Annotated in this window: 50 protein-coding genes and 1 pseudogene (2 of these 51 cut by a window edge); 30 read left to right on the top strand and 21 right to left on the bottom strand. The window is 72.2% G+C overall.

What is annotated here, in order from left to right:
- Window positions 1-103: the 3' portion of a carboxymuconolactone decarboxylase family protein gene (locus ACFYV1_RS19310; protein WP_389396704.1), read on the top strand. 422 nt of this gene lie to the left of the window's left edge; 103 of the gene's 525 nt are visible here — the last part of the coding sequence; its start codon lies beyond the left edge, outside the window; its stop codon occupies window positions 101-103.
- Window positions 104-153: 50 nt separating this feature from the next.
- Here ACFYV1_RS19310 and ACFYV1_RS19305 read toward each other — a convergent pair whose 3' ends face one another.
- Window positions 154-756, bottom strand: a complete 603-nt coding sequence (locus tag ACFYV1_RS19305; RefSeq protein ID WP_389396703.1) for a GNAT family N-acetyltransferase — start codon at window positions 754-756, stop codon at window positions 154-156.
- A gap of 314 nt (window positions 757-1,070) precedes the next feature.
- Here ACFYV1_RS19305 and ACFYV1_RS19300 point away from each other — a divergent pair, with 314 nt between their 5' ends.
- Window positions 1,071-1,535, top strand: coding sequence for a hypothetical protein (locus ACFYV1_RS19300; RefSeq protein WP_389396702.1), 465 nt, complete (start codon window positions 1,071-1,073; stop codon window positions 1,533-1,535).
- A gap of 130 nt (window positions 1,536-1,665) precedes the next feature.
- Here ACFYV1_RS19300 and ACFYV1_RS19295 read toward each other — a convergent pair whose 3' ends face one another.
- The gene (locus tag ACFYV1_RS19295; protein WP_389396701.1) at window positions 1,666-2,100 is read right to left on the bottom strand and encodes a CBS domain-containing protein; all 435 of its coding nucleotides are present in this window, start codon (window positions 2,098-2,100) and stop codon (window positions 1,666-1,668) included.
- Between the two features lie 127 nt (window positions 2,101-2,227).
- On the opposite strand from ACFYV1_RS19295, the gene ACFYV1_RS19290 reads away from it, so the two are divergent.
- The gene (locus ACFYV1_RS19290; RefSeq protein ID WP_389396700.1) at window positions 2,228-2,644 is read left to right on the top strand and encodes an acyl-CoA thioesterase; all 417 of its coding nucleotides are present in this window, start codon (window positions 2,228-2,230) and stop codon (window positions 2,642-2,644) included.
- A gap of 176 nt (window positions 2,645-2,820) precedes the next feature.
- On the top strand, window positions 2,821-3,540 hold the full coding sequence (locus ACFYV1_RS19285) for a VOC family protein (protein ID WP_389396699.1): 720 nt from the start codon (window positions 2,821-2,823) through the stop codon (window positions 3,538-3,540).
- A 159-nt stretch (window positions 3,541-3,699) separates the two neighbouring features.
- Here ACFYV1_RS19285 and ACFYV1_RS19280 read toward each other — a convergent pair whose 3' ends face one another.
- On the bottom strand, window positions 3,700-4,704 hold the full coding sequence (locus ACFYV1_RS19280; RefSeq protein WP_389396698.1) for a hypothetical protein: 1,005 nt from the start codon (window positions 4,702-4,704) through the stop codon (window positions 3,700-3,702).
- A 71-nt stretch (window positions 4,705-4,775) separates the two neighbouring features.
- On the bottom strand, window positions 4,776-5,528 hold the full coding sequence (locus tag ACFYV1_RS19275; RefSeq protein ID WP_389396697.1) for a class I SAM-dependent methyltransferase: 753 nt from the start codon (window positions 5,526-5,528) through the stop codon (window positions 4,776-4,778).
- A gap of 326 nt (window positions 5,529-5,854) precedes the next feature.
- Here ACFYV1_RS19275 and ACFYV1_RS19270 point away from each other — a divergent pair, with 326 nt between their 5' ends.
- On the top strand, window positions 5,855-6,268 hold the full coding sequence (locus ACFYV1_RS19270; protein ID WP_389396696.1) for an SSI family serine proteinase inhibitor: 414 nt from the start codon (window positions 5,855-5,857) through the stop codon (window positions 6,266-6,268).
- A gap of 209 nt (window positions 6,269-6,477) precedes the next feature.
- Here the strand turns inward: ACFYV1_RS19270 and ACFYV1_RS19265 are convergent, their stop codons facing one another.
- The 3 genes from ACFYV1_RS19265 to ACFYV1_RS19255 form a co-directional block, all read right to left on the bottom strand.
- Complete coding sequence (locus tag ACFYV1_RS19265) at window positions 6,478-6,945, bottom strand: hypothetical protein (protein ID WP_389396695.1); 468 nt, start codon at window positions 6,943-6,945, stop codon at window positions 6,478-6,480.
- Window positions 6,946-7,200: 255 nt separating this feature from the next.
- Window positions 7,201-7,884: a GDSL-type esterase/lipase family protein gene (locus ACFYV1_RS19260; RefSeq protein ID WP_389396694.1), complete on the bottom strand. Its 684-nt coding sequence runs from the start codon at window positions 7,882-7,884 to the stop codon at window positions 7,201-7,203.
- Between the two features lie 34 nt (window positions 7,885-7,918).
- Window positions 7,919-8,533 carry a TetR family transcriptional regulator gene (locus ACFYV1_RS19255; protein ID WP_389396693.1) on the bottom strand — a complete coding sequence of 205 codons (615 nt, stop codon included), beginning with the start codon at window positions 8,531-8,533 and terminating at the stop codon, window positions 7,919-7,921.
- A gap of 108 nt (window positions 8,534-8,641) precedes the next feature.
- Here ACFYV1_RS19255 and ACFYV1_RS19250 point away from each other — a divergent pair, with 108 nt between their 5' ends.
- Together ACFYV1_RS19250 and ACFYV1_RS19245 are read left to right on the top strand one after the other, a co-directional pair.
- Window positions 8,642-9,490, top strand: coding sequence for a class I SAM-dependent methyltransferase (locus ACFYV1_RS19250; protein WP_389396692.1), 849 nt, complete (start codon window positions 8,642-8,644; stop codon window positions 9,488-9,490).
- A gap of 21 nt (window positions 9,491-9,511) precedes the next feature.
- A complete protein-coding gene (locus ACFYV1_RS19245) occupies window positions 9,512-10,561 on the top strand; it encodes a WD40 repeat domain-containing protein (protein WP_389396691.1) in 1,050 nt (349 codons plus the stop codon).
- 157 nt (window positions 10,562-10,718) lie between these two features.
- Here the strand turns inward: ACFYV1_RS19245 and ACFYV1_RS19240 are convergent, their stop codons facing one another.
- Window positions 10,719-11,486 carry a TetR/AcrR family transcriptional regulator gene (locus ACFYV1_RS19240; protein ID WP_389396690.1) on the bottom strand — a complete coding sequence of 256 codons (768 nt, stop codon included), beginning with the start codon at window positions 11,484-11,486 and terminating at the stop codon, window positions 10,719-10,721.
- 86 nt (window positions 11,487-11,572) lie between these two features.
- Here ACFYV1_RS19240 and ACFYV1_RS19235 point away from each other — a divergent pair, with 86 nt between their 5' ends.
- The 3 genes from ACFYV1_RS19235 (at window position 11,573) to ACFYV1_RS19225 (ending at window position 13,931) form a co-directional block, all read left to right on the top strand.
- Window positions 11,573-12,538, top strand: coding sequence for an ATP-binding cassette domain-containing protein (locus ACFYV1_RS19235; RefSeq protein WP_389396689.1), 966 nt, complete (start codon window positions 11,573-11,575; stop codon window positions 12,536-12,538).
- Complete coding sequence (locus ACFYV1_RS19230; protein ID WP_389396688.1) at window positions 12,535-13,368, top strand: ABC transporter permease; 834 nt, start codon at window positions 12,535-12,537, stop codon at window positions 13,366-13,368. The genes ACFYV1_RS19235 and ACFYV1_RS19230 overlap by 4 nt, the downstream gene beginning before the upstream one ends.
- Before the next feature lie 197 nt (window positions 13,369-13,565).
- Entirely contained in the window at window positions 13,566-13,931 is a 366-nt protein-coding gene (locus ACFYV1_RS19225; protein WP_389396687.1) for a hypothetical protein, read from the top strand.
- Between the two features lie 160 nt (window positions 13,932-14,091).
- Here ACFYV1_RS19225 and serC read toward each other — a convergent pair whose 3' ends face one another.
- Together serC and ACFYV1_RS19215 are read right to left on the bottom strand one after the other, a co-directional pair.
- Complete coding sequence (gene serC, locus ACFYV1_RS19220) at window positions 14,092-15,210, bottom strand: phosphoserine transaminase (protein ID WP_389396686.1); 1,119 nt, start codon at window positions 15,208-15,210, stop codon at window positions 14,092-14,094.
- A gap of 84 nt (window positions 15,211-15,294) precedes the next feature.
- On the bottom strand, window positions 15,295-15,903 hold the full coding sequence (locus tag ACFYV1_RS19215) for an ATP/GTP-binding protein (RefSeq protein ID WP_389396685.1): 609 nt from the start codon (window positions 15,901-15,903) through the stop codon (window positions 15,295-15,297).
- A 219-nt stretch (window positions 15,904-16,122) separates the two neighbouring features.
- Here ACFYV1_RS19215 and ACFYV1_RS19210 point away from each other — a divergent pair, with 219 nt between their 5' ends.
- Together ACFYV1_RS19210 and ACFYV1_RS19205 are read left to right on the top strand one after the other, a co-directional pair.
- Complete coding sequence (locus ACFYV1_RS19210) at window positions 16,123-19,155, top strand: FAD-binding and (Fe-S)-binding domain-containing protein (RefSeq protein ID WP_389396684.1); 3,033 nt, start codon at window positions 16,123-16,125, stop codon at window positions 19,153-19,155.
- Window positions 19,156-19,208: 53 nt separating this feature from the next.
- Window positions 19,209-19,583: a hypothetical protein gene (locus ACFYV1_RS19205; protein ID WP_389396683.1), complete on the top strand. Its 375-nt coding sequence runs from the start codon at window positions 19,209-19,211 to the stop codon at window positions 19,581-19,583.
- On the opposite strand, the gene ACFYV1_RS19200 is transcribed toward ACFYV1_RS19205, so the two are convergent.
- Together ACFYV1_RS19200 and ACFYV1_RS19195 are read right to left on the bottom strand one after the other, a co-directional pair.
- On the bottom strand, window positions 19,531-19,959 hold the full coding sequence (locus ACFYV1_RS19200; RefSeq protein ID WP_389396682.1) for a pyridoxamine 5'-phosphate oxidase family protein: 429 nt from the start codon (window positions 19,957-19,959) through the stop codon (window positions 19,531-19,533). The two genes, ACFYV1_RS19205 and ACFYV1_RS19200, sit on opposite strands and share 53 nt — an antisense overlap.
- A gap of 74 nt (window positions 19,960-20,033) precedes the next feature.
- Window positions 20,034-20,891, bottom strand: a complete 858-nt coding sequence (locus tag ACFYV1_RS19195) for a LysR family transcriptional regulator (RefSeq protein WP_389396681.1) — start codon at window positions 20,889-20,891, stop codon at window positions 20,034-20,036.
- Between the two features lie 102 nt (window positions 20,892-20,993).
- Between ACFYV1_RS19195 and ACFYV1_RS19190 the strand changes: the two genes are divergently transcribed.
- The 9 genes and pseudogenes from ACFYV1_RS19190 to ACFYV1_RS19150 all read left to right on the top strand — a co-directional run bounded on the left by ACFYV1_RS19190 (window position 20,994) and on the right by ACFYV1_RS19150 (window position 32,606).
- Complete coding sequence (locus ACFYV1_RS19190) at window positions 20,994-21,986, top strand: DMT family transporter (RefSeq protein ID WP_389396680.1); 993 nt, start codon at window positions 20,994-20,996, stop codon at window positions 21,984-21,986.
- An 82-nt stretch (window positions 21,987-22,068) separates the two neighbouring features.
- Window positions 22,069-22,851: pseudogene (locus ACFYV1_RS19185) on the top strand (TIGR03084 family metal-binding protein); the annotation flags it as partial.
- A 299-nt stretch (window positions 22,852-23,150) separates the two neighbouring features.
- The gene (locus ACFYV1_RS19180) at window positions 23,151-24,878 is read left to right on the top strand and encodes an acyclic terpene utilization AtuA family protein (RefSeq protein WP_389396679.1); all 1,728 of its coding nucleotides are present in this window, start codon (window positions 23,151-23,153) and stop codon (window positions 24,876-24,878) included.
- The gene (locus ACFYV1_RS19175; protein ID WP_389396678.1) at window positions 24,875-26,473 is read left to right on the top strand and encodes an acyl-CoA carboxylase subunit beta; all 1,599 of its coding nucleotides are present in this window, start codon (window positions 24,875-24,877) and stop codon (window positions 26,471-26,473) included. Before ACFYV1_RS19180 ends, ACFYV1_RS19175 begins: the two co-directional genes overlap by 4 nt.
- Window positions 26,474-26,484: 11 nt before the next feature.
- Window positions 26,485-28,434 (top strand): biotin carboxylase N-terminal domain-containing protein, encoded by a 1,950-nt coding sequence (locus ACFYV1_RS19170; protein ID WP_389396677.1) that lies wholly within the window; start codon window positions 26,485-26,487, stop codon window positions 28,432-28,434.
- Window positions 28,431-29,591, top strand: a complete 1,161-nt coding sequence (locus ACFYV1_RS19165; protein WP_389396676.1) for an acyl-CoA dehydrogenase family protein — start codon at window positions 28,431-28,433, stop codon at window positions 29,589-29,591. The genes ACFYV1_RS19170 and ACFYV1_RS19165 overlap by 4 nt, the downstream gene beginning before the upstream one ends.
- Window positions 29,592-29,634: 43 nt before the next feature.
- Window positions 29,635-31,248 carry a 4-coumarate--CoA ligase family protein gene (locus tag ACFYV1_RS19160; protein ID WP_389396675.1) on the top strand — a complete coding sequence of 538 codons (1,614 nt, stop codon included), beginning with the start codon at window positions 29,635-29,637 and terminating at the stop codon, window positions 31,246-31,248.
- A 3-nt stretch (window positions 31,249-31,251) separates the two neighbouring features.
- Window positions 31,252-32,022 (top strand): enoyl-CoA hydratase family protein, encoded by a 771-nt coding sequence (locus tag ACFYV1_RS19155; protein WP_389396674.1) that lies wholly within the window; start codon window positions 31,252-31,254, stop codon window positions 32,020-32,022.
- Complete coding sequence (locus ACFYV1_RS19150; RefSeq protein WP_389396673.1) at window positions 32,010-32,606, top strand: TetR/AcrR family transcriptional regulator; 597 nt, start codon at window positions 32,010-32,012, stop codon at window positions 32,604-32,606. Before ACFYV1_RS19155 ends, ACFYV1_RS19150 begins: the two co-directional genes overlap by 13 nt.
- A 90-nt stretch (window positions 32,607-32,696) precedes the next feature.
- Here the strand turns inward: ACFYV1_RS19150 and ACFYV1_RS19145 are convergent, their stop codons facing one another.
- Window positions 32,697-33,797 (bottom strand): citrate synthase 2, encoded by a 1,101-nt coding sequence (locus ACFYV1_RS19145; protein ID WP_389396672.1) that lies wholly within the window; start codon window positions 33,795-33,797, stop codon window positions 32,697-32,699.
- 273 nt (window positions 33,798-34,070) lie between these two features.
- Here ACFYV1_RS19145 and pdxH point away from each other — a divergent pair, with 273 nt between their 5' ends.
- Window positions 34,071-34,805 (top strand): pyridoxamine 5'-phosphate oxidase, encoded by a 735-nt coding sequence (gene pdxH / locus ACFYV1_RS19140; protein WP_389396671.1) that lies wholly within the window; start codon window positions 34,071-34,073, stop codon window positions 34,803-34,805.
- Window positions 34,806-35,273: 468 nt separating this feature from the next.
- Window positions 35,274-36,650 carry a PAS domain-containing protein gene (locus tag ACFYV1_RS19135; protein WP_389396670.1) on the top strand — a complete coding sequence of 459 codons (1,377 nt, stop codon included), beginning with the start codon at window positions 35,274-35,276 and terminating at the stop codon, window positions 36,648-36,650.
- Between the two features lie 202 nt (window positions 36,651-36,852).
- Here ACFYV1_RS19135 and ACFYV1_RS19130 read toward each other — a convergent pair whose 3' ends face one another.
- The gene (locus ACFYV1_RS19130; protein WP_389396669.1) at window positions 36,853-37,608 is read right to left on the bottom strand and encodes an SIS domain-containing protein; all 756 of its coding nucleotides are present in this window, start codon (window positions 37,606-37,608) and stop codon (window positions 36,853-36,855) included.
- A gap of 189 nt (window positions 37,609-37,797) precedes the next feature.
- On the opposite strand from ACFYV1_RS19130, the gene ACFYV1_RS19125 reads away from it, so the two are divergent.
- From ACFYV1_RS19125 to ACFYV1_RS19115, 3 genes are all read left to right on the top strand, one after another.
- A complete protein-coding gene (locus tag ACFYV1_RS19125; protein ID WP_389396668.1) occupies window positions 37,798-38,490 on the top strand; it encodes a metal-dependent transcriptional regulator in 693 nt (230 codons plus the stop codon).
- A 636-nt stretch (window positions 38,491-39,126) separates the two neighbouring features.
- Window positions 39,127-39,990 (top strand): alpha/beta fold hydrolase, encoded by an 864-nt coding sequence (locus tag ACFYV1_RS19120; RefSeq protein ID WP_389396904.1) that lies wholly within the window; start codon window positions 39,127-39,129, stop codon window positions 39,988-39,990.
- Window positions 39,987-40,799, top strand: coding sequence for a hypothetical protein (locus tag ACFYV1_RS19115; RefSeq protein WP_389396667.1), 813 nt, complete (start codon window positions 39,987-39,989; stop codon window positions 40,797-40,799). Before ACFYV1_RS19120 ends, ACFYV1_RS19115 begins: the two co-directional genes overlap by 4 nt.
- Before the next feature lie 131 nt (window positions 40,800-40,930).
- Here ACFYV1_RS19115 and ACFYV1_RS19110 read toward each other — a convergent pair whose 3' ends face one another.
- The 3 genes from ACFYV1_RS19110 to ACFYV1_RS19100 form a co-directional block, all read right to left on the bottom strand.
- Window positions 40,931-42,535 (bottom strand): transporter, encoded by a 1,605-nt coding sequence (locus tag ACFYV1_RS19110; protein WP_389396666.1) that lies wholly within the window; start codon window positions 42,533-42,535, stop codon window positions 40,931-40,933.
- Window positions 42,532-43,344 (bottom strand): ABC transporter ATP-binding protein, encoded by an 813-nt coding sequence (locus ACFYV1_RS19105; protein ID WP_389396665.1) that lies wholly within the window; start codon window positions 43,342-43,344, stop codon window positions 42,532-42,534. The genes ACFYV1_RS19110 and ACFYV1_RS19105 overlap by 4 nt, the downstream gene beginning before the upstream one ends.
- Window positions 43,345-43,420: 76 nt before the next feature.
- On the bottom strand, window positions 43,421-44,113 hold the full coding sequence (locus tag ACFYV1_RS19100; RefSeq protein WP_389396664.1) for a bifunctional DNA primase/polymerase: 693 nt from the start codon (window positions 44,111-44,113) through the stop codon (window positions 43,421-43,423).
- Window positions 44,114-44,332: 219 nt separating this feature from the next.
- Here ACFYV1_RS19100 and ACFYV1_RS19095 point away from each other — a divergent pair, with 219 nt between their 5' ends.
- A complete protein-coding gene (locus tag ACFYV1_RS19095; protein ID WP_389396663.1) occupies window positions 44,333-45,718 on the top strand; it encodes a transcriptional regulator in 1,386 nt (461 codons plus the stop codon).
- A gap of 208 nt (window positions 45,719-45,926) precedes the next feature.
- A complete protein-coding gene (locus tag ACFYV1_RS19090) occupies window positions 45,927-47,690 on the top strand; it encodes a hypothetical protein (RefSeq protein ID WP_389396662.1) in 1,764 nt (587 codons plus the stop codon).
- 116 nt (window positions 47,691-47,806) lie between these two features.
- Here the strand turns inward: ACFYV1_RS19090 and ACFYV1_RS19085 are convergent, their stop codons facing one another.
- Window positions 47,807-49,120 carry an ABC transporter substrate-binding protein gene (locus ACFYV1_RS19085; protein ID WP_389396661.1) on the bottom strand — a complete coding sequence of 438 codons (1,314 nt, stop codon included), beginning with the start codon at window positions 49,118-49,120 and terminating at the stop codon, window positions 47,807-47,809.
- A gap of 172 nt (window positions 49,121-49,292) precedes the next feature.
- Here ACFYV1_RS19085 and ACFYV1_RS19080 point away from each other — a divergent pair, with 172 nt between their 5' ends.
- Together ACFYV1_RS19080 and purU are read left to right on the top strand one after the other, a co-directional pair.
- Entirely contained in the window at window positions 49,293-49,739 is a 447-nt protein-coding gene (locus tag ACFYV1_RS19080; protein ID WP_389396903.1) for a hypothetical protein, read from the top strand.
- Window positions 49,740-49,784: 45 nt separating this feature from the next.
- The gene (purU, locus tag ACFYV1_RS19075; RefSeq protein WP_389396660.1) at window positions 49,785-50,636 is read left to right on the top strand and encodes a formyltetrahydrofolate deformylase; all 852 of its coding nucleotides are present in this window, start codon (window positions 49,785-49,787) and stop codon (window positions 50,634-50,636) included.
- Window positions 50,637-50,805: 169 nt separating this feature from the next.
- Here purU and ACFYV1_RS19070 read toward each other — a convergent pair whose 3' ends face one another.
- The 3 genes from ACFYV1_RS19070 to ACFYV1_RS19060 all read right to left on the bottom strand — a co-directional run.
- Entirely contained in the window at window positions 50,806-52,065 is a 1,260-nt protein-coding gene (locus tag ACFYV1_RS19070) for an extracellular solute-binding protein (RefSeq protein WP_389396659.1), read from the bottom strand.
- 25 nt (window positions 52,066-52,090) lie between these two features.
- Entirely contained in the window at window positions 52,091-53,212 is a 1,122-nt protein-coding gene (locus tag ACFYV1_RS19065) for a hypothetical protein (RefSeq protein ID WP_389396658.1), read from the bottom strand.
- A 382-nt stretch (window positions 53,213-53,594) separates the two neighbouring features.
- Window positions 53,595-55,647, bottom strand: partial view of a tetratricopeptide repeat protein gene (locus ACFYV1_RS19060; protein WP_389396657.1) — the 3' portion only. Its footprint extends 1,700 nt past the window's final position; 2,053 of the gene's 3,753 nt are visible here — the last part of the coding sequence; the start codon falls outside the window, past its right edge — the gene reads right to left on this strand; its stop codon occupies window positions 53,595-53,597.

Genomic DNA, 55,647 nt, shown 5'->3' with positions numbered 1-55,647 from the left:
CGCGCAGAACGCGCTCGAGGTGGTCATGGGCATCGGTACGTACACGATGTCGACGCTCGCCAATCGGCTCACCGGCGCTCGGATCGGCAGCGGTGCTCTTTGAGTCGCATCGCTGCGGGCTGTTGTGCGCGAGTGGCCGACCGGTGACTCGTCTCAGGACGTTGAACGGCCATGGAAACGGCCTGCGGGGAGGTCTCCGTCCGCGTCGGGGGCTCCTCGCCGCGCAAGCCTTGTCGCGTAGATCCAGTCGAGGCCGTCGTACCCGGTTTCGTCGAACTGCTCCGCTCGGGCCAGGCCGGCGCGTACCGCCACGTGTTGCGAGGCGATGTTGGCCGGCCGGACACGGGCGATCAGCGGGAGGTCGGGAACGTGGCGGGATGCCCACGCGGTGACTGCCGCCGCGGCCTCGCCGGCGAAGCCTTGGCCCCAGGCCGAGGTCGCGAAGCGGTAGAAGAGGTTGAGGACCTTCATGCCGTGGAGTTCCATGGGCTTGATCCCGCAGAATCCCAGTTGCCGGGCGGAGTCGTGGCGTCGGACGACCCAGTACCCGTATCCGCACCGCTGCCACTGGTCGTTCCAGCGGCTGTACAGCTCCTCGGCCTCGTCGGGCCGGGTGAGCGCGTCGGACGGGTTGTGCAGACAGGTTTCGGGGTCGTGGTGGATCGCGAAGATCGCCTCGATGTCGGCCTCGGTCGGACGCCGCAACGACAGTCGGGGAGTCCGCAGTTGTGCCTCTGCCGGGTTCGTCTCACTCATACGAAGATCGTAGAAGTGCGTCCGGCGGCCCTGGTGGAATTGATCGTTGCAAGGCGCTGATCGGGCCAGGGCGTTGATCGGGCCAGGGCGTGCGTGGCGAAGACGCGGTCGGGGACGCACTCGGTGCTCACCGGGCATCGAGGAACAGGCCGTCCCCGAAGGCTCGGCGTCGCCGACCAGTCGGCCGGACTACGAGGAGGGGCGGGATCCAGCCGTTGTGGGCAGGCTGGGCCGTGTCTCTCTTCCCTTCTCGGGAACCGCGTGCCGCAATGCCCCCATCAGCCCGTGACCCCACACGAAGGCGGATTCCCCCCATGAAGAACCCCGTCAAGCACACCGGCCTGTACGTCGTCGGAGCCCTCGCCGCGACCACCCTCGCCATGGCGCCGGCGGCTCACGCGGTGACGCCAGAGACGGCGACGTTGTCCTTCGACTGCGGCTCGTACGGCGCCGGCACGGCCACGCTCAAGGCCACCCAGGACGGCACCGCCGCGACCATCGAGGTCTCGACGGACGCCATCACCGCCCCCATCCCCATCGGCGCCGGCTCCGCCGAGTCCACGCTCACCCTGTCCAAGAACGGCACCGACACGGCGACGTTCACCGGAAACTCCAACCCGGCGATCCCGGCGGGCGGCGCGGTCTCGACCGGACCGCTCGACGGGACGGTCGCCGCGGGCGACAGCCTGGAGGCGAAGACCCTGAAGGTCGTCGTCTTCGGTGTCACCGCGCAGTGCACGGCGACCTCGCCGCAGAACCCGGGACCGTTCGTCTTCTGACGTCCCCTCCGCGAAGGCGTACGCGCCCGGTGCCGCCGTGCTCCCGTGAGAGCACGGCGGCACCCGGCGCCTGTGCCGTTCTCGCCCTGCTGCGCCTTCGCAGGGGCGTGCCCCCGCCGGGGGCCGGTGGCTATACCTCCGCGTACACGCGGGTCGCGAACTCCGCGATCTGCTGATCGCTCAGGTTCTTGGCGAGATTCGCCTCGGTGATCATGCCGACCAGGCGGTGACCGCCCTGCACGTCGATCACCGGAAGACGCTTGATGTGGTTGCTCTCCATGATCTCCAGGACCTGGGAGGCGTCCGCCTCCGAGTCGATCCAGTGCAGTTCGCCGCCCAGGGAACCCGCCTGCACCTCCGCCGGGTCCACGCCTTCCGCGCAACAGGTGATGACGATGTCGCGGTCGGTCACCAGGCCCGTGAGCCTGTTGTTGTCGCCGCAGATGGGCAGGGCTCCCACGCCCAGGTCACGCATCATCTTGGCCGCGTCGTGAAGCGACTGATGCGCACCCACGCACTGGGCACCGCTGGTCATGATGTCCTTGGCTCGCAGCTCTCCGGCCATGAGTCCTCCCCTCGGGGAATGTGGCTTTCGTCCGACGCCGGCACGAGTGCCCCGTTGTCGCCGTCCGAAAAGCCGGAGGCGGATCCGTCCCGGGAATGCGGTGGCGGACGGGGCCGTTGCGATGTTCATGACCTTCTCTGTTGACGTGACCGTGCGGGGCTACGAGCTCGACACGCAGGGCCACCTGAACCAGGCCGTCTACCTCCAGTACGCCGAGCACGCACGTTGGGAACTGCTGCGGGCCGCGGGTCTTCCCCAGGAGAAGCTGCTGGCCAGTGGCGTCGGCCCGGTCGCGCTCGAAGTGACGGTCAAGTACCTGCGTGAACTGCGCGGCGGCGAGGAGGTGCGGGTGACCTGCCAGTTCCTCTACGGGGACGGAAAGACCTTCAAGGTTGTGCAGCAGATCGTCAAGGAGGACGGCACGGTCGCCGCGGAGATCTCCGGCGTGGCCGGAATGCTCGACCTCACGAGCCGCAGGCTGATCAGCGACCCGCGCTCCCATCTGGCCGCCCTGGCCGACGATCCGGGCCTGCTCACCGGCTGACGCCCGGCTGCGCCTCCTCGTCGCCGCACCCGCCACCGGCCCGCGGGCGATCCGGTGGCGTCCGGAGAAATGCGTTGCGTCGCCGGGCAGGACGCTCCTAGCGTTACTGCCTTCCTGGGCGCGGCGGACGTGCCCCGTCCGCGGCTGCACATCAGTGGATCGGATATGTGGAACGAATGACTTCCGACGTGTACGCGCTCTGTTTCGATGCGAACGACCCGCTCGCTCTCGCCCGTTTCTGGGGCGGGCTCCTGGGCTGGGAGCAGGTCGACGATCCACACGACGGCATCGCCGTCCTGCCGAACGACGACACCGGGTTCCGGATCCGCTTCTCCTCCACACAGGAGCGGAAGACCCTCGCCAACCGGATGCACTTCGACATGACGAGCACGTCTCTCGAGGACCAGCAGAAGACCGTGGCGACGGCCCTCGAACTCGGCGGCCGGCACATCGACATCGGTCAACGCCCCGAGGAGGGGCATGTGGTGCTCGCCGACCCGGAGGGCAACGAGTTCTGCGTCATCGAGCCGGGCAACAACTTCCTCGCCGACTGCGGCTTCATCGGGGCGCTCGCGTGCGACGGTTCGCAGGAGGTCGGGTACTTCTGGAGCAAGGCGCTGGGCTGGCCGTTGGTCTGGGACCAGGACCAGGAGACCGCGATCCGCTCACCGCACGGCGGCCCCAAGGTGACATGGGGCGGACCGCCGGTGATGCCGAAGCCGGCGAAGAACCGGCTCCACTTCGACGTCGTTCCCGCGACCGGTGATCAGCAGGCGGAGATCGACCGGCTCCTCTCCCTGGGAGCGACCCGGATCGACATCGGCCAGGAGGACGCCGGCCGGGTGTGGCTGGCCGATCCAGACGGCAACGAGTTCTGTGTCCTGAACCCCCGCTAGCGGGGCGGCGCCGACGGCCGCCGGCCTCGGTTCGAGGACGGCGGTCTGCGGAGGACGGTCTGCGGAGGACGGTCTGCGGACGGTGGTCTGCGGACGGCGGGCGTGCCGGCCGGCGTCGTGGGGGGGCCGCGGCGGGGCGACGGCCGTGGGGCGGCGGTGTCAGCGGGGGAGTGCGAGGTCCGTGCAGCCGTGCTGCTTGGCCGAGCGGTCGGCGAACGCCGCGAGGGCGGCCCGGAGGAACTGTTCGGCGTCGTCGTGCGCGTACTCGGTGGCGGCGATGGTGAAGAGGGCACGGCCGCTGGTGCCCGGGCACTTGGCGGTGGCCCAGATGTAGTCCTCGTCGCCACCCGCCTTCCGGGTGGTCTCGGGATCCGGGTGCTGGGCCCGGGCCAAGGGGCCGAAGTGGGCGTTGACTTGGAACAGTTCCTCCGCCCGGGCCTCGGTCTCGCCCAGCACGCAGGTCTCCAGCACGGAGGAAGCCGCCGTCGGGGTCTCCTTGATCCAGTGGATGGTGTCCATGTCGTGCATCGGGATTCCCGCGCATGTGCCTTCGGCCTCGAAGCGGGACTTCTCCTCCGGCTGATCGGGGACGGCCGGGAGGGAGCCGCCGGGCTTCGCATCGCAGTCCCAGTGCCGGGCCGCGCGGGCCGCCGTGGCGGTCACGAGTGCGATGGTGCTCCGTCCCACCGCCGAGTCCCCGCGGTGGGACGAGTGCACGACGACGGAGGCGTCCTGACCGGCGCAGTCCAGCACGGCCGCGGCGTTCTCCCCGTTGGTGTAACCGCGCCAGCCGCCGCCCAGGGGCATCGGAAGGCCGGCCGTCCTGTCGGGGCGCAGTTCGTCGAACACGCCGCGGCGGCCGTCGTCGTCGCGGGCGGAGGCGGGGACGCGGGCGATGACGAGCATCGTGTCGCCGACCTGGCAGAACTCGTAGCCCTCCGGCCCGCCGCGGTGCCATTCGTTCGGCAGGCCCTCATCCGTGTCGTAGTCGGTGATCGCGGCCGACTCCTCGGGAGGGATCAGCCCCTGGCAGTACGTCGCCAGTCTGTCCTCGTAGCGCCAGCGCTTGCCTGTGTCGCTGAGCTGGTACCAGCCGTAGCCCGCGACGGCGACGAGGGCCAGCGGCAGTGCCACGTACAGCGCCAGGCGGCGTATGAGGGCCATTTGCTCCCGATCTCGCGGTTGGACGTCCCGCGGCACCGTATCGCGGCACCGTATCGCGGGGCGGTGGACCGTCAGGCGCGCGGGCGTGCCTCGACCAGGAGACGGGTGGAGTGGGCGACGAACGGGCCGTGGCGGTCGATGAAGCCGTGCAGGGACACGAGGCGGTCGCGGTAGGCGTCGACCGTGAAACCCGGGACGATCCAGATGACCTTGCGGAGGAAGTGGACGACCGCGGCGATGTCGTGGAACTCCATCCGCAGCGCTTCCTGGCGGAGGTCGACGACCTCCAGGCCGGCGGCCTCCGCGTCCGCGACGGTGGTCGTCGGGCTGCGGGAGGGGTCGACGGGCTGGGGGCCCATCAGGTAGTCGGTCAGTTCGCGGACAGAGCCGTCGCCGATCGCCTGGGAGAAGTACGTGCCGTCCGGGCGAAGGACCCGGCGGACCTCGTCCCAGCGGACCGTGACGGGGTGGCGGCTGACCACCAGGTCGAAGTGGCCGGACGGGAACGGCAGGTCGGCCGTGTCGCCGACGCCCACGACACTCGCGCCGAACTTCGCCAGGTTGCGGCGGGCGATCTCCAGGTTCGGCGGCCACGACTCCGTCGCCGCGAGCACCGGCGGGGCCGCCGGGATCGAGGCCAGGACCTCGCCGCCGCCGGTCTGGATGTCGAGCGCGGCCTCGGCCTCGGCCATGCGGTCGGCGAGGAGCCTCGCGTAGCCCCAGGAGGGGCGCTGCTCGGTGGCGCGGCCGTCGAACCAGGAGAAGTCCCAGCCCTCGGTGGGGGCGGCTTCGCCCTCCGCGAGGAGTTCGTCGAAAGGGGGCATCGGCCGATGGTCGCAGCCAAGGGTGCGCTGCCGCATGCGGTTTACGGCGGTACGGCACCCGTGAACGCCGTCCCATGACGGCCACCGAACCGCCCATGGGTGGCCGGATGAACCCTGCGGCAACAACACGGTGTGTGACTGAGCGGTAACACAAATGTGATGAGTGTCACCGGATGTAGTACGAAACCGCTTTCAATGGGGATCTCTGCACGTCAATGGCCATGTCCGGCGGAAGTTGATCGGAAGTGGGGTGAAAGTGGCGGTGGGTGACAGGACATAGCTTGAGCGGCGTCCCAATCCTTATGAGGAACAAAGGAGTTCGACTCATGTCCCGCAACCTGCTCACCGGTCTGACCCTCGCCGCCGCCATCGGCCTGACCCCGCTCATGGCCGCTCCCGCGCAGGCCGCCGGTGGCGTCCAGCCCTCCTACGTCGACCTCTCCCTCTCCGTCCAGAGCTCCACCGCGGACGGCCAGTTGCTGCCTGCCGAGTACGGCGACCTCAGCTGCAGAGAGGGCGACGACCACAACGCGCCCCTCGAGGCATGCGCCGAACTCGCCGCGGTGAACGGCGACGCCGGAGACCTGAACGTGAACCCCGACCGCGCGTGCCCCCTCTACTACGCCCCCGTCACCGTGACGCTGAAGGGCTGGTGGGGTTCGGAGTACAAGTCCTTCACGAAGACCTACGGCAACTCCTGCGAGCTGGCCAACACCACGGGCCCGGTCTTCAGCATCTGACGGCCCTCGGCCCGGATATGAGCGCACCGCCCGGCGACCACGGTCGCCGGGCGGTGCGTCGTTGCGGAGGGCCTCGGCCGCGTCCGTCGCGGTGACGGCGCTCCTGACGGACTGCGGCCGGGCCGGCTCACCCGTACTTCACCGCTGTCGCGGTGCTCGCGCCGCCGCGACCGGGTCGTGCGGGCCGGAACGGGAGCGCGCGGGCCGGGTCAGCCGCGGGCGAGGCACAGGGACGCCGTCAGGACGTCCTTCTCGTCGGGCACGCTCGCGGAAACGGTCTTGTCCACCGACGTGCCGGGCAGTCCGCTCGTGGTCACGGAGCCCTGGAAGCGGGCGTCCAGGGTGCCGCCCTCGGTGCCGACACCCGCGCGTACGACCACACCTGACGAACCGTCCGGGCAGGCGAGCGTCTCGACGACCGGGGTGACGTTCGGGGTGGAGACCGCGACGGAGAGGGTGCCGGTGACCGTGCTGGGGCCGGTGCCGACGGTGACACACGTGTTCACCGCGCCGGAGGCGCACAGTTCCGCGACCTCGGTGCCGGGGACGACGAGGGTGACGGTCTGCGAGACGGACCTGTCGGCCGTGGTCGCGGCTCCCGCGCCGGTGGCTGCGGCGAGGCTGCCCGCGAGTGCGAGGCATGCGGCGACGGCGGCGATTCGGGGCATGTTCGACATCGTTGATTCCTTGTCCGAGAGGATGGTGAACGACTCCTGAACATCACGTATCGCGACATGATCATCGCACTGCGTGACGCATGCAGTCTGGAGTGGTCACGCCACTCAGGGCAACAACAAGCTTTCGGTCGTGTCCTGAAGCGGCCATTGGGGCCCTCGGGGGTGGCAGCTTCCTGGCGGAGTGCGGCTGTGCGTCGCTTCATCAGGGCAACTGCCGGGCTCCCACGCCTGTGTCGGGGGCCGGTGCGGCGAGGATCAGGCCGCGACGCCGTACGTCCCGCCGAGTCCCCACGCCTGGTGCATCGCTGTCGCGAAGGCGCCGGCGAGCTTGATCTCGCCCGTGGGGCCGGGGTGGGTGCCGTCATAGGTGTCGGTGTGAATGTCGTACGAGTCCGGCCGGGAGGCCAGCAGGATGGGGGACGCGGGCGTGTCCAGATCCGCGACCGCCTTCCCGAGCAGCACGTTGAAGCGGTCGCACTCGGCGGCGAAGGGCAGGTCGGACTCGGCGCGGACGTTCGGGATGACGGGCAGCAGCACCATGCGTACGCGGGGGTTGGCGGCGCGCGCCTCGGTGATGAACGCGCGGGCGTTCGCCGCGGTCTGCTCGCTGTTCGTGTAGAAGCCGAGGTCTATGAGGCCGAGTGAGACCAGCAGGACGTCGGCACGCTCCGCGGCGACCGTCTCGCGGATCACGGGCGCCATGTGCAGCCAGCCCTCGCCCCAGCCGGCCAGATGGCGGCGGGCGTCGGCGGGGAAGGCCGGGTCGGCGTAGGCATGCGACACCGGGGCGTTCGCCTCGATGTCGTACAGCTCGCGGCGCGGGCCGACGATCTCGAAGGGCCGGCCCGTGGCGGACAGGTGCTGCCACATCCGGTAGCGCCAGCTGTGGTCACCGGCACTTCCGATGGTCATGGAATCGCCGACGAACAGAAAGCGCATGGGCGCAATCATCGCCGAACCCGCCGGTAACACGTCACCTGTCGGCGATGTGAGGCTGAACACTGCCCGTGAGTGCCGTGACCAGCCGTCCGATCCGCTCGCGCGGGTCGGGGTCGGCGGACGACCAGGTCGTCATCAGCAGGTGGTGGACCGTGCCGACGAGCGCGAGGGCGACGGCCTCCGTGTCGAGGCCGGCGGCGACGCGGCCGGCGCGCTGCTCGGCGTCCAGGTACTCGGCGAACGATTCCTGGATGGTGGTGAATCCGGGTGCTCCGGCCGCCATCGCGTCCCGGAAGCGGAGTGCGGCGCCGGGTCGGCTCAGGGCCAGGCCGGAGAGTGTCGGGCCGGTGGACGTGAGGAGGGTGCCGGTCACCTCGACGAGGTTCGCCACGACCGTGTCGCGCCCCGCCCGCCCCGGGAGTCGCGCCGCCAGCGCGGCCGTACGCGCGAAGCGGTCCAGGACCAGTTCCGCCACGAACTGGTCCAGTCCGCCGGGGAAATGGGCGTGCAGCAGGCCCTTCGAGCAGTCCGCCTCCTCGGTGACGGCCCGGCTGGTGAGCGAGCCGGGGCCGCCTTCCGCCACGACTCGTTCGGCTGCCGCGAAGAGGCGCTCACGGACGTCTGGGACGGCTACTCCACGGGGTGACATTCAGGGCCTTTCCGGGTGTTCCGCTGTGTCGCGATGGACAGTATGGGCAAGCGCCCATACTGTTTGGGCGTACGCCCATTCTAGCCGGGTCCCAGAGAGGCAACCGTCATGGCACACATCGTGAACACCGAGCAGGAGCAGGCGTGGAACGGTTACGAGGGCACCCACTGGGCCCGTAACCAGGACCGCTGGGACGCGGTCAACGAGGGCTTCGACAAAATGCTCCTCGACGCCGCCGCCATCGGCCGCGAGGACGCCGTCCTCGACATCGGCTGCGGCGCCGGCGCCATCACCAGGCTCGCCGCCCGGCGGGCCGTTGACGGACGCGCCACCGGGGTCGACCTGTCCCGCCCGATGCTGGAACGGGCCCGGGCCTCCGCGCACGCCGCGCACCTCGGCAACGTGACGTTCGAACACGGCGACGCCCAGGTCCACCCGCTCGAGGGGCGCGGCTTCGACGTGGCCGTCAGCCGATTCGGAGTGATGTTCTTCGCCGATCCGGTGGCCGCGTTCACCAACATCCGCGGCGGGCTCCGCGCCCGCGGCCGCGCGGCGTTCGTCGTCGCCTCCGACGGTGACGGTTACGGGAACGAGTGGATCCAGGCGCTGGTGGGCCTGCGCGGCCTGCTCCCCATGGGCGGCTTCGGCGTGACCGGCGGCCCCGGCATGTTCTCGCTGGCCGATCCCGGGCGGCTGCGCGAGGTGCTGACGGCGGCGGGGTTCACCGGCATCGGCATCGAGCACGTCGAGGCGCAGGGCAGGTGGGGGCGCGACGCGGAGGACGCCACCGGGTTCCTCATGGGCTCCGGACCCGGCCGCCATCTGCTGGCGCAGGTGGACGAGGCGACCGGTGCGCGGGCCCGGAGCGAGCTCGCGGACATCCTGCGCCCGTACGAGAAGGACGGCGCGGTCCGGCTCCGCAGCACGGCGTGGCTGGTCACCGCCGAACACCGGTAGGCGAGGTGGCAGGCTTGGGGCATGCGTTCGCTTCCGTACGTCACCGGCCTCGTGGCCGCCCTGGTGCTGACCGCCGCCGTGCCCGCCGCCGTTGCCGTTGCCGCTGACGGTTCCGAGGTTTCCGAGGTGTCCGAGGTCTCCAAGGTCACCCAGGGCTCCGACGGCTCCGACGGCTCCGACGGGTTCACCATCGAGGACCCGCGGATCACCGAGTCCAGCGGGCTCGCCGCGAGCCGGGCGCACCCGGGGATCTACTGGACGCACAACGACCAGGACAAGCCGAGGATCTTCGGCGTCGACTCGAGGACCGGCAGGACGGTCGCCACCATCACGCTGCGCGGAGTCGGCACCCCGCGGGACATGGAGGCGATATCCGTGGGACCGGACGGCGCCGTCTACGTAGGCGACATCGGCGACAACCTCGACGGCAGCTGGGACCACGTCTGGATCTACCGCTTCCCGGAGCCGGAGAAGTTGCGCGACCAGACCGTGACCGCCACCCAGTTCGACGTGAAGTACGCCGACGGAGCACGCAACGCAGAGGCGCTGATGGTCCACCCGAAGACCGGCCGGGTCTACATCGCCTCGAAGAACGAGGACGGCGGCGGCCTCTACGAAGGACCGGCCACGCTCAGGACGGGGCAGGTCAACGTCTTCCGGCGGATCGGTGAGGTGCCGTGGGTGACCGACGGCGCCTTCTCGCCGGACGGGAGGGAACTGGTCCTCCGCTCGTACTTCAGTGCCCGCGGCTACGAGTGGAAGGACGGCCGTCTCGGCGCCGACCACCGGGTGCGCGGACCGATCCAGGGGCAGTCGGAGTCGGTGACGTACACGCCCGACGGCAGGACGCTGCTGTTCGGCTCCGAGGGAGAGCGCAGCCCTGTCGAGCCGGTGGCCGTCGAGAGCGACGACGCCGGCTCCGGCGCGGCGGAGGACAGCGCGAAGCCGGGAGGTCCGGGCGGCGGAGCGGCCGGCGGTGACGAAGGCAAGGGCGGCGTCACCATGTACGGGGTGCTCGTCCTCGCCGGCGCGGGTGCGCTCGTTCTGGCGCTGAGGCGCCGGCGCGGCTAGGGGCCTCTCGCTCGGGCCCGGCCGGGGCTCGCCTCCCCTGCGCCGTTTCTCACCCGCTCAATGGCCGACAGGGTCCGGCGGTGTCCTGCTGGGCCATGGCCCGACGTGTGCTTCCGGCCATCCACTTCGCCGCGCCGTCGGAGCCCGGCGAACGGACTCAACCCTGCCGCGAGGCGCGTTCCTCGACGAGGGCCTCGAAGCCGGCGACCAGACGGTCGACCCCGAAGGCGAAGTGGTCGAAGTCCGAGCCGAAGGCGTCCTCCGAGAGGGTGGCGAGCCGCGGGTAGCGACCCGAGAGCATCGCCCGTTCCAGGAAGGGCTCCTGGCTCTTCCAGAAGTCCGCCTCGCTCTGGCCGGTCTGCTGAGCGGCCTCCGCCGCCTCCACTTCCATGCGCACGATGCCGGAGACGAAGCTCTGCACGGAGATGATCACGGAGATCAGCTCGGGGTCGCTGAGGTTCATGCCCTCCAGCGCCATGAGTGACGTCTCCAGGCCCTGCACGGCGCTGGGGCCGAGGACCGTGCGGGAGCGGTTGACCTTCAGCAACCACGGGTGCGCGCGATGCAGTTCGAGGTAGGCGCGGGCCATGGCCCGTACGGCGTCCTGCCAGGTGTGGGACTCGGCTGCGTGCGCCTGGCTCTCCAGCGGCTCGCCCGTGACCCGGTCGAGCATCAGGTCGAGGAGCTCGCCCTTGCCGGGGACGTACCGGTAGAGGGACATGGTGCCCGTGCCGAGCTCGGTGGAGAGGCGGCGCATCGAGACGGCGGCCATGCCCTCCGCGTCGGCGATCTCGACGGCGGCGGTGACGATCCGGTCGAGGGTGAGCCCCGGCTTCGGTCCGCGTGCGGGGCGCTCGCCGGTGCCCCAGAGCAGTTCGAGGCTGCGGGCGATGTCGCCGCTGCCGGTCGTCTCCGTCGTCGTCATGGGCCCAGCGTAATCTCCCGGGCAAAAACTGAGTACGGTGTACCCTTTACGGAGTACGCTGTACTCAGTTACTTCTGGAGGGGAACATGGACGCATACGCCGTGTCGGCGGAAGGACTTGAGAAGCGCTACGGGGACAAGCGGGCCCTCGACGGCTTCGACCTCGCTGTACGCAGGGGCACCGTGCACGGCCTGCTCGGGCCGAACGGCGCCGGGAAGACCACCGCCGTACGGGTCCTCGCGACGCTGCTGCGCTTCGACGGCGGCCGGGCCCGGGTGGCCGGTGTCGACGTGGCCCGCGACCCGCGCCGGGTACGCCGCCGCATCGGCCTCACCGGCCAGTACGCGGCGGTCGACGAGGTGCTGACGGGGCGGCAGAACCTGGAGATGTTCGGCCGGCTCTTCCACCTCGGCGGCAGGCGCGCGGCGCGCAGGGCCACCGAGCTGCTCGAGCAGTTCGATCTCACCGAGGCGGGCGACAAGGGTGCCGGCAAGTACAGCGGCGGCATGCGCCGCAGGCTCGACCTCGCCGCGTCGATGATCCTCGCGCCCGACGTGCTGTTCCTGGACGAGCCGACGACCGGCCTCGACCCGCGCTCGCGCGGTGAGGTGTGGGAGGCGGTGCGCCGGCTCGTCGCCGGCGGCACGACCGTCCTGCTCACCACCCAGTACCTGGAGGAGGCCGACCGGCTCGCCTCCCGCATCACCGTCATCGACCAGGGCCGCGCCATTGCCGACGACACCCCGGACGGGCTCAAGAACCGGGTCGGCGGCGACCGCATCGAGGTGGTGGCCCGTGACGCGGCCGACCTGCCGGCGATCGCCAAGACCGTGGCCCGCCTCTCGGACACCGACCCGACGACGGACGAGCTCGAACGGCGCGTCCACGCGCCGGTGACCGACCGCGTCGCCGCCCTGACCGACGTGGCTCGCACCCTTCAGGACGAACGGATCCCGGTGGAGGACATCGGTCTGCGCAGGCCGAGCCTGGACGACGTGTTCCTGCGCCTGACCGGACACGGCACGGAGACGAAGGAGGAAGCCGCAGCATGAGCACGACAGACCTGGCGGACCTGGAGCCCGACGGCAGGCACGGGCCCGCCTACTGGGCCATCGCAGACTGCTGGAACGTGGTCCGCCGGGGACTCACCCACTACCAGCGCCAGCCGGTCCTCATCGCCTGGCAGCTCGGCTTCCCGATCATCTCCGTACTGCTCTACGGATATGTCTTCGGCGGCGCGATGAAATCGCCCGACGGCGGCAGTGTGCGTGACTTCCTGATGCCCGGCATGTTCGCGATGACCATGGCCTTCGGGTTCATGAACACGGCGATGGCCGTCGTCACCGACGCGACCAAGGGCGTCATCGACCGCTTCCGCTCGATGCCGATGGCCCCGTCCGCGGTGGTCACCGGCCGCGGCGCGAACGACCTGATCGTCGCCTGTGCCGAACTGACGATCCTGGCCGCGACGGCCCTCGCCATGGGCTGGCGCGCGGACACGGGCCTCGCCGCGTCCCTGGGCGCGTTCGGACTGCTGCTGCTCCTGCGGTTCTGCCTGATCTGGGTCGGCATCCTGCTCGGCCTGCTCGTTCCCAGCGCGGAGGCGGCGGGTGGCCTCTACGCGGTCGCCTTCCCGCTCACCATGATCTCCAGCGTGTTCGTGCCGCCGTCGACGATGCCGGACTGGCTGGGCACGATCGCCGCCTGGAACCCGATCTCCTCGACCGCCGCGGCGGCCCGCGAACTCTTCGGCAACCCGGTGGCGAGCGACGGGAGCTGGATCCAGGAGAACTCGCTGCTGATGGCGGTGGTGTGGCCGGTCGTCGTGACGGCGGTGTTCGCGCCGCTCGCCGTGCGACGCTTCCAGCGGCTCAGCCGCTGAGGTCCTGCGAGCGGCGGGGCGCCGTCGCGGGACGACGACCCCTTCCATCACCGGAAGGCGGATCGTCACACCGTCGAGCGGTCGCGCCGCCCCCGCGCCGACCGCGGCGCACATGTCGACCCCGCGCACCATCGGGTCGAGACTGGAATGAGGCCGGCAGGCCGCCTTTCCGACCGGTCCCGGCCGTGGAGGCAGTCATGACGGCGACCACGCGCGAGGAGACCCCCGTCGTACTCGAGGGCGGCGGTGTCGAGCTGAGGACGAAGGAGGCCGGCGGCGGCCTGTCCGTCGCCTTCATCCACCTGCCCAAGGGCACGGACATGGGGCCCGCGGTCAAGGGCCTGCCCGGGGACCTGTGCCAGTGTCCCCACTGGGGATTCCTGATGAGCGGCCGGATCAGGATGAGGACCGCTTCCGGCGAGGAGACGTACGAGGCGGGCCAGGCGTACTACTGGGCGCCCGGCCACGCTCCGGAGGCTCTGGAGGACGTCGATGTGGTGGAGTTCTCGCCGACGGCGGAGTTCACCGAGGTGATCGACCACATCAAGGCGCAGTCGGGGTGAGAGCCGGCGGACACGTCACAGGGCCCGGCGGACACCGCCGGGCCCTGTGACTACGCTGCTGGTGCCGTGACCGGCAATGTTTGCCCGTGAAGGTGCGTGCTGGACCCCGTGAAGTTGCGTGCTGGGCGACGCGACAGGGCAAAGCCTGCCGGGAGGGGCACTAGAGCTTTTCGATCACGTAGTCGATGCACGCCGTCAGCGCCTCGACGTCCGCCGGGTCGATCGCCGGGAACATCGCCACGCGCAGCTGGTTGCGGCCCAGCTTGCGGTACGGCTCGGTGTCGACGACGCCGTTCGCGCGCAGCGCCTTGGCGACCGCGGCCGCGTCGATCTCGTCGGCGAAGTCGATCGTGCCGATGACCTGCGAGCGCTTCGCCGGGTCGACGACGAACGGGGTCGCGTACTTGGACGCCTCCGCCCAGCCGTACAGGGTGCGCGACGAGGTCGCGGTGCGGCTCACGGACCAGTCGAGGCCGCCCTGGCCGTTGATCCACTTCAGCTGCTCGTTCAGCAGGAAGAGGGTGGAGAGGGCCGGGGTGTTGTACGTCTGGTTCTTCAGCGAGTTGTCGATCGCCGTCGGGAGCGAGAAGAACTCGGGGACGTGCCGGCCGGAGCCGTGCACGCGGGCCGCGCGCTCCAGGGCGGCGGGGGAGAACACGCCGATCCACAGGCCGCCTTCGGAGGCGAAGGACTTCTGCGGCGCGAAGTAGTAGACGTCCGTCTGAGCGATGTCGACCGGCAGGCCGCCCGCGCCGGAGGTCGCGTCCACCAGGACCAGCGCACCGTCGTCCGCACCGTCGACCCGCTGGATCGGGGCGGCGACACCGGTGGAGGTCTCGTTGTGGGTGAAGGCGTAGACGTCGACGCCGGCCTCCGCCCGCGGCTCCGGGTGGGTGCCCGGGTCCGAGGAGATGACGGTGGGCTCCTCCAGCCACGGCGCCAGCTTGGCGGCCTTGGCGAACTTGGAGGAGAACTCGCCGAACGACAGGTGCTGGGACCTGTTCTCGATCAGGCCGTGGGTCGCGACGTCCCAGAAGGCGGTGGAGCCGCCGTTGCCGAGGATCACCTCGTATCCCTCGGGGAGGGAGAACAGCTCGCGCACGCCGTCGCGGACCTCGCCGACCAGGTTCTTGACCGGGGCCTGGCGGTGGGAGGTGCCGAGGAGAGAGGTGCCGGTGGCGGCCAGGGCGTCCAGCGCCTCCGTACGCACCTTGGAGGGGCCCGCGCCGAAACGGCCGTCGGCGGGCTTGATGTCAGCGGGAATCTGGATATCAGCCACGTTCCGGAGCGTATACCGGTCCGGCGGCCGGGCGGGCGCACGGTCCGGCGGCTGAGACGGCGCCGCCGGACCCCGACCCGCGGGTCACGCGGGGCGGCCGGGACCCGGCGCGTGCAGGTGCTCCACCAGGGCGATCAGCACGAACTTGCTTGACGAATGGTCCCTGGCGTCGAACTCGACGAGCGGCACACCCTGCGCGAGGGCGAGCATCTCGCGGATCTCGTCCTCCGAACGGAAGGGGCCGCCGAAGTCGTTGACGGCGACGATGAAAGGCGTGCCCTGGTGCCTCAGTCGCTCGATCGCGTACCGGGCGTCGCCGACGGCGCGCGTGTCGATGAGGACGACCGCCGCGTCGGTGCCGCGGAGGAGACGGTCCCAGAGGAAGCGGAAACGTTCCTGTCCGGGCGTACCGAACAGATACAGCACCCGTTGGTCGTCGATCGTGATGCGGCCGAAGTCGAGGGCGACCGTGGTCGCCGTCTTGGCCGGCACCCGCGCGGCGGCGTCCGCCAGACAGCCGTCCGGGCTGATCGTCTCCTCGGTGTGCAGCGGACGTATCTCGCTGACGGAACGCACCATCGTGGAGCGGCCCGCGCCGAAGCCGCCCACGACGGCGATCTTGAGCGCGCCGGCAGGGGCCGCGGTGCCCGTGCTCGCACTGCCGGGGGTCGCCCGGGTGGTCGCGCGGGTCATCGTTTCTCGGAGGTGCCGGTCATCGAGTGGTGCCTTCCGGGGTGACGGGGGGCGCAACTGGAGCCGCTGCTTCCTGACGAAGTCGTCGACACTATAGGAGGGTTGACGATCAGTTGGGGATGGGCGTGCCGCTTCCTGCTCGGCCGCGGGCGCACAACGTGTGCAAGTGACACGTTTCCTGCCGGTCCTGCCACCGGCGCAGCCGTCATCCTGGAACACATGGTTGAACACACCAGGGGTACGAGCGAACTGGCCCGCGCGCTCAAGGCCGCCGTCGGCGGTGAAGTGGACTTCTCCGCCGCCGCCCGGGCGCTGACGACCATGGACGCCTCCAACTACCGGCGCGTCCCGGTCGGCGTCGTCGCCCCCCGCGACGCCGACGACGTGGCCGCCGCCCTCGAGGTCTGCGCGCGGCACGGCGTACCGGTCGTACCGCGCGGCGGCGGCACCTCCATCGCCGGACAGGCCACCGGCACCGGTGTGGTCCTGGACCTCACCCGCCACATGAACAGGATCCTCGACGTCGACGCGGCCGCGCGGACCGCGCGCGTGCAGCCCGGTGTCGTACTGGACCGGCTCCAGCGGGCCGTACGGGGGCACGGACTGGTCTTCGGCCCCGACCCCTCGACACACAGCCGCTGCACACTGGGCGGGATGATCGGCAACAACTCGTGCGGCGCCCACTCGGTCGCCTGGGGGACGACGGCCGACAACGTCCGCGACCTGTCGGTCGTCACCTACACGGGCGCCCGTCACCACCTCGCCCGCGGGCTTCGGCCCGGCAGCGCCCCGCCCGGCCTCGGCGACCTCGTCGAACGCAACCTCGCCCTGCTGCGCACCGGCTTCCCGGAGGGCCTGCCGCGCCGGATCTCCGGATACGCGCTCGACGCCCTGCTGCCCGAGAAGGGCGCCGACCTCGCCCGCGCGTTCTGCGGCAGCGAGGGCACCCTGGCCGTCCTGACGGAGGCGACCGTACGGCTCGTGGACGCACCGCCCGCCCGGGCCCTCGCCGTCCTCGGCTACCCCGACGAGAGCGCCGCCGCCGAAGCCGCCGCCGGCCTGCTGCCCCTCGGTCCGCTGACCGTCGAGGGCATGGCGGAGGATCTGGTGCCCGCGGGCCACGGTCTGCCGCGGGGCGGGGCGTGGCTGTTCGTCGAGACCGGCGGGGCCACCGCCGCGGAGGCGAGGGACGGCGCCGAGCGGATCCTGCGGGCGGCCGACGCCCTGGACGGCACGGTCGTCGACGACCCGTCGGCCGTGCGGGCCCTGTGGCGAGTACGCGAGGACGCGTCGGGCACCGCGACCCGGATGCCGGACGGCGGCGAGGCATGGCCCGGCTGGGAGGACTGCGCGGTGCCGCCCGCCCGTCTCGGCGCGTACCTGCGCGACTTCCGTTCCCTGCTCGCCGACCACGGCCTGCACGGCACCCCCTACGGTCACTTCGGCGACGGATGCATCCATGTCCGCATCGACTTCGACCTGCTGACCGGTCCGGGCGTCCGCCGCTTCCGCACCTTCTCGGAACAGGTCGCCTCACTCGTCGTCGCCCACGGCGGCTCGCTGTCCGGTGAACACGGCGACGGACAGGCCCGCGCCGAGCTGCTGCCCAGGATGTACGGGGAGGAAATGGTCGGCCTCTTCGGCCGGTTCAAGGACCTGTGGGACCCCGAGGGCGGCATGAATCCCGGCATGCTGGTGCGTCCGGACCCGCTGGACGCGAACCTCCGCTTCGCCGTCCTCCCACGTCGTCCCGTCGACGTCGTCTACGGCTACCCCCACGACGGCGGAGACTTCGCCGGAGCGGTGCGCCGCTGCGTCGGCGTCGCCAAGTGCCGTACGGAACACGCCTCGGCGGGCGGCGGCGTGATGTGCCCCTCGTACCGGGCGACCGGCGAGGAGGCGCACTCCACCCGCGGCCGCGCCCGGCTGCTGCACGAGATGCTCGCCGGCGAGGTCGTCACCGACGGCTGGCGCTCCACCGAGGTCCGTGACGCGCTCGACCTGTGCCTCTCCTGCAAGGGCTGCCGCAGCGACTGCCCGGTCGGCGTCGACATGGCCACGTACAAGGCGGAGTTCCTGCACCACCACTACGCGGGACGCCGCCGCCCCCCGGCCCACTACGCGATGGGCCGCCTCCCCAAGTGGCTGCGCGCCGCCGCCCCGTTCGCGTCCGCCGTCAACGCCGCGGGCCGTCTGCGGCCACTGGCCGCACTCGTCAAGCGACTCGGCGGCATCGCTCCGGAACGGGAACTGCCGCGCCTGGCACCGCGGACGTTCCGCCGCTGGCTCCGCGACCACATGGGCGGACGGGCCGAGGTGCTGGAGAAGGACCGTACGGCCGTGCTGTGGCCGGACACCTTCACCGACCACCTCTCGCCGTCCGTGGGGAGGGCGGCGGTGAACGTCATGGAGGCGGCGGGCATCGAGATCGTGCTGCCGCCCGGCCGGGTCTGCTGCGGGCTCACCTATGTGTCCACGGGGCAGCTCGACCTGGCCCGCAAGGTCATGCGGCACACGCTCGACGTCGTCGAGCCGCTGCTCGAACTCGACGTGCCCGTCGTCGTGCTGGAGCCGAGCTGCGCGGCGGCCCTTCGGACCGACCTGCCCGAGCTGCTGGGCGACGACCCCCGGTCGGGCCGGCTGGCGGCGTCCGTGCGGACGTTCGCGCAGGGACTGGAGGAGTGCGCGCCCGACTGGACGCCGCCGCGCATCGGGCGCCCGGTCGCCGGTCAGACGCACTGCCACCAGCACGCCGTCCTCGGTGACGCCGCCGAACGGCGGCTGCGTGAACGGGCCGGGCTGGACGGCGAACTGAGTGGAGGCTGCTGCGGGCTCGCGGGCAACTTCGGCTTCGAGCGGGGCCACTACGAGGTGTCGGTGGCGTGCGCGGAGGACCAACTGCTGCCCGCCGTGCGGGCGGCCGCGCCCGGCGCCGAGCTGCTGGCGGACGGCTTCTCCTGCCGCACCCAGCTCGACCAGCTGGCGGGCCGCAGGGCCAGGCACCTGGCGGAGGTGCTGGCGGAAGGGCTCGGTGACGGGCGGGGGAGCGGGCCTGCGGAGGGGGGCGGTGACGGGCGGCGCAATGGGCCTGCGGAGGGGGCCGGTTACGGGCGGGGGAGCGGGCCTGCGGACGAGGGCGGTGACGGGCGGAGGAACGGGCCTGCGGAGGGGGCCGGGAAGGGGCCGGCGGGCGGGTCCGGGGCCGGGTCCGGGCGGGCCGCGTTCCCAGGGGAGGACCTGCGCGCCGAGTGACGTCCGGCATCCGGCAGGATGGGCGTCCGACCAGGCAAGAGAGGGCGGATGCCATGCGCAGGAGCGTCGGGCGGGCCGACATCGTGAGTCTGCTGGCGCGGGCCGCGGCGGTTCTGCTCGTGTCCGCACTGGTGGCGCATCTGCTGGTGGCGGCGATCGCGGTCGACCCGGTCGACCCCGTGGAGGCGGCGGCCGACAAAGGGGTGGGCTCGTTCGTCGTGTCCCTGCTGAGGGGCGTGTCGGCCGGTGCGCTCGGCGCGGCCGGATGCGTCGTGGCGGCCCTGCTGGTGATCCTCGCCGTACGGGGCGTCCGCCGTCTCCTCGGGCTTGTGCGCGGCGGCCGGTGGGCCCGGCCGGGGAGGGCCGTCCGGTGCCTCAGGCGAGCTGAGCCGCGGGCATCTCGACGACGTGCGGCGGATCCTGGGTGAAGTCGCTGTACCGCACCCACCCCACCCGCACCCGCACATGTGTGATGCCGGGCCAGGAGAGCCGGTCGCGGCCCTCCGGGTACACCCGGAAGTAGCAGTCCCGCAGGCGTTCCAGCTCCGCTCCGGCGGGGAAGTCGGCGGTGCCCTCGAGCTGTGCGGTGATCGCGTGCTCCCAGCCGACGACGAGGGCGATGCGCGGATCGGCCCGCAGGTTGAGGCACTTGCGGGTCGTGCCGACGGTGTCGAACACGATCTCCAGATCGTCGGTGACGGCGTACCCGACGACCGCGGCCTGCGGCGATCCGTCCGGTGCCACGGTGGCCTGGACGGCGAGCCTGTACCTGCGGAGGAACCACACCAGCTCGTCACGCTTCATACGCCCTGCCTATCACGGGCACGCCGGGGCGGCTCGGCGCCGATGCCCCAAGGGACCGGGCACCGGCGTGCGTGTCAGCCCGTGCGCGCCAAGGCCCGTGCCAGGGCGACGAGTTGACCGACCGCCGGATGCGGGGAGGCGCTGCGCCAGGCGAGGAAGACGGGCGCGCGCGGGGCGTCGGACAGCGGGCGGTACGTGACACCGCGGTGCGCGTGCATCTGCGCGGTGGAGGCGACCGAGGCGCCCACCCCCCGGCCCGCGGCGATCGCGGTGAGCCAGTCGTCCGTGTTCGCCACCGTGATCGTCGCCGCGGGCCGGATCTCCTCGGGCCACAGCTCCGGCGTGGTCAGGCCGGAGACCGAGTTCAGGACGACCGGACCCGCCGTGAGGTCCGCCAGGGTCAGCGAGTCGCGCGCCGCGAGCGGGCCGTCCGACGGCACGGCCGCCACCCGCGCCTCCGTGAACAGCAGCTCGGTCGCGAGGCCGGGTGTGTCCACGAGGCCGCGCAGCACGGCGGCGTCGACCTCGCCGCGGGCGAGCCCCGCCGTACGGTCGTCGATCCTCAGCAGCTCGAGCGGCGTGTCCGGGTGCTCCCGCTGCCAGCGCCGCAGCAGCGGGGTGGTGTACGGGCCGAGGGCCGACCAGGCGTGTCCGAGCCGCAGGGGCCGGTGGCGCAGTCGTCCGGCGTCGAGGGCCTCGTCGAAGGCGGTGACCGCGGCGGCGGCCCTGTCGCGGAAGGCCCGGCCCTCCGCGGTGAGCTCGACGTGGTGGGTGGAGCGGTCGACAAGCCGGACGGCGAGGTGCTGTTCGAGGGCGGCGAGCGAGCGGGAGACGCTGGGCTGGGTGAGGCCCAGCAGAGCCGCCGCCCTGGTGACGCTCGACTCCTGTGCGACGGCGAGGAAGCAGCGGAGGTGGCGCAGCTCGATGCTCATACGCGTGGAGCATAACCGCAGCGAGATATGTATTTCACGCATGACGCCCGGGTCCGTAGCGTGGTGAGGGACTTGGACGGGCGAGGGCACAGGGAGGCCGGGGTGAAGGACGCGCAGTCCGCTGGTGCGGACGCCGGGGCGCAGACGGGCGGCGCGACGGTCGCGCTGCCGGAGGCGGCGGGCGCGGCGGCGCAGGCGGCCGGTGGCGCGGGCAGTCCTCCGCCTCCCTCCGGTGTCCGGCGTTCCCTCGGGCCGGTGGCGCTCGTCGTCGCGGGCGGCCTGTCGGTGCAGTTCGGCGCCGCTGTCGCCGTCATGCTGATGCCGCGGGCGGGCGCGCTGGGCGTCGTCACGCTGCGGCTGGTGCTCGCGGCCCTCGTGCTGTTCGTGGTCTGCCGGCCACGGCTGCGCGGGCACTCCCGCGCGGACTGGGGCACCGTGATCACGTTCGGTGCCGCCATGGGCGGGATGAACATGCTCTTCTACCAGGCCGTGGACCGTATCCCGCTCGGCACGGCGGTCACGCTGGAGGTGCTCGGTCCGCTCGCGCTGTCGGTGATCGCGTCCAGGCGGCTGGTGAATCTGCTGTGGGCGGGGCTCGCGCTCGGCGGTGTGGCCCTGCTCGGCGGCGGCGGCTTCGACCGGCTCGACCCGGTCGGCGCGGCCTACGCCCTGGCCGCGGGCGGTATGTGGGCGGCGTACATCGTCTTCAGCGCCCGTACCGGGCGGCGCTTCCCGCAGGCGGACGGGCTGGCGCTGGCGATGGGCGTGGGCGCGCTGATCAGTCTGCCGTTCGGGCTGGTGGAGGCCGGTTCACGGCTGTGGGTGCCGTCCACGCTCGGGCTGGGTCTCGCGGTGGCGCTGATGTCGTCGGTCCTGCCGTACACCCTGGAGCTGCTGGCGCTGCGCAGGCTGCCCGCCGCGACGTTCGCGGTGCTGATGAGCCTCGAGCCGGCGATCGCCGCGGGGGCCGGTTTCCTCCTGTTGAACCAGGCGCTGTCGCCGACGGAGAGTCTGGCGATCGCGCTGGTCATCGCGGCGAGCATGGGCGCTGTGCGGACCCAGGAGGCCGGGAGGAGGAAGAGCGTCCCGGAATAGTCAAAGCAAGCATGCTTGATTGTTTCTCCGGTCGCTGCCATGCTCCGGGGCACGAACCGTCGTGCCCACAGGGGAGCGTCACGTGTCCGAACCCGCCGTCGTCCTCGACGACCTGCGCAGCGAAAGCGATGAACTCGACCGGCTGGTGCGCGGGCTGAGCCCACGCGAGTGGGCGGCCACGACGCCCGCGGAAGGCTGGACCGTCGCCCACCAGATCGCCCACCTCGCCTGGACCGACCACGTCGCCCACCTCGCCGTCACCGACGCCGACGCGTTCGCCGCCGAAGTCGAGAAGGCCGTCGCCGCGCCGCACACCTTCGTCGACGACGGCGCCGCCGAGGGCGCCGCCCTGCCACCCGCCGAACTGCTGGACCGCTGGCGCGCCGGCCGGGAGCGGCTCCTGCGGGCCCTGAGCGAGGCACCGCCCGGCAGCCGCTTCCCCTGGTACGGCCCGCCGATGAGGACCGCGTCGATGGCGACCGCCCGGCTGATGGAGACCTGGGCACACGGCCAGGACGTCGCCGACGCCCTCGGCGTCGTACGGACCCCGACCGCCCGGCTCGCCCAGATCGCGCGGATCGGGTTCCGCACGCGGGACTACGCGTACGGCATGAACGGCCTGACCCCGCCCGCCGCGCCGTTCCGCGTCGAGCTCACCGGCCCCGCCGGCGAGAGCTGGGCGTACGGCCCCGAGGACGCCGCCCAGCGGGTCAGCGGACCCGCGCTGGACTTCGCGCTGCTCGTCACCCGCCGCGCCCACCGCGACGACCTCGCCCTGCGCGCCGAGGGAGCGGACGCCGACCGCTGGCTCGACATCGCGCAGGCGTTCGCGGGACCGCCCGGAAAGGGCCGCGAGCCCAGCGGCGTGCGCACGGCGGGCGCGCCCTCCGCGCCTGCCGCGCCTGCTGTGCCGCACGCGCCTGCTGCGTCGGCTGTGCCGGCTGTGCCTGCCGTGCCGGTCGTGCCGGCCGGGCCGGTCGTGGCCGGTGTGCACGCCGAGCCGCACGCGCCCGCCGCGCCCGCCGCGTCTGCTGCGTCGACTGTGCCTGCCGCGCCCACCGCGCCGGCTGTGTCGGCCGCGCCCGCCGCGACGCACGTGCCCGCCGCGCCGGGGCGCGCTTCGGCGGACCCGGCCGGGGCCGCACCCGCCGAGGACGGCAGGCCGTGACCGCCGAGCCGGGGCCGGTCGCGGATCGCGGGCACCACGGCGGCCCTCCCCTCCGGATCGGGAACGCCTCCGGGTTCTACGGCGACCGCTTCGACGCGATGCGGGAGATGCTCACCGGCGGTCCGCTCGACGTCCTCACCGGGGACTATCTCGCCGAGCTGACCATGCTCATCCTCGGCCGCGACCGGCTGAAGGACCCGGCCCTCGGTTACGCGAAGACCTTCCTCCGGCAGCTGGAGGACACCCTCGGACTCGCCCACGAACGCGGAGTGCGCATCGTCGTCAACGCGGGCGGCCTCAACCCCGCCGGCCTCGCCGGCGCCGTGCGGGAACTCGCGGAGAGGACCGGCGTACCCGCCCGCGTCGCGCACGTCGAGGGCGACGACCTGGCCGCCCGCTTCCCCGGCGCGCTCACCGCCAACGCCTACCTCGGCGGCGCCGGGATCACCGCCTGCCTGACCGCCGGCGCGGACATCGTCGTCACCGGCCGGGTCACCGACGCGGCCCTCGTCACCGGGGCGGCGGCCTGGCGGTTCGGCTGGGGTCCGCAGGCGTACGACGAGCTCGCGGGCGCCGTCGTCGCCGGGCACGTCCTCGAATGCGGCACCCAGGCCACCGGCGGCAACTACGCGTTCTTCGCCGAGCCGGGCCGGGACGTGCGCCGGCCGGGATTCCCCGTCGCCGAGATCCACCCCGACGGCAGCTGTGTCATCACCAAGCACGAAGGCACCGGCGGCTTCGTCGACACCGGCACCGTCACCGCCCAGCTCCTGTACGAGACGGGCGGCGCCCGGTACGCGGGCCCCGACGTGACCGCGCGGCTCGACACCGTACGCCTCGAGCAGCAGGGCCCCGACCGCGTACGGATCTCCGGAGTGCGCGGCGAAGCCCCGCCGCCCACCCTCAAGACCGGGCTGAACCGGCTCGGCGGCTGGCGCAACGAGGTGGTGTTCGTGCTCACCGGCCTCGACATCGAGGCCAAGGCGCGCCTGGTGAAGGACCAGTTGGAGGACGCCCTCGGAAAGCAGCCGCCGGCCGGACTGCGCTGGGAACTGGCGCGCACGGAACACGAGGACGCCGACACCGAGGAACGGGCCAGTGCCTACCTGCGGCTCGTCGTGCGCGACCCGGACGCCGCGAAGGTCGGACGGGCGGTGAGCAGCGCGGCGATCGAGGCGGCGCTCGGCAGCTACCCCGGCTTCCATGTGACCGCCCCGCCCGGCAAGGGCGCGCCGTACGGGGTGTTCGAGGCCGCTCACGTCGACGCGACCGAAGTGCCGCACACGGCGGTCCTGCCGGACGGCAGCCGGATCGCGGTCCCGCCGCCCGCGCGGACCCGGACGCTCGACGACGTACCGCCGCCCGCGCTGCCGGAGCCGCTGCCCGCGGGACCCGTCCGCCGCGCCCCCCTCGGACTGGTCGCCGGAGCCCGCAGCGGCGACAAGGGCGGCGACGCCAACATCGGCGTCTGGGCCCGCACCGACGACGCCTGGCGCTGGCTCGCCCACGAACTGACCACGGACCGGCTGCGCGAACTGCTCCCGGAGACCGCGGACCTGGCCGTCGCACGGCACGTACTGCCGAACCTGCGCGCCCTGAACTTCACGGTCGCGGGCCTCCTCGGCGAAGGAGTCGCCGCCCAGGCCCGTTTCGACCCGCAGGCCAAGGCGCTCGGCGAATGGCTGCGCGCACGTCATGCCGACATCCCGGAGGCTCTGCTGTGACCGTCCTCGGCTCGGCCGTCGACCCGACCGGCCCCGAACACGCCGCCCACCGTGCCGCCATGCTCGACAAGCTCGCCGAGCTGGACGGCGAGCACGCCAAGGCGCTCGCGGGCGGCGGCGAGAAGTACGTCGCCCGGCACCGGGCGCGCGGCAAGCTGCTCGCCCGCGAACGCATCGAGCTGCTGATCGACCCGGACACGCCCTTCCTGGAGCTGTCGCCGCTCGCCGCCTGGGGCAGCGACTACCCGGTGGGCGCGTCGATCGTCACCGGCATCGGGGTCGTCGAAGGCGTCGAATGCCTGATCACCGCCAACGACCCGACGGTGCGCGGCGGGGCGTCCAACCCGTGGACCCTGAAGAAGGCGCTGCGCGCCAACGAGATCGCGCGCACCAACCGGCTGCCCGTGATCTCGCTCGTGGAGTCCGGCGGCGCGGACCTCCCGTCGCAGAAGGAGATCTTCATCCCGGGCGGTGCGCTCTTCCGGGACCTGACCCGGCTCTCGGCGGCCGGCATCCCCACCGTCGCGGTCGTCTTCGGCAACTCGACCGCGGGCGGGGCGTACGTGCCCGGCATGTCCGACCACACCGTCATGATCAGGGAGAGGTCGAAGGTCTTCCTCGGCGGACCGCCGCTGGTGAAGATGGCGACGGGCGAGGAGAGCGACGACGAATCGCTCGGCGGCGCCGAGATGCACGCCAGGACCTCGGGACTCGCCGACCACTTCGCCCTCGACGAGCCCGACGCGCTGCGCCGGGCACGGCGGATCGTGGCCCGCCTCAACTGGCGCAAGGCGCACGCCGATCCGGGGCCGGCCGAACCCCCGAAGTACGCGGCGGACGAACTGCTCGGCATCGTGCCGGACGACCTGAGGACCCCGTTCGACCCGCGCGAGGTGATCGCGCGGATCGTGGACGGCTCGGACTTCGACGAGTTCAAGCCCCTGTACGGCGCCGCCCTGGTGACGGGCTGGGCGTCGCTGCACGGCTATCCGGTGGGGGTGCTGGCCAACGCACGGGGCGTGCTGTTCAGCGAGGAGTCGCAGAAGGCGGCCCAGTTCATCCAGCTCGCCAACCAGCGCGACGTACCCCTGCTGTTCCTGCACAACACCACCGGCTACATGGTCGGCAAGGAGTACGAGCAGGGCGGCATCATCAAGCACGGCGCCATGATGATCAACGCGGTGTCGAACAGCCGGGTGCCGCACCTGTCGGTGCTCATGGGCGCGTCGTACGGCGCCGGGCACTACGGCATGTGCGGCCGGGCGTACGACCCCCGCTTCCTGTTCGCCTGGCCCGGCGCCAAGTCCGCCGTCATGGGCCCGCAGCAGCTGGCCGGCGTCCTGTCGATCGTGGCCCGCGCCTCCGCCGCCGCGAAGGGGCAGCCGTACGACGACGAGGCCGACGCGGGGCTGCGGGCGATGGTCGAGGCACAGATCGAGTCCGAGTCACTGCCGATGTTCCTGTCCGGGCGGCTGTACGACGACGGGATCATCGACCCCCGCGACACCCGGACCGTGCTCGGCCTGTGTCTGTCCGCGATCCACACGGCACCGGTCGAAGGCGCGCGAGGCGGCTTCGGCGTCTTCCGAATGTGAGGAGCACCGCTGTGATTTCCACTGTCCTCGTCGCAGGCCGCGGCGAGATCGCGTGCCGCGTCTTTCGCACCTGCCGCGAGCTGGGCATCGCGACGATCGCCGTGCACTCCGACGCGGATGCCGGAGCCCTGCACGTACGGGAGGCGGACGCGGCCGTACGACTGCCCGGCTCGGCGCCCGCCGAGACCTATCTGCGCGGCGACCTCGTCGTGAAGGCGGCACTGGCGGCCGGCGCGGACGCGGTGCACCCCGGCTACGGATTCCTCTCGGAGAACGCGGAGTTCGCCCAGGCGGTGACGGACGCCGGGCTCCTCTGGATCGGGCCGCCGCCGGCCGCGATCGAGGCGATGGCGTCCAAGACGCGGGCCAAGCGGCTCATGGGGATCGCACCTCTGGACCCCGCGTCGGTCGGGGAAGCGGACCTGCCCGTCCTGGTCAAGGCCGCGGCGGGCGGCGGCGGCCGCGGAATGCGCGTCGTCCGGGCCCTGGCCGACCTCGCCGGTGAGCTGGAGACGGCCCGCTCCGAAGCCGCGTCGGCGTTCGGCGACGGCGAGGTGTTCGTCGAGCCGTACGTGGAGAACGGCCGCCACGTCGAGGTCCAGATCATGGCCGACGCGCACGGCACGGTCTGGGCGCTGGGCACCCGGGACTGCTCGCTGCAGCGCCGCCACCAGAAGGTCGTCGAGGAGTCGCCCGCGCCGGGCCTCGCCCCCGAACTGGTCGCCGAGCTCCACGCACTCGCCGTCGGCGCGGCGCGCGCCGTCGACTACCGGGGGGCCGGCACGGTCGAGTTCCTCGTCGCGGACGACGGCCGGACCCACTTCCTCGAGATGAACACCCGGCTGCAGGTCGAGCACCCGGTGACGGAGATGGTGTTCGGCCTCGACCTCGTCGCCCTCCAACTCGCCGTCGCCGAAGGCGCGGCGCTGCCCGCCGACCCGCCGCAGGCGAAGGGCCACGCCGTGGAGGCCCGTCTGTACGCCGAGGACCCGTCCACCGGCTGGACCCCGCAGACGGGACCGCTGCACATCCTCGACATTCCCGGGGCGCACGCCCCCGGCGTCCCGGGCGGGCACGCGTCCGGCATCCCGGGCACCGCCCCCACCCTGCGGGTCGACACCGGATACGGCGGAGGAGACGCCATCGGGGTCCACTACGACCCCATGATCGCCAAGGTCATCGCCTGGGCGCCCACCAGGGCGGAGGCCGTCCGGAAGCTCGCGCACGGCCTGCGGCGCGCGCGGGTGCACGGGCCCGTCACCAACCGGGAGCTCCTCGTCGCGTCGCTGGAGCACCCCGACTTCGCCGACGGGCGGCTCGACACCGGGTTCTACGAGCGCAACCTCGGCGAACTGACCGGGCCCGCCCCCGGCGAGGAGCACGCCGCCGTCGCCGCGGCGATCGCGGACGCCGCCGGGCGCGAGGGCCGCTTCGGCGGAGCCTGGCGCAACCTCGCCTCCCAGGCGCAGCTCAAGGCGTACGGCGACCACGAGATCCGCTACCGGCCCGCCCGTGACGGCGGATTCGAGCTCGTGGACCGGCCCGGCGTACGGGTGGTGTCCGCGCGGCCGGACCGTGTCGTGCTCGAGGTCGACGGCGTCGTACGGGGCCACGACGTCGCCCGCCACGGCGACACCGTGTACGTCGACTCGCCCACCGGGGCCCACACCCTGACCCCGCGCCCCCGGTTCACCGACCCGGCCGACCGGGCCGAACCAGGTTCGCTGACCGCGCCCATGCCAGGGACCGTCGTCCGGCTCGGCGACGGCGTCGCGGAGGGCGCCCGGGTCGAACAAGGACAGCCACTCCTGTGGCTGGAGGCCATGAAGATGGAGCACAGGATCGTCGCTCCCGCCTCCGGCACGCTCACCGCGCTCCACGCCGCCGTCGGCCGCCAGGTCGAGGTCGGTGCCCTGCTCGCCGTCGTCAACGAGGAAGCACAGGAGGCACCCGAGTCATGAGCACCATCGAGAGCCAGGAGCACAAGGACCTGCGCGAGGCCGTCGCCGCGCTCGGCCGCCGGCACGGCCGGGACTTCGACCGCGCCGCCCTCTGGGCGGAGGCCGGAAAGCTCGGCTACCTGGGCGTGAACATCCCCGAGGAGTACGGCGGCGGAGGTGGCGGCATCAGTGAACTGTCCATAGTCCTCGAGGAGTCCGGCGCCGCGGGCTGCCCGCTCCTCATGATGATCGTGTCGCCCGCCATCTGCGCCACCGTCATCGCCCGCTTCGGCACCGAAGAGCAGAAACGGCAGTGGCTGCCGGGACTCGCCGACGGCAGCCTCACCATGGCGTTCGGCATCACGGAGCCCGACGCCGGCTCGAACTCGCACCGGATCACCACCACCGCCCGCCGCGACGGGGACGGATGGACACTCTCCGGCCGCAAGGTCTTCGTCTCCGGCGTCGACATCGCCGACGCCACCCTCATCGTCGGCCGCACGGAGGACGCCCGGACCGGCAGCCTCAAGCCCTGCCTGTTCATCGTCCCCCGCGACTGCGAGGGCTTCCACCGTTCCGCGATCGACATGGAACTCCGGGCGGAGGAGAAGCAGTTCGAACTCGTCCTCGACGACGTACGACTGCCCGCGACGGCACTCGTCGGTGGGGGTCCCTCCCACACCGCAGGCTGTGGAGGAGAGGACGCCGGCCTGCTCCAGCTGTTCGCCGGACTCAACCCCGAGCGGATCATGACGGCCGCCTTCGCCATCGGCATGGGCAGGTACGCGCTCGCGCAGGCCGTCGAGTACGCCAGGACCCGCCAGGTCTGGAAGACCCCCATCGGCGCCCACCAGGCCGTCGCCCACCCCCTCGCCCAGGCCCACATCGAACTGGAACTGGCCCGCCTCATGATGCAGAAGGCGGCCGCCCTGTACGACGCGGGCGACGACATCGGCGCGGGCGAGGCCGCGAACATGGCCAAGTACGCCGCCGCGGAGGCGTGCGTGAAGGCGGTCGACCAGGCCGTGCACACCCTCGGCGGCAACGGACTCACCCGCGAGTACGGCCTCGCCAAGCTGATCGCCGCGTCCCGCGTCGCCCGGATCGCACCCGTCAGCCGCGAGATGATCCTGAACTACGTGTCCCATCAGTCCCTGGGGCTCCCCAAGTCGTACTGACAGACGACATTCTGGCCGTTCCACCAACGCCGAGGGGGCCCTCATGGTGTTCCGCAGCAGCTACGCAGATGTACCGGCCGTCGTCGAACCCATCCACGACGCCGTGCTCGCACGAGCCGCCGAGTACGGCGACACCGTCGCCCTCGTCGACGGAGTGAACGGCACCACCGTCACCTACCACCAACTCGACCTGTTCCACCGGAGGATCGCCGCGGCACTCGCCGACGCGGGTGTCGGCAAGGGAGACGTGCTCGCCCTCCACAGCCCCAACACGATCGCCTACCCGGCCGTCTTCTACGGCGCCACGCGCGCCGGCGCGACCGTCACCACCGTCCATCCGCTGTCCACGGCGGAGGAGTTCGCCAAACAGCTGCGCGACTCCTCCGCCCGCTGGATCGTCACCGTCTCCCCACTGCTCGAGGTGGCCCGCAGAGCCGCCGAACTCGCCGCCGGGATCGAGGAGATCTTCGTCTGCGACCGGGCGGACGGGCACGTCAGCATCCTCGACATGCTCGGCTCCACCGCACCCGAACCCGTCGTCGACATCGACCCGTCACAGGACGTCGCCGCCCTGCCGTACTCGTCGGGCACCACCGGTGTCCCCAAGGGCGTGATGCTCACCCACCGGTCCATCGCCACCAACCTGGAACAGCTCGCACCCGTCGCCCCCGCCGGTGAAGGGCACCGCATCCTCGCCGTCCTGCCGTTCTTCCACATCTACGGCCTGACCGCCCTGATGAACGCCCCGCTGCGCCAGGGCGCGACGGTCGTCGTGCTGCCGCGCTTCGACCTGGACACGTTCCTGAGGGCCATCCAGGAACACCGCATCAACGGGCTGTACGTCGCCCCGCCGATCGTGCTCGCCCTCGCCAAGCACCCCGCCGTCGCCAAGTACGACCTGTCGTCGCTGGAGTACATCCTCAGCGCCGCCGCACCGCTCGACGCGAAACTCGCGGAGGCCTGCTCGAAGCGGCTCGGACTCCCGCCGGTACGGCAGGCGTACGGGATGACCGAGCTGTCTCCCGGCACCCACGTCGTCCCCCTCGACGCCGATGACCCGCCGCCCGGCGCCGTCGGACTCCTGCTGCCCGGCACCGAGATGCGCATCCTCGGCCTCGACGGCTCCGGCGGCGAACTCGGCACCGGGGAGGAGGGCGAGATCGTGATCCGCGGCCCGCAGGTCATGAAGGGCTACCTCGGCCGGCCCGACGCCACCGCCGCGATGATCGACACCGACGGCTGGGTCCACACCGGCGACATCGGACGGGTCGACGACGACGGCTGGCTGTTCGTCGTCGACCGGGTCAAGGAACTCATCAAGTACAAGGGCTTCCAGGTCGCCCCGGCCGAACTCGAGGCCCTGCTGCTCACCCACGACGCGATCGCCGACGCGGCGGTCATCGGCGTGCGGGACGAGGACGGCAACGAGATCCCGAAGGCGTACGTCGTCAGGCAGCCGGCCGCCGACGGCGGCACCCGCGGTGCCGCGGAAGCCGGCCGGCTCACCGAGGAGGACGTCCTCGCGTTCGTCGCCGAACGCGTCGCCCCCTACAAGAAGATCCGCCGGGTCGAGTTCATCGACGGCGTCCCGCGCGCCGCATCGGGGAAGATTCTGCGACGGGAACTGCGGGACCGCGAGAAAGGCGCCGCACAGTAGCGCATGGCCGGCACGAGCACGACCGGTACGAAGGAGCAGCGCATGACCGTCGTCAACGCCCATGACCGGGGCGTCACCACCCTCACCCTGGACGCCCCGGCGAACCGCAACGCACTGTCGTCGGCGCTCGTCGGGGAGCTCGCGGGCGCGCTCACCGAGTGCGCCGGCGACCCGTCCGTACGAGCCGTGGTCCTGACCCACACCGGGTCCACGTTCAGCGCGGGAGCGGACCTGAAGGCGCCCCCCAGCCCGTACGCCTTCGTGGCCCTGCTGCGGCAGATCGTGGCACTGCCCAAACCCGTGGTGGCGAGGATCAGCGGTCATGTGCGCGCGGGCGGCCTCGGCCTGGTCGGCGCCTGCGACATCGCCGCGGCGACGACGGACTCCGACTTCGCGTTCACCGAAGTGCGCATCGGCGTCGCGCCCGCCGTCATCTCGCTCCCGCTGCTGCCGCGCATGGAGCCGCGCGCCGCCGAACGCTACTACCTCACCGGGGAACGCTTCGGCGCCGCGGAGGCGGCCCGCAGCGGTCTGCTCACCCTCGCCGCGGACGACGTCGACGACGCCCTGGCACCACTCCTCGACGGGCTGCGCCGGGCCTCCCCGCAAGGGCTGGCGGCATCGAAACAACTGGTCACCGCTAGGGTGCTGGAAACCTTCGACCGGGACGCGGAAGACCTGGTCCAGCGCTCGGCATCGCTGTTCGCATCGGCAGAGGCGCGCGAAGGGATGACAGCATTCCTCGAACGACGGGACCCCGCATGGGCGTTGTGACGCCACCGACCGCCAAGGCCCCCAAGCAGGACCGCAGCCGGGCGACCCGGCAGCGGCTGCTGGAGGCCGCGGTGGCATGCCTGGCCGAGGTCGGCTGGGCCGGTTCCACGGTCTCCGTCGTCGCCGAGCGGGCCGGCGTGTCACGCGGCGCCGCCCAGCACCACTTCCCGACCAGGGAGGACCTGTTCACGGCAGCGGTCGAGTACGTGGCGGAGGAGCGCTCGCAGGCACTGCGAGCGCTCCCGTCACAGGACCGCACCGCGGTCGTCGCGGCCCTCGTCGACCTCTACACCGGCCCCGTCTTCCGCGCCGCGCTGCACCTGTGGGTCGCCGCCTCCAACGAGGAGCAACTCCGCCCGAGGGTCACCGAACTCGAGGCCAGGGTCGGCCGCGAGACCCACCGGATCGCGGTCCGCCTGCTGGGCGCGGACGAGTCCCGCCCCGGCGTCCGCGAGACCGTCCAGGGCCTGCTCGACATGGCCCGCGGCCTGGGCCTCGCGAACCTCCTCACCGACGACACGGCCCGGCGCGAGCGGGTGGTGGCGCAGTGGGCGGCGCTGGTGGAGGAAGCACTGGCCCGGTGACCCGTCCGGCGAACCGGCGCCGGACAGGCCCTTGAACGGCGCGGGTCCACAGCCGCCGCGCAGCCGTGGAGCGCCGTCGAACCCCGCGCCTCAGTCGACGATGTCGCCGTACCCCGCGATCTCACGCGGGCTGCGCGCACCCGGACCCACATAACGCGCCGAAGGACGCACCAGGCGGCCCGTGCGCTTCTGCTCGAGGATGTGCGCCGACCAGCCCGCCGTACGGGCACAGCTGAACATCGACGTGAACATGTGCGCCGGAACCTCCGCGAAGTCCAGCATGATCGCGGCCCAGAACTCGACGTTCGTCGCCAGCACCCGGTCCGGGCGGCGGTTGTGCAACTCCTCCAGCGCGGCCTTCTCCAAGGCTTCCGCCACCTCGAAGCGCGGCGCCGCCAGCTCCTTCGCCGTACGGCGCAGCACGCGGGCCCGCGGGTCCTCCGCCCGGTAGACACGGTGGCCGAAGCCCATCAGACGCTCGCCCTTGTCGAGCGCCTTCCTCACGTACGCCGTCGCGTCGCCGGTGCGCTCGATCTCCTCGATCATGCCGAGGACGCGGGACGGCGCACCGCCGTGCAGCGGACCGGACATCGCACCCACCGCACCCGACAGGGCCGCGGCCACATCGGCGCCCGTGGAGGCGATGACACGGGCCGTGAACGTGGACGCGTTCATGCCGTGCTCCGCGGCCGACGTCCAGTACGCGTCGACGGCCTTGACGTGCCTCGGGTCGGGCTCGCCGCGCCAGCGGATCATGAACCGCTCGACAACGGACTCCGCCTTGTCGATCTCGCTCTGCGGCACCATCGGCAGACCCTGGCCGCGGGCACTCTGTGCCACGTACGAGAGGGCCATCACGGCCGCCCGCGCCAGGTCGTCCCTGGCCTGTGCCTCGTCGATGTCGAGGAGCGGTTTGAGACCCCACACGGGGGCGAGCATCGCCAGCGCCGACTGCACGTCGACCCGGATGTCACCGGAGTGCACCGGGATGGGGAACGGCTCCGCGGGCGGCAGGCCCGGGTTGAACGCACCGTCGACCAGCAGGCCCCAGACGTTCCCGAAGGAGACGCTTCCCACCAGGTCCTCGATGTCGACACCCCGGTAGCGGAGCGAACCGCCCTCCTTGTCCGGTTCGGCGATCTCCGTCTCGAACGCGACGACTCCCTCGAGTCCAGGTACGAAGTCGGACATCAGGCGGCTCCTCAAGACGTGTGCGACAAGCGGTGGCCGACGGCTGTGGGTCGGTCACCCCGGTGATGCCCCGTGCGGCCGGTGGTCACCCGCCGCCGGGAGGCAGGCACGATATCCCCTGCTGTATGGAGGCCACAGAGGCCCGACCCAAGATTTTGGCCGGTCCGCCCGATGCGGGGAAGCGTGATAACCGGCACACTGCCCCAATTCGCGGCGGGAGGGTTGGCGGCACTCCGTGCCGGGCAAACTCGATCTCTGCGGCAGGATGGCGTCGTGACCGACCACGCCGCCGCTCCCGAACCCGGCCCCTCGGACGTGACCGTCTCGGGCCTGCCCGCACCCGACCCGGCCGGGACCGAACTCGTCGTCCCGGACCCCGCCGTCATGCGCGAGCAGTACCGCTCGACACCGCTCGACGAGAACGCCCTGGCCGCCGGGCCCATGGAACAGTTCGCGCAATGGTTCGCGGAGGCCGCCGCGGCCGCCCTCCTGGAACCCAACGCGATGATCGTCTCCACGGCCACGCCTGACGGCCGGCCCTCCTCGCGCACGGTGCTCCTGAAGCAGTACGACGCCCGCGGCTTCGTCTTCTTCACCAACTACGACTCGCGCAAGGGCCGCGAGATCGACGCCAACCCGTACGTGTCGCTGCTGTTCCCGTGGCATCCGCTCGAGCGCCAGATCATCGTCACCGGCACGGCGTCCCGCATCGCCCGCGAAGAGACCGCCGCCTATTTCGGAAGCCGGCCGTACGGCTCCCGGCTCGGCGCCTGGGCGAGCGACCAGTCCGCGGTGATCGCCTCACGCGAGGACCTGCTGCGCCGCTACGAGGAGCTGTCCGCGCGCTACCCGGAGGGTGAACCGGTGCCCGCGCCCCCGCACTGGGGCGGCATCCGCGTCGTACCCGACGCGGTGGAGTTCTGGCAGGGCCACGAGAACCGCCTCCACGACCGGCTGCGCTACGTCACCGCGGACGGCGGCTGGCGGGTCGAACGCCTGGCGCCCTGACGGCGGGCCCGGGGACGCAGACGACCCGTGGGCCTTTGGTCCCTCCGTCCGGACGGAGGGAGCCGGCCGGACTTACCGGCGGCCCACGGGTCGGGTGACTGCTTGGGTTTCGGCAGACGACCTGCCGAGGTGCACAGAGTGCGACGGCAGGCCGTTAGCCCGCAGTCACCTCACGAGTCCGAAAAGAAATCATGTTTTCGGATCACCTCCTTTCGCGTGTGCCCACAGCCTAGGAACCGGCTCGGGACGGTTCAAGCGATTTACGGGCCCGTTTCCGTGAGCGGCTTTTCCACCGCCTCGAGGTCGTCGCAGGCGGGGCGGTCGCGGGTCTTCGGGGCACGGGTCTTCGGGGCACGGGTCTTCGGGTCGTGGGGCGATTTCGGGGAAGCCTGTGTGTCGTGGGTCACGTTGAAGTTGAATGGGCTCGGTCATCGGTGCACGTGGACACGTCCTGCAGGGGGTCCCGGGATGAGTGCTTCCAGGAGTGAGATCACCGACGCACCCGGCGCCGGGGAGCCCGAGCCCGGACCGGACGGGGCGGATCTGCTCGCGGCGCTGCTCGACGGCATGGACGCCGCGCTCTGCGCCTTCGACGCCGCCGGGACGGTGACGCACTGGAACCGTGAGGCGGAGCGGATCCTCGGCTGGTCGGCGCGGGAGGCGGTGGGCCGACGGGGGTTCGCCGGGTGGGCCGTGCGCAGCGCGGACGCGGGCGAGGTGCAGGAGCGGCTGATGGGGGCGATGGACGCGCCCGGGCGGCAGGTTCACGAGTTCGCGCTGCTGCGCAAGGACGGCGGGCGGGTGCTCGTGCGGACCCAGTCGGCGCGGGTGTCCGGCGCGGACGGCGGGCCCGCCGGGGTGTACTGCGCCTTCAGCGAGGTGCATGCGCAGATCGATCTCGAGCGGTCCATAGCGCTGAGCGAGGCGCTCTTCGACGAGGCGTCGTGGGGTGTCGTCCTGGTCGACGTGGACCTGCGGCCCGCCGTCGTCAACGGTGAGGCGGCCCGCGCGCTCGGGGCGGGACGCTCGTCGGCGCTGGGACGACCGCTGGGTGAACTGCTCGAGCAGGGCGTCGAGGAGTTGGAGGGCGCGCTGCACCATGTGCTGGCGGAAGGCGCGCCGCGAGGTCTCGTCGACCTGTGGGTGGTTCTTGCCGGGGCCGACGGGCAGGAGCAGCGGCGCTGTTGGCGCAGCGGGTTCCTGCGACTGGCCTCCCCGCTCGCGGAGGAGCCGGTTCCGCTGGGGGTGGGGTGGCTGTTCCACGACGTGACGGACGCCAAGCTGGCGGAGCACGAGGCGAGTCGTCTGCGGTTCCGGTCGAGTCAGCTGCACCGGGCGGGCCGTGCGGCCGCGGAGTGCGAGGACCCGGCGGAGGCGGCGACCGCTTATCTCGACTTCGCGCTGGCCGGCTTCGCCGACCATGTGCTGCTGGACATCGCGGAAGGTGACAGCGGTGCCGGCGGCGCCGGCGGGCGTCTGGTGCGGGTGGCCGAGTCACCGGCGGGGGCGCCGGGCCCCTGCGCGGGGGTGGCGGGCGGCGGACTCCCGGTCCGGTACACCCCTGGGCATCCGGTGTTCCAGGCGATGGAGCGGGTCGGCTCCGTACGGGCGAGTGCCGGCGCGGAGGGCGCGCCCGGGGCCTGGGCGGAGCGCCGGCAGTGGCCGTGTGACGCGGCGCACGCCCTGTGCACGGTGCTGCGCAGCCGGGGACGGACGGTCGGAGTCCTGACCTTCCTCCGCGGCCCGGCCCGCCCGGCCTTCGAACGCCCGGACGCGGTCTACGCGGAGAGCGTGGCGGCACCGGTGGGGGCGGCGCTGGATCTGGCGGAAGCGGCGCGCGACTGATCGTGCATGCCCGCCGTACCGCGCTTCGCGCGGGGGCGCCTTCGGCCTCGCCGGCGTTTGAGGCGCGGGGGCCCGGGGGCAGAGCCCCCGAAACACCGGGCTGAGCGCGGTGAACGGGTCCGGGCGGAGCCCGCCACGCGCCGGAGCCGCACAGCGAGTACAGCGGGAAGGGGCGGGGAGAAGCACAGGCCCGCCGCAGGCGTCAGTGGCGGAAGAAGATCCGGTCGCCGTACTCCTCCATCACGCGGCCGTTCCACTCGTGCCCACCGTCCACGTTGCCCGACCGCAACAGCGGCGGCTCGATGCCCCGCTCGGCGAGCCGTTCCGCCGCGGCGGCCATGGTCGCCTGCATCAGCGCGCTGGTCACGACCGTGGACGCCGGGGCGAACGGTGCCTCGATGCCGGCGTGGGTGAGTTCCGCGTCGCCGACCGCGATGTGGGAGTCGAGCACGATGTCGCAGTGGTCCTTGAGGAACGTGCCCGACGAGTGCCGGGACTTCGTCTCCCGCGCGTAGGCGACCGAGGTGACGCCGACGACCGTGAGGCCGAGGGCGCGGGCGTTCATGGCCATCTCGACGGGGAGCGCGTTGCGGCCCGAGAGGGAGATGATCACGAGCAGGTCGCCGGACCGGGCGGGGCTGGAGTCGAGGACCGCGCCGGCCAGGCCGTCGACGCGTTCCAGCGCGGAGCCGAGCGTGGCCGGCATGACGTCGACGCCCACGACGCCGGGGACGGCGAGCAGGTTCATCAGAGCGAGACCGCCGGCCCGGTAGACGACGTCCTGCGCGGCGAGGGACGAGTGTCCGGCGCCGAACGCGAAGAGCCGGCCGCCCAGGGCCACGGTGTCGGCGACGGCGTTCCCCGCGGCCGTGATGTTCTCGGACTCCTCGTCCCGCACGCGCTGCAGCAGGCCGATCGCGGCGTCGAAGAACTGACCGGCCAGCTTGCTCTCGCTCATCGCCGAGCCCTTTCCGCAGGGGTGGGGGGAGTACTGGTGGTACCCGTGTCGCGGATCACGTTGCGGTCTGGACCATTGCCGTGTCAATACGGCCCGTGCCGCGGGCGGCACGGTTGTCGGCGGGATGCGCAAGAATTGACCCGGGGCCAGCGAACGACTGATTTCAAGTCACAGCATCGAGGGGCACGTATGTCCGGACTGATCGACACGACGGAGATGTATCTCCGCACCATCCTCGAGCTCGAGGAGGAGGGTGTGGTGCCCATGCGCGCCCGGATCGCGGAGCGGCTCGACCAGAGCGGCCCGACGGTCAGCCAGACCGTGGCGCGTATGGAGCGCGACGGTCTGGTGACGGTGGCCGGCGACCGGCACCTGGAGCTGACCGGCGAGGGCCGTCAGCTGGCCACGCGTGTGATGCGCAAGCACCGGCTCGCCGAGTGTCTGCTCGTCGACGTGATCGGGCTCGAGTGGGAGCAGGTCCACGCCGAGGCGTGCCGGTGGGAGCACGTGATGAGCGAGGCGGTGGAGCGGCGGGTGCTGGAGCTGCTGCGGCATCCGACGGAGTCGCCGTACGGGAACCCGATCCCGGGTCTCGAGGAGCTCGGCGAGAAGGCGGAGGCCGACCCGTTCCTGGACGACAGCATGGTCTCCCTGGCCGAGCTGGATCCGGGTTCGGACGGCAAGACGGTGGTCGTGCGGCGGATCGGTGAGCCGATCCAGACGGACGCCCAGCTGATGTACACGCTGCGGCGTGCGGGTGTGCAGCCCGGCTCCGTGGTGAGCGTGACGGAGTCGGCGGGCGGGGTGCTCGTGGGCAGCAGCGGTGAGGCGGCGGAGCTGGACGCCGAGGTGGCCTCGCACGTGTTCGTGGCCAAGCGCTGACACCGGGTCCGTCCGGACCGGCCCCGCACCCGGTACCCGGGTGCGGGGCCGGTCCGCGTGCTGCGGGCGTCTTCGGGACTGCGACGGCATCAGGCCGGATTTGATCCGGCTGAAACCGTTTTCCGTACGGAATGGCAGCGGCCGGGCGAATCGCGTGCCACCCTGTGGCTGAGGCATATGACCACGGCCCGGGGGTGGGGACTCCCAGTGAGGGCAGGGGAGGGAATCAGGGTGGTGCGCCTGTCGTACGCCGCGCGCGGGAATCGGCGCGGACGGCCACGCGGACATCTCTGTCCTCGTCCTTGCCCCGTGCCGTGCTGCCGCTTCTGTGCGGGCTCCCTGAAAAGGAGGAGTCCCGGCGCCCGAGGGTGCCGGGACCTGTCCTCCCCTGTGCTGACCCGGAGCCCCGAGCTCCCAGGGTCATTCCCCACGGACCGTCTTCCCCGAGCGGCCCGCCTCCCGCAGAAGATCTCCCCTCGGCAGCGCCGGTCAATCCCCGGGTGTGGTCACTCGAATGAGGGGTGTTGCGCGGCAGGGCCGCGTTTTCGAATACAAGTTCGATAGTCTGGCGGGGCTCGACACGGGGCTCGCCACGGGCCAGTCCGACTCGGGGGAGAGAAGGGGGTGCCAGGATCGATGGTGCGGCGCATCGATGTGACCGGAGCAGGCGGCGTGGGCCTGGCTGCCTGGGAGTTCGCGGACCCGCCCAAGGGACACGGGGAGGGTGAACACGCCCCGGGAGTCTTATTGCTCCACGGTCTGATGGGGCGTGCCTCGCACTGGGCCTCGACGGCACGCTGGCTCGCCGAGCGGCATCGCGCGGTCGCTCTCGACCAGCGCGGCCACGGACGCAGCGACAAGCCCGCCGACGGGCCGTACACCCGCGACGCCTACGTGGCCGACGCGGAGGCCGCGATCGAACAACTGGGCCTCGCGCCCGTGACCCTGATCGGCCACGCGATGGGCGCCCTCACCGCCTGGCAGGTCGCGGCCAAACGCCCCGACCTGGTCCAGGCGTTGGTCATCTGCGACATGCGCGCCTCGGCGCTCGGCGTCGCGACGCAGCGGGAGTGGGAGAACTGGTTCCGCTCCTGGCCCGTGCCGTTCGCGACCCTCGCGGACGTCCGCAAGTGGTTCGGCGAGGACGACCCCCGGGTCGAGCGTCCGAACCCGGCGCGCGGAGAGTTCTTCGCCGAGGTGATGGCCGAATGCGCCGACGGCTGGCGCCCGGTGTTCTCCCCGCAGCAGATGCTCGCGTCCCGCGAGACATGGGTCCACGACGCGCACTGGGAGGAGCTCGCCCAGGTCGACTGCCCCACGCTGGTCGTCCGCGGCCTCGACGGCGCACTGGGCCGCGCGGAGGCCCAGGAGATGGTTCGTGTGCTGCCCCGCGGCCAGTACGGCGAGGTCCCCGAGGCGGGCCACCTGGTCCACTACGACTGCCCGGCCGGCTGGCGCACGGCCATCGAACCCTTCCTGGACGGCGCCCTGACGCCATGACAGACCCCGGCCCACCCCCGGTGCCCGCCCGGACGGGTCCGACGGAGCTCCAGATCGTCGAGATCAGATCCGTGGACGAACACGGCGCGGTGTGCGTCGTGCGCTGCCTGGCCGGCGTCGCCCGCGCCGGGCAGGCGTACGAGGACGGGCGCCTGGTCCTCGAATGGATGGACCAGTACGGGCGGCCGGTGGACGGGGTGGATCCGCCGCACAGCGCGAAGGTGGGCTTCTCCGGGAGGGGCCCCCTCCGCGAGCGGACGGTGCTCTCCACAGACGGACCCCGCCGCTTCGGGTACCTGGGCCCGCGTGAGATCTGGCATGCCGCCGAGGGAGTACCGGTGGGACAGGTCGTCCGCGGTGCCGACGACTTCCGGGCGTGGGCCGCGGCCCGGGAACCCGCGGAGTGGGCGGAACCCTTCACGTACGTCGTCGACGAGGACGGCTTCCTGCGGCTGGCCGCCCGGCGCAGCGAGCATGTCGCCTGTGCCGGGCGGGGCAGTGTCCGTGCGGCCGGCGAGGTCTCCTTCCGGTGGGACGGCGATCGGCGGCATGACGGTCGGCGGGACGGCGGCCGGTGGGAGGTGGTCGAGGTCACCAACCAGTCCACCGGCTACTGCCCCGATCCCGACTGCTGGCCGTCCGTGGCCGCCGCCCTCGACCGGGCCGGGATCGCCCGACCTGCGCGGTTCACGCAGGAGTTCGTCTTCCGTCACTGCACGGGGTGCACCGAACTCAACATCGTCCGGGAGAACCACTTCGTGTGCGTCTTCTGCGGCGCGGACCTGCCGGGCGGCGCCACGCACCAGTGACCACGTTCCCGGCGTACGCGGGCGGCTGCGGATGTTGCGGCCCGGCTCGTGGATCCGGCTGCCCGTACGGTCGAGCGGCGCCGACGTGGTCACGACGCCGTTCGACCGTGCGGGCACCCCTGCGCCGGCCGTCACCCCTTGCTGACGGCCGTCAGGATCTCCGGCAGCCGCCTGGCCGTCCAGGGTGCCGCCAGCCGTACGCCCGCCCAGGCGATCAGTGCCCCGTACACCGCGCCGACCGGCAGCAGCAGCCACTGGGCCCCGGTGTCCTGGCCGGCGGACGTGTTGAGCCAGACGGTGAGCACGATCACCGGGGCGCACAGCAGCGCCGCCACGACCATGCCGCCGAAGATCGAGAGCCAGGCGATCCCGCCCTGCCCCGGTGCCACGTTCTTGTACGCGCTGTCCTGGGGGATCGAGTACGGGAAACGGGCCGACGACACGGCGCCCGTCGCGAGCATCGCGCCGAGCAGCGCGAACGACAGGCCCAGCACCTCCGGCACGTCGTGCAGACGGTCGAGCACCACCGCGGTGATCACCGACACGACCGCCACGTACGGGACGGTGACGACCAGGATCGCCAGGGTGCGCGCCCGCAGTTCGTCGTAGGCGTCACGCGTGGACGAAATCGTCAGGGCCACCATCCAGAAGGCCGAGGTGTCCTGGCCGAACTGGTTGTACGTCATGATGCCGAGCATCCCCGCGGCGAAGCACGCGAAGTAGATCGAGCCGGTGCCCTGCAGGGCGTTGAAGATCGGCACGATCAGCCCGACCGCCAGTGAGGACACCCAGGCGCCCTTCGTCTTGGGGTCGCGCCAGATGTACTTGATGCTGCGCTGAATCACCGTTCCCGTACGGCCCTCGGGCAGCAGTCCGTGCCACCGGCCGGCGGCGGACGGACCCCGCGTCGGCTCCGACGCCGCGGCGAGCGTCGAGCCGTCCGGCGCCGTCATCAGCTTGGTCAGACTCTGCCGCCATGCCCGCAGCAGGAGGACGAGAGCCAGGACCGACAGGGCGAGTTGGGCGAGCGCCGAACCGTACGCGCCGTCGCTCGCGGAGTCCACGGCGCCGATCGCGGACGCCGGTGGCACCCACTGTACGATCGCCGCGGCCGGTTCCAGTGTCGCGAGGCCGCCCGCGTCACTGAGGCGCTGCACACCGAAGTTGACGAACTGGATGCCCACCGCGATCACGAGGCCGCTGAGCACCGCCAGATCGCGGCCCTTGCGGGAGGTGAGCAGCCGGATGTTGGCGGCCGCGACCGTGCGGGCCAGTGCCAGGCAGACCAGCAGGGCCAGCGGGACGGCGACCACCGACACGAGAAGCGCGGCGGCGCCGTGCGAGAGCGCCAGTGCCGAGCCGACGACCACACAGAGCGTGAACAGCGGGCCGATGCCCACGAGCGACGCGCCCAGCAGGGCGGTCACCAGCGGGCCGGGCCGCAGCGGCAGCATCACCAGACGCGTTGGGTCGAGCGTCTCGTCGCCGCTCGGGAAGAACAGCGGCAGCACCGCCCAGCCCAGTGCCAGCAGGCCCGTGAGCAGGACGACGAGCGGCATGGCGTGCTCGTTGCCGCGCAGCAGCAACAGCCCCAGCAACTGGAGCACGGCGAACAGCAGCACCAGGACCATCGAGACGATGAACGCGGCCCTGCGGCCCGACGACTGGCGCAGCCCGTTGCGCAGCAGTGACAGCTTCAGCCGTACGAATACGGAAGTCAGGGACGCCGTGCTCAACGGGCACCGCCGCCGAGCCAGTCCAACGACTGCCCGTCGTCCCTGCCGTGCGCGCCGACCAGCTCCAGGAACGCGGCCTGCAGCGAGGGGGCGTCGCCTCGGACCTCGGCCAGCGGCCCCTGGGCACGGATCGTGCCGGCCGCCATCACCGCCACCCAGTCGCACAGCGACTCGACCAACTCCATGACATGGCTGGAGAAGACGACGGTCGCCCCGGACGCGGTGTACCGCTCGAGCACCCCGCGGATCGTCTGCGCCGACACCGGGTCGACGCCCTCGAACGGCTCGTCCAGGAACAGCACTTCCGGGTTGTGCAGCAGCGCCGCCGCGAGACCGATCTTCTTGCGCATGCCGGTCGAGTAGTCGACGACCAGCTTGTGCTGCGCGCCCGCCAGGTCGAGCACGTCCAGCAGCTGGCCCGCGCGCTTGTCGACCTCGTCACCCGGCAGACCGCGCAACCGGCCGTTGTAGGCGAGCAGTTCACGGCCGGACAGGCGCTCGAACAACCGCAGACCCTCCGGCAGCACGCCGATGCGGGACTTGACCTCGACCGGGTCGCGCCATACGTCGTGGCCGGCGACCCGGACCCGGCCCTGGTCCGGACGGAGCAGGCCCGTGATCATCGACAGAGTCGTCGTCTTGCCCGCTCCGTTCGGTCCCACCAGACCGATGAAACTCCCCGCGGGCAGTGTCAGATCGATCCCCGCGACCGCGATCTGCTCACCGAACCGCTTCCACAACCCCTCGACATGCACGGCGGGCGGAGCCGTACGCGCTCCGCCCACCTCGTCAACTGCCTGGTCAGGCATGTTTTTCCGCGCCTTTCGGAGTCCCCGTGCGTGCCTCGTGGGCACTGATGTCCGGGTCCACCCTACGGACGCCCTCCTACGGAGCGGAGCCCGCTGCCGTACGGATCCTCGCCGCTGCCGCGTCCCTCCCGCACGCGTACGCCAGTGGACTGATCAGTTCCTCCGCGTCGGGGAGCCAGCGGTTCGCGGTAGTGGGACGGCGCGCCCATTGCACGGCGCCCTGTCCGCCGACCCGGGTCGGCGGGGCCGCCACGTAGTGGCCCTCACCGCGTGCGACCAGATCGAGATAGCTCGGCAACCAGCCGAGGTTCCTGATCAGCTCAGGGGCCTTGAGCGCCGCGCCCGGCAGCACGAAGAACAGCATTCGGCGATCGGGGGTGCAGGTGACGGGGCCGAGGGGGAGATTCATCCGCTCCATGCGCGCCAGCGCCAGGAAGCCGGCCGACTCCGGCACGTCGAGGGCGTCGAAGGTGCGGCCGGTGGGGAGCAGGATCGAGGCGGTCGGATGTTTCGACCAGAGTCTGCGTGCGGCCGTGGCGCTGCCGGTGGCCTGGCTCGCCCAGTCGGGCCGGGAGGCGTGCGCGCCGGGGAGGGCGCAGTCGTTGTCGCCGCACGAGCAGTGCTGCGTGCCGCGTGCCGCCTCCAACCAAGTGCCGGGGAACACGTCCCAGTGCCGCTCTTCCGCGTACCGCACGGCGCAGTCCAGCAGCTGCTCGCCTCGCTGATGGGGGATCTGTACGGCTTCCGTGACTCCTATGGTCTCTTCCACGACACACTCAACTACCGCTGAAGGCACGGGTTACGGGGCGTGAGGCGATGGGCCCCGCAGCATCGATCCTGCACCTGGGGCGCACAGGCGCACGGGCGGGCGGGGCGGGCGCGCGGGGCCGGGACGGCAAAAGGAACCAACCCTGCCATCTCTGCATTCTCCGTATATGAGCCGGGCATCGATCAGATCATTGATCATCGCGGCACCAGGGGGTTGTTCATGGCAGCCAGGTCTCTCGTCGTCCGTCAGCCGAACGAACGGCTGTACGCGCTCATCCAGGAAGCCGGATGCTCGAACGCCGGGCTGGCCCGGCGCGTCAACACGATGGGCGCGGAACGCGGCCTCGACCTGCGCTACGACAAGACGTCCGTGGCGCGCTGGCTGCGCGGCCAGCAGCCGCGCGGCAGAGCGCCCGGCGTCATCGCGGAGGCGCTCGGCCGCAAGCTCGGCCGTCCGGTCTCCGTCGAGGAGATCGGCATGGCGAGCGGCGGGAACCTCGCAGGCGGCATCGGCCTGCAGTTCGCGTCGACCGTCACCGGGGCGATCGAGCAGGTCTGCGAGTTGTGGCGCGGCGACGCGGGCCGCGGCGAAGGGCTGTCGGGCTCGGCGGTCGCCGTGTCGGCCCATGTCGAGCCGAGCCGGGACTGGTTGATCACCCAAGTCGACGCGCAGGTGGCGCGCACCGCCGGCGCGCGGGTCGGGACCGCGGACGTCGACGCCGTCCGGGCGATGACCGCGGCCCTGACCGAGATGGACCACCGCTTCGGCAGCGGCCATGTACGGCCGGTCGTCGTGCACTACCTGAACAGCGTGGTCGCCGGACTGCTCGCCGGCTCGTACCGCGAGGCCGTCGGCAGGGAGTTGTTCGCGGCCGTCGCGCGGCTGACGGAGCTCGCCGGTTACATGGCCGTGGACACCGGTCGGCCGGGACTCGCCCAGCGGTACTACATCCAGGCGCTGCGGCTCGCGCAGGCCGCGGGCGACCGCGCCTACGGCGGCTATGTGCTGGCCGCGTCCATGAGCCACCTGGCCGCGGAGCTCGGCAGCCCGCGGGAGGTCGCTCAGCTCGCCAGAGCGGCACAGGAAGGCGCGCGGGGGCGGGTCACGGCACGGGTGCAGGCGATGTTCCACGCGGCGGAGGCACGCGGGCACGCCCTGCTCGGGGATGCCCGTACCTGCCATGAGGTGGCCGGCAGAGCGGTCACCGCCCTGGAGCGGGCCGACGCGGGCTCGGGCGACGATCCGGTCTGGATCACCCACTTCGACCGGGCGTACCTCGCGGACGAGCTGGCCCACTGCTACCGGGACCTCGGTCACGCACAGACCGCGGCACGGCACGCGGCGGACGCGCTGGACGGCCACCCCGAGTCGCGGGCGAGACGCCGTGCGATCGGCCTCGTACTGCTGGCCTCCGCGCAGGTGCAGCAGCGTGAGGTGGAACAGGCCTGCTACACGGGCACGCGGGCGGTCGAGCTGCTCGGCACACTGCGCTCCAGCAGGGGCGCTGAGTATCTCGACGACCTGCTGCTGAGGATGCAGCCGTACGCGCAGGAGCCGGTGGTCCGGGAGTTCGCCGCGCGCCTCGAGCCGCGGTCCGCCGCGTGACGCACGGACCGGGTGACGCGGGGGCCGCATGACGCGAGAGGGGGGTCGGGGAAGCGGGCGGAGCGGCAGCCGGGCAAGGGCTTTCTCCCGCCCTTCAACTGCGAGTTGTGTCCGCATCCTGTCACTGCTGGGGCACGTGTGTGCGGACCGCTCCGGGCACCCGGTAGCGTGAACCGACGGTTTCGTAGGTCCACACGTAGGAGTCCCGGTGACGCACAGCGGACAGGAGGGCGAGCAGTGGCTGCCCGCCGCGCGGCCCGCGCACGAAGGCGTCGTGCTGCCCGCCGACGGCAGTGAGCCCCTCATACCGGGCGCGCCGGGCGCGCCGGGCGCGCAGGCCACTCCGGCGGGTGGGCAGCCGTGGGGTGAGCCTTGGGGGCCCCAGTCCGCGCCGCAGGCGCCCCAGGCGCCGGGATACGGCTACCCTCCGGGTCCGCCCCCGCAGCCCGGCGGGACGCCGCAGGGCTACGGCTACCCCGGCGGCCCCGCACCGACCGGTGGCTACGGCTACCCCGGCGGCCCCGCACAGCCGGGTGCCTACGGTGCGCCGCCGCCGCAGCATCCGCAGCAGCAGCCGCACTCACCCGCCGGGTACGGCACGCCGCCACCCCCGCATCCCGGAGTGCACGCACAGCCCCTTCCGCCGCAGGGCGCCCCGCAGGGCCCTCAGGGTGCGGCTCCGCAGGGTCAGTACCCGCCGCCGTACGCGGCGCAGACCGGTCCCGGCCAGGGGCAGTTCCCCGCTCCGGGCGCGCTGCCGCCACAGGCTCCCCAGGGCGTGGACCCGCAGGGCCGTTACCAGCAGACCGCCCCCGGCCAGGCCCCGCAGGCGCCGGGCCCGCACGGCGCGTACCCGCAGGCCGCCCCCATGGGCGACTCCGACGCGACGCAGTACATCGCGCCCGTCGCCTCCGGCGCGCTGCCGCCCGAGGTGCCGGCGGAGTCGACGACGTTCCTCGGTACGGGGCCCCTGGCGGCCTCCGGCGACCCGCAGAGCGGCCCGCAGGGCGTGCCGCAGACCTCGGACTCCGACGCCACGCAGTACATCGCCCCTGTGCCGGGCGGGAACGGTCCGCCGGGCCCCGCCGGCGCCGCCGTGCCGCCCGCTCCCGCCGGGGCGCCGTTCGGCATCCGGCCCGGTGCTCCCGGTGACCGGCAGCCCCCCGCGGAGTTCGACAGCCTCTTCCGCTCGGAGGGGGCCGGTCCCGAACCGGCCGACGCCACACAGCAGATGCCCCGTTTCGACGAGCCGCCGCCCGCCCATCAGCAGGCGCGCCGCCCCGGCTACCAGCAGCCGGTCCGATCCGAGCCGCAGTACGACCCCGAGCCCGAGCCGCGCCGCCGGTCCACCGTGCCCGTGGTCGCCGCGCTCGTCATCGGTTGTGCCGTGCTCGGTCTCGGTGTCAGCGCGGTGATGTTCGGCGGCGAGGACGAGAAGGATCCGGGCACCGGCCAGAACGTCGCCGCCGACAGTCCGGCGCCCAGCGCGTCGACCCCCTCCACCAAGGCCGCCGATCCCGCGGAACCGCAGGCCAAGGAGCTCGACAAGCTTCTCGCGGACAGCAACAACAGCCGTGCCGCGGTGATCCGTTCCGTGGAGAACATCAGGTCCTGCAAGAACCTGGACCAGGCTGCCGCGGACCTCAAGGGCGCCGCCCAGCAGCGCCGCGAACTGGTGACCCGGCTGGGCGCCCTGTCGGTGGACAAGCTGCCGGACCACACCGCGCTGACCGCGTCGCTGACCAAGGCGTGGCAGGCGTCTGCGTCGGCCGACGACCACTACGCGGCATGGGCGGGGCAGGTGAAGAGCAAGAAGGGCTGCAAGGACGGCAAGGCGCGGACCACGAAGCAGACCGCCCTGGGCAACACCGCGAGCGGTGAGGCGACGAAGGCGAAGAACGAGGCGTCGAAGCTGTGGAACTCGATCGCCCGCAAGTACGGCCTGACGGAGCGCAGCAGCAGCCAGCTCTGAGCCGGCGGACCCCGGGCCGGACCCCTGTGGGACGGCCCGGTCCGGGCCGTGGGAACCGGCCCGGGAGCCGGCACGCCGGATCCGGCCTGCCGGGATCCGGCAGGCCGGGCCCTGCGCTAGGAAGCGTCCATCAGGGTCGCGGCGACATCGACGAAGCCCTTGCGCTGCGCCACCAGGCGTCCGTCGCGCACCACTTGGAAGGTCACGGCGGTGTTGACGATCCGGGGGTAACGGGAGGCGCCGAGCATGTCCTCGTAGATCCACCGCAGGTCCGGCGTGAGGCCGTCGGTCGACACCTTCACCCCCTGGTCGAGGGCGTGCGAGATCTTGCCGGGTGTGATGCGGTCGCTGTCGATCGCCCTGATGACCTCGGCCAGCACCGAGTACGCGATCCAGGTGGTCTGCACACCGGCGTCGGCCGGGTCGACGCTGTTGTCGCCGAAGGCGTGGGTCCTGATGACGTCACGCATCCGGTCCCAGCGGGCGTCGCTCGCGTCCGGGTACCAGCCGGTGACGTAGGCGCCCTCGTAGGGTCCGTTGCGGCCGCCGGTGCGGTCGATGAGGGGCTGGCCGACGCTTCCCATGACCGACGAGATCCTGACCTGCCGGCCGTCCTCCGGCAGCCGCCGGTAGGAGTCGAAGAAGGTCTCCGTGCGCTCGCCGAGCGCGGCCGTGACACAGCCCGGCCGGTCGTCGCCGTCCCTGGCCGTCGTCCAGGTGGGTTCGGCCGCCTCCTTGCGCGCCCGTTCGGCCTCGTCGGCGTAGTCGGAGGCGTCGTCGGCGGCGAGGATGTCCGCGGACTCACGCCCCTTCTCCTGCGCCAGACCGGAGTTGAGGAGGTCGGGGAGGTCGTCCCCGGCGAGGCTGTCCGGCCGTACGAGTGCGACCTTGTCGCAGACGTTGGCCAGCTGCTCGCCGTTACCGGCGAGCAGCGCGGCCTGGCCGCCGTTGACGGGATAGGACAGATAGCTGGAGAACTCCTCGTCGGAGACGCCGAATCCGCCGATGAAGGGAATGCCCGCGGCTTCCAGCGGTGCCATGAAGGCGTCGCCGTACTGGCTGTAGGATCCGACCACCGCGGCCGCGCCCTCCTTGACCGCCTGCCGGGCGCACATCGCCGCACCCCTGGGGGTGTTCTTCTCGTTGCAGGTGATGACGCGCAGTTCGTGGCCGTCGATGCCGCCCTGGGACGCGGTCCAGCGGGCGTAGGCCTCGGCCATCGCCGGCATGCCGGGCATGTTGGTCGCCTTGGTCTTCTCAGGGGCGAAGGTCATGATGGTGACGGGCTCCCTGGAGCCCCCCGGGTCGCCAGGGAGTACGCCGCAGCCGGCGACGAGCGACGCCCCGGTCGCCACCACCGCCGTGTATGCGGTACGGATTCGTACGGTCTTGGAAGGGCGGGAGGAGGAGGAACGACGCCTACCGGTCATGACTGTGCACGCTTCCGGTTCCAGGTAACGGCACAGTGAGCACGAATCAACGGGGGGTGACGTCGAGGTGAATTGCCGGGGTGGGTCCAGGCGTGCGGAAAGGGAACGTACGATCGAAGGCGTGCAGCAAGGTTCGGTCAACCCTTCCCGTCGCGGCCGTCGCTCCTCCACCATGGGCGGCATGCCGCTCAACGACATGCCCTGGTGGCGCTGGCGCAGCAATGTGCGTTCGGCGCTGCACATGCTTTCCGACCCCGTCTTCCACCAGGAGTGCTGGCTGGCGGGGCTCGAGGGATACGGCGACGTCACGGACGCCGTCTACCGTCTGGTCGAGGACACCTGGCTGGACAGCTGGTCCGCGGAGAAGTACGTCGGGACGATCTTCCGTGACTCCGACGAGGCGGCCCTCGTGGACGTCGCCGTGCTGCGCGTGCTGCGGATCATGCACCAGATCGGCGCCGACGCCCCGGTCTCCGCGTACCTGGAGCACCAGGGCTGGCCGGATGCCGTACAGGCGGCGCGTGACGCGCACGTCCGGCTTTCGCAGAACGACGGGGAGGACCCCGACGCCCCGCCGCGTTCCCTGGAAGTTCTGCGGATCATGACCCGGTCCGCCTGACGGACGGGCCCGGTACGGCCCTGGTGTATGTGGCAGGCTACGAGGATGACCGACCAGTACGTCCTGACGCTCTCCTGCCCTGACAAACAGGGCATCGTGCACGCCGTCTCGAGCTACCTGTTCATCACCGGCTGCAACATCGAGGACAGCCGGCAGTTCGGTGACCGGGACACTGGTCTGTTCTTCATGAGGGTCCACTTCTCCGCGGAGGCCCCCGTCACGGTCGACAAGCTCCGCGCCAGTTTCGCCGCGGTGGGAGACGCCTTCCAGATGGACTGGCAGATCCATCTCGCGGAGGAGCGGATGCGGATCGTCCTGATGGTCAGCAGATTCGGGCACTGCCTGAACGACCTGCTGTTCCGCTCGCGGACCGGTGCACTGCCCGTCGAGATCGCGGCGGTCGTCTCCAACCACACGGACTTCGCCGAACTCGTCGCCTCGTACGACATCCCGTTCCATCACATTCCGGTCACCAAGGACACCAAGGACGCCGCGGAGGCCCGGCTGCTGGAGCTGGTCCGCGCGGAGAACGTCGAGCTGGTCGTCCTCGCCCGCTACATGCAGGTCCTCTCCGACGACATCTGCAAGCAGCTCAGCGGCCGGATCATCAACATCCACCACTCCTTCCTGCCGAGCTTCAAGGGCGCCAAGCCGTACCACCAGGCGCACGCCCGCGGTGTGAAGCTGATCGGTGCGACCGCGCACTACGTGACGGCCGACCTCGACGAGGGGCCGATCATCGAGCAGGAGGTCGAACGGGTCGGCCACGAGGTCACACCCGACCAGCTCGTGGCGATCGGCCGCGACGTCGAGTGCCAGGCGCTGGCCCGCGCGGTCAAGTGGCACGCCGAGCACCGCATCCTGCTCAACGGCCGCCGCACGGTCGTCTTCGCCTGACGTGCCGACCGCGTGACGTGCCGGTCGTGCGACGTGCCGGCCGCGTGACGTGGCGGGCGTGCGACGTGCCGGTCGCGTGACGTGGCGGGCGTGCGACGTGCCGGTCGCGTGACGTGGCGGGCGTGCGACGTGCCGGTCGCGTGGCGTGCCGCCGCCGTGGCGTTGCCTGCTATCCGCGGACCGGGTTGTCGCACAGGTCGTCCAGCACGAACGCCTTCTCCTGCTGCTGCAGCAGACGCTCCGCTTCCAGGGCCCCCAGCAACCGGTCCAGCAGCGACTCGTTCAACGGGTCGTCCACGAACTCCAGCACGGCCCGGTGGAACGCGTCCCGAAGCGTCGGCGGCATCGCGTCGGAGGCGTCGAAACAGATCCGGCCCGCCGAGTCGAACAGCTGCTGCACCTCCCGGGTGGCCGGCGACGCCGGCACGGAGGTCGCCTGGCCGCCGGGGAAGAACGGGCGCTCACCGGGGAGCGCCGCGTTCGCCCAGCTCTCACGCGCCGCCTTCGAGGTGAGCCGCCCGAGCAGATCCCACGCCTCCGCGCTGCCGCGGAACACCGCGGCCATGTCGCCCGACACCTCGAACGCGTTCTCGCCGCCCTCCGCCCCGGTCGGCATTCCGACCAGGTAGCGGGCCGTGGGTCTGGGCAGCACATCGTCCCCGTAGTGCCTGCGGATGAACGAACCCTGGTGCTCATGGGTGCAGTCGCCCCGGTTCAGCAGACCGTGACGGCCGTCGTCGAGCAGCTCGAAGTCCGCAAGCTCCTTGGCGCCGGGACTGCGGCCGTCAGCGGTGAGCAACCGCGCCCACTCCTCCCACACCGGCCGGGTCCGCTGCCACGGCGTCCTGCCCGTCGCCCAGTCCTCGTACGCGGCCGAGCCCTCGCGCTGCAGCATCAGGTCCTCCAGCCAGTCGGTGCCGGGCCAGCCGGACGTGGCCCCCGAACCCAGGCCCACACACCACACCGGATCACCGTCCGCCGCGTCCTTGCCGCTCCACACCAGCGACTTGAGATCGACCCGGATCGGTGCCCAGTAGGCACGGGTACGGGCCTCGCCACCGGCCTCGTGGACGGTCACCGGGGGCGCCCAGGGCGGTACGGCAGCCCCCGCGACCTCCTCGGGCAGCGGAAGGAGATCGCCCGCCCGCGCGTATTCGGCGAGTTCGCCGGGGCTGTTGAGTATCGCCACGTCCGGTGGCGCACCGGCCTGGAGCTGGGCGACGAGGGTCTCGCGCAGGGAGCGGGTCCCCTTGTAGACGTAGCTGTGACCGGTCTGCTTCCCGATGGCGGCCAGCGCGGTGACGAACGGCCGCTCCTCGCCGTCCGTCCACGGGCCGAGCACGACGAGGGTCCGCTCGTCCGACCGCCCGTCGCAGCCGGCCGCGGCCGTCGCCACGAACAGCAGACACCCCGCGAGCAGCGCCCTCAAACCCCTGCGTCTCCTCATGAGTCCCTCACGCCTCGGTGTCCTGCCGTCTCGGGGTGCGGGCCGCCGGGTACGGCCTGCCGTACAGACAGAGCGTGACCCCGCAGGCCAGCGCGCCGAGTCCGGCCGCGGGCACCACGATCCCCGCCGTGAGCGACCAGCCGTCCGGGTTCGCCGCGTCCATGCGCGCGTACGCCGTGTCCGTCGCCGCCTCGATCGCACGCGGGGCGCCCGTGGACGCGCCGACCTCTGCCAGGCCGGCGGCGGCCTCCCGTACGTCCTGCTGCGCCCCGTGCTCCTGGGCACCGCCGAACGCCAGCAGCACCGGTGTGATCAGAACCGGGAGCGCGCCCGCCACCAACTGCAGGCTGACCAGCCGCAGCCGGTCCCGCAGGAACAACGCCGTGCCGACGGTCAGGAACCCGAACAGCGCGGTCGCCGGCACGGCGGCCCCGGCGGCCGTGAGAGTCAGCGGACTCCAGGCCGCCAGGTCGGCGTTCTCCTGCCGCAGCCGGCTCTCCAGCCCTTCGATCCGGTCCAGCACGGCGGTCGGCGCGCGGGGCGTGGCCGAATTGGCGCCGGGGCCGCTGAGCAGGTCGTCCGCGTACTCGACACCGGCCACGCGCAGCACGTCGCTGGCCCGGTTGCGGTCCGCCCAGGCGATCTTGTCGCCGTACGCGACGACCAGCCCGGACACCACCCGCAGCTCCTGCTCCTGCCCCCGGCTCAGGGCGCCGGACTGGGCGACCCGGTTGAGGCTCTGCGACGCCTCCGTCAGCCGTGAGCGGTACGTCTCACCCAGCTCGACCTGCCCGGCCTGCGCCGCCGTCAGCAGCCGTAACTCCGCCTGCGCCTGCGCCAGTCCCAGCGATGTCCGGGCCTGCGCCAGCCCTTCCAGCGCGGGCACCGACCGGTCCCGCATCCGCTCGGACCGGTCGTGCACATCGCTGTACGCGGTGGCGCACAGCGCGAGTGCGACGAGGCCGAGGGCGGGCAGCACGAGCATCCGCCGCCGCAGGAAGGCGGCCGTTGCCCGTCGGCCGCCGGGGCCGCGGCCGACGGCTCGCGCCCACAGGGCGGGGCCCGCGGCCTCGGCGTGCCGCCACAGGGCGGTGGTACACCGCCGCAGGGTGGCGCTGTCGGGTCTCATCAGGCCTCCTCGGGTCTGCGGACCGGCCGGTCGGCCGTGTGGTGCGGTGTCTCCTGTCCTACCGGCCCGTTGGGGGCCGCTGCGCGGGGCCGTTTCCCCTACCCGCCCCTCCCCACAACCGGGCTCCGCCCGGACCCGTTCACCGCGCTCCGCGCGGTGTTTCGGGGGCTCTGCCCCCGTACCCCCGCGCCTCAAACGCCGGCGAGGCTGAAGATGCCCTACGGTCTGGCGGTGTGGGAGGTGCCCCCACCCGGGCCCCCGCGCCTCGAACGCTGGCGAGGCTGAAGCCGCCTCCATCAGCGAGGTTGGAGATGCCGCGCCGGGCGACTTTGGCGCGGCTGGGGGATCCCAGCGTCCGCAGGGCCCGGTTCGGGGGTGGTGGTCACGGCGGGCTGCCGAAGAAGCGGTGGCGGAGGCGTCGTCGGCGCGTGTGGCGCAGACCCAGTGGCCGCGTGCTGAACGCGTTGTCGAGGAGCGCCTCCGCCAGCGCCGCACCCTCCGGGCGATCCGTCCGCGGTACCTGCTTCGCCAGCTGGCGGTAGCTCGCCGACAACTGCTCGCGCAGTTCCCGTTCCGTCGCCGGCGGCCGGCCCCCCGCCGGCAGCGCGGCCCGCAGCTGGGCGAGCACTCCTGGGCCCTGGACCCGTACCAGTTCCAGCAGTTGTTCCCGCAGCTCTGCCCGGAGACGTTCCTGCGCCTGCCGGTCGGTGAGCCCCTCGTGGCCGGTGAGCCGGTGCAGCGCGGCGTGGGCCCGTATCGCGGAGGCGACCGTCGGGGTGCCCGCGTGGATGCGGACCATCGCCGTACGCGCGGCGGTGCGGTGCCGGGAGTCCGGTGGCACGCCGTCGAGGGAGGCCAGCGCGTCCTCTGGGTTGTGCCGGGCCAGATGGATACGGGCCAGCCCGAAGGCGGCGGCGCCGAGCGCGTGGTTGCGCCGCCACACCGCGTCGTAGAAGAGCATGGCCTGCTCCTCGTGCGTCCGGCGGGCCTGAGCCTGTGGGCCCTGTGGAGTCTGTGGCGCGTCGGCGCGTTCCTCGGCCCGCCATTCGTCGGCGAGCTTCTCGTGGCAGTAGCCGAGGGCGAGTTTGGGGGCGTACTCGCCGGGGATCGCCGCGTACACCGTGTCGAAGCATTCCAGTGCCCGCCGCAGCCGCCCGTGCGCGAGCTGGGCGAGGCCCTGGTGCCAGTCGAGGCGCCAGTCGTAGCGGGCCCGGTCGCCGAGGAGGCGCCCGGCGCGCTCGAGTTCCACGGCGGCGGCCACGAGCTCCTTGTCGCGGCCGTGGCGGCGGGCACCGGCGAGCTCCAGGTGGAGGCGGCAGCGCAGCAGGTGGAGTTCCGGCGAGGGCAGCCACTCGTCGCTGAGCTGCAGCAGTCCCGCCGGGTCGTCGTACGAGGTGCGTTGCAGTTCCTTCCAGTTGGGGTCCTGCACGTCGGCCTTGGGCACGGGCAGCGCGACCGCCGCCTCCGCCGGTTCCGGGACGTGGGCGCCGAGCCGGTCGACGGTGCCGTCGGCCCGCCAGCGTTCCAGGGGCGGCGGTCTGCCGAGCCGCCCGTCCAGTGCGATGGCGGCCGAGTCGAAGAGGGGCGAAGGTTCGAAGGTCTCCTCGTCCAGCCGCAGCGAACGCAGTTCGCGCAGCACGCCGCGCAGCTGGACGGCCATCTCCTGCGCGGAGGCGTAGCGCCGTCTCGGGTCGACGGCCGTGGCGCGGGACAGGGCGCGCCGCAGTGACTCGGTGCCGAGGTCGGACGGTGGCGACGGGTCCTTGGCGAGCAGTTCGCCGAGGACCGCGCCGACGGTGTAGAGGTCGCCGGCGGTGGTCATGCCGCCCGTGGCACCGCTCTCCGGTGGCCGGTGGCTGACCGGTCCGGGCGCCCCCGGTTCGCGGACGCCCGCGACGTCGATCAGTTTGATGCCGGTACCGCAGTGCAGGACGTTGGTGAGCGAGAGGTCGCCGTAGACGAGCTTCTCCTGCCGGTGCAGGTGGTCGAGGGCCTCGAGGACGAGCAGGCCGTACACGACGATGAACTCGCGTACCCGCGGTCCCGCGAACGGCTCCACGCGCCTGGCGATCCGGGACGCGACCCACGACAGGGACGCGCCGTCGGCGAACTCCATCACGATGAACTCGGACGACGTGGGTTCGTGCCGTGCGTAGTTGACCACGCGGATGACGGACGGGTGGTTGAGGCTGACGAGCCGCAGCCGTTCCTGGTGGGCCTGGAGGACGGCCGCCGGATCGCCGGGGTCGAGGATTCCCTTGAGCGCGACGGGACGATTCTCCAGCAGCAGGTCGCGGGCGAGATACACCTTGCCGTGGCTGCCCTGCCCGATGGGGCCCACGACCTCGTACTGCTGGTGCAGCCGTTCGCCGCTCGCGAGCCGGTCGCCGGTCTGCTCGGTGACGAGGGCGTCCGGGTCGCGCACGGCGACGGCG

The sequence above is a fragment of the Streptomyces sp. NPDC003023 genome (genome assembly GCF_042888225.1).
In the GTDB taxonomy this organism is placed as follows: domain Bacteria; phylum Actinomycetota; class Actinomycetes; order Streptomycetales; family Streptomycetaceae; genus Streptomyces.
Note: the sequence above shows the minus strand (reverse complement) of the source record. Positions and strands in the feature narration are given on the sequence as shown.

Bases quoted from the DNA above. Each gene is read 5' to 3' on its own strand.
- ACFYV1_RS19305 (WP_389396703.1), bottom strand. From the start codon at position 756: ATGAGTGAGACGAACCCGGCAGAGGCACAACTGCGGACTCCCCGACTG.
- ACFYV1_RS19300 (WP_389396702.1), top strand. From the start codon at position 1,071: ATGAAGAACCCCGTCAAGCACACCGGCCTGTACGTCGTCGGAGCCCTC.
- ACFYV1_RS19295 (WP_389396701.1), bottom strand. From the start codon at position 2,100: ATGGCCGGAGAGCTGCGAGCCAAGGACATCATGACCAGCGGTGCCCAG.
- ACFYV1_RS19290 (WP_389396700.1), top strand. From the start codon at position 2,228: ATGACCTTCTCTGTTGACGTGACCGTGCGGGGCTACGAGCTCGACACG.
- ACFYV1_RS19285 (WP_389396699.1), top strand. From the start codon at position 2,821: ATGACTTCCGACGTGTACGCGCTCTGTTTCGATGCGAACGACCCGCTC.
- ACFYV1_RS19280 (WP_389396698.1), bottom strand. From the start codon at position 4,704: ATGGCCCTCATACGCCGCCTGGCGCTGTACGTGGCACTGCCGCTGGCC.
- ACFYV1_RS19275 (WP_389396697.1), bottom strand. From the start codon at position 5,528: ATGCCCCCTTTCGACGAACTCCTCGCGGAGGGCGAAGCCGCCCCCACC.
- ACFYV1_RS19270 (WP_389396696.1), top strand. From the start codon at position 5,855: ATGTCCCGCAACCTGCTCACCGGTCTGACCCTCGCCGCCGCCATCGGC.
- ACFYV1_RS19265 (WP_389396695.1), bottom strand. From the start codon at position 6,945: ATGTCGAACATGCCCCGAATCGCCGCCGTCGCCGCATGCCTCGCACTC.
- ACFYV1_RS19260 (WP_389396694.1), bottom strand. From the start codon at position 7,884: ATGCGCTTTCTGTTCGTCGGCGATTCCATGACCATCGGAAGTGCCGGT.
- ACFYV1_RS19255 (WP_389396693.1), bottom strand. From the start codon at position 8,533: ATGTCACCCCGTGGAGTAGCCGTCCCAGACGTCCGTGAGCGCCTCTTC.
- ACFYV1_RS19250 (WP_389396692.1), top strand. From the start codon at position 8,642: ATGGCACACATCGTGAACACCGAGCAGGAGCAGGCGTGGAACGGTTAC.
- ACFYV1_RS19245 (WP_389396691.1), top strand. From the start codon at position 9,512: ATGCGTTCGCTTCCGTACGTCACCGGCCTCGTGGCCGCCCTGGTGCTG.
- ACFYV1_RS19240 (WP_389396690.1), bottom strand. From the start codon at position 11,486: ATGACGACGACGGAGACGACCGGCAGCGGCGACATCGCCCGCAGCCTC.
- ACFYV1_RS19235 (WP_389396689.1), top strand. From the start codon at position 11,573: ATGGACGCATACGCCGTGTCGGCGGAAGGACTTGAGAAGCGCTACGGG.
- ACFYV1_RS19230 (WP_389396688.1), top strand. From the start codon at position 12,535: ATGAGCACGACAGACCTGGCGGACCTGGAGCCCGACGGCAGGCACGGG.
- ACFYV1_RS19225 (WP_389396687.1), top strand. From the start codon at position 13,566: ATGACGGCGACCACGCGCGAGGAGACCCCCGTCGTACTCGAGGGCGGC.
- ACFYV1_RS19215 (WP_389396685.1), bottom strand. From the start codon at position 15,903: ATGACCCGCGCGACCACCCGGGCGACCCCCGGCAGTGCGAGCACGGGC.
- ACFYV1_RS19210 (WP_389396684.1), top strand. From the start codon at position 16,123: ATGGTTGAACACACCAGGGGTACGAGCGAACTGGCCCGCGCGCTCAAG.
- ACFYV1_RS19205 (WP_389396683.1), top strand. From the start codon at position 19,209: ATGCGCAGGAGCGTCGGGCGGGCCGACATCGTGAGTCTGCTGGCGCGG.
- ACFYV1_RS19200 (WP_389396682.1), bottom strand. From the start codon at position 19,959: ATGAAGCGTGACGAGCTGGTGTGGTTCCTCCGCAGGTACAGGCTCGCC.
- ACFYV1_RS19195 (WP_389396681.1), bottom strand. From the start codon at position 20,891: ATGAGCATCGAGCTGCGCCACCTCCGCTGCTTCCTCGCCGTCGCACAG.
- ACFYV1_RS19165 (WP_389396676.1), top strand. From the start codon at position 28,431: ATGAGCACCATCGAGAGCCAGGAGCACAAGGACCTGCGCGAGGCCGTC.
- ACFYV1_RS19160 (WP_389396675.1), top strand. From the start codon at position 29,635: ATGGTGTTCCGCAGCAGCTACGCAGATGTACCGGCCGTCGTCGAACCC.
- ACFYV1_RS19155 (WP_389396674.1), top strand. From the start codon at position 31,252: ATGGCCGGCACGAGCACGACCGGTACGAAGGAGCAGCGCATGACCGTC.
- ACFYV1_RS19150 (WP_389396673.1), top strand. From the start codon at position 32,010: ATGGGCGTTGTGACGCCACCGACCGCCAAGGCCCCCAAGCAGGACCGC.
- ACFYV1_RS19145 (WP_389396672.1), bottom strand. From the start codon at position 33,797: ATGTCCGACTTCGTACCTGGACTCGAGGGAGTCGTCGCGTTCGAGACG.
- ACFYV1_RS19135 (WP_389396670.1), top strand. From the start codon at position 35,274: ATGAGTGCTTCCAGGAGTGAGATCACCGACGCACCCGGCGCCGGGGAG.
- ACFYV1_RS19130 (WP_389396669.1), bottom strand. From the start codon at position 37,608: ATGAGCGAGAGCAAGCTGGCCGGTCAGTTCTTCGACGCCGCGATCGGC.
- ACFYV1_RS19125 (WP_389396668.1), top strand. From the start codon at position 37,798: ATGTCCGGACTGATCGACACGACGGAGATGTATCTCCGCACCATCCTC.
- ACFYV1_RS19120 (WP_389396904.1), top strand. From the start codon at position 39,127: ATGGTGCGGCGCATCGATGTGACCGGAGCAGGCGGCGTGGGCCTGGCT.
- ACFYV1_RS19115 (WP_389396667.1), top strand. From the start codon at position 39,987: ATGACAGACCCCGGCCCACCCCCGGTGCCCGCCCGGACGGGTCCGACG.
- ACFYV1_RS19105 (WP_389396665.1), bottom strand. From the start codon at position 43,344: ATGCCTGACCAGGCAGTTGACGAGGTGGGCGGAGCGCGTACGGCTCCG.
- ACFYV1_RS19095 (WP_389396663.1), top strand. From the start codon at position 44,333: ATGGCAGCCAGGTCTCTCGTCGTCCGTCAGCCGAACGAACGGCTGTAC.
- ACFYV1_RS19085 (WP_389396661.1), bottom strand. From the start codon at position 49,120: ATGACCGGTAGGCGTCGTTCCTCCTCCTCCCGCCCTTCCAAGACCGTA.
- ACFYV1_RS19080 (WP_389396903.1), top strand. From the start codon at position 49,293: ATGGGCGGCATGCCGCTCAACGACATGCCCTGGTGGCGCTGGCGCAGC.
- purU (WP_389396660.1), top strand. From the start codon at position 49,785: ATGACCGACCAGTACGTCCTGACGCTCTCCTGCCCTGACAAACAGGGC.
- ACFYV1_RS19065 (WP_389396658.1), bottom strand. From the start codon at position 53,212: ATGAGACCCGACAGCGCCACCCTGCGGCGGTGTACCACCGCCCTGTGG.